The organism is Acinetobacter sp. TR11 (assembly GCF_027105035.1).
Classification (GTDB): domain Bacteria; phylum Pseudomonadota; class Gammaproteobacteria; order Pseudomonadales; family Moraxellaceae; genus Acinetobacter.
Map to the genome: position 1 here is coordinate 517,648 of NZ_CP114256.1, position 57,348 is coordinate 574,995.

Annotated in this window: 60 protein-coding genes and 2 rRNA genes (2 of these 62 cut by a window edge); 36 read left to right on the forward strand and 26 right to left on the reverse strand. The window is 39.6% G+C overall.

Annotation, left to right across the window (positions count from 1 at the left end; all coding sequences use genetic code 11):
• The 3 genes from O1450_RS02465 to O1450_RS02475 form a co-directional block, all read left to right on the forward strand.
• Nucleotides 1–1,988: ribosomal RNA gene (locus O1450_RS02465) — 23S ribosomal RNA — on the forward strand (it extends 903 nt beyond the left edge of the window).
• Nucleotides 1,989–2,177: 189 nt separating this feature from the next.
• Nucleotides 2,178–2,292 (forward strand): 5S ribosomal RNA (gene rrf, locus O1450_RS02470).
• 311 nt (nt 2,293–2,603) lie between these two features.
• Entirely contained in the window at nt 2,604–4,616 is a 2,013-nt protein-coding gene (locus O1450_RS02475) for a CARDB domain-containing protein (RefSeq protein ID WP_269230395.1), read from the forward strand.
• A 231-nt stretch (nt 4,617–4,847) separates the two neighbouring features.
• On the opposite strand, the gene O1450_RS02480 is transcribed toward O1450_RS02475, so the two are convergent.
• Nucleotides 4,848–5,183, reverse strand: a complete 336-nt coding sequence (locus tag O1450_RS02480) for a TIGR01244 family sulfur transferase (RefSeq protein WP_269229573.1) — start codon at nt 5,181–5,183, stop codon at nt 4,848–4,850.
• Between the two features lie 123 nt (nt 5,184–5,306).
• On the opposite strand from O1450_RS02480, the gene O1450_RS02485 reads away from it, so the two are divergent.
• The 3 genes from O1450_RS02485 to O1450_RS02495 are packed head-to-tail and all read left to right on the forward strand — an operon-like array spanning nt 5,307 to nt 7,056.
• Nucleotides 5,307–6,203, forward strand: coding sequence for an alpha/beta hydrolase (locus O1450_RS02485; RefSeq protein WP_269229574.1), 897 nt, complete (start codon nt 5,307–5,309; stop codon nt 6,201–6,203).
• Nucleotides 6,204–6,641 (forward strand): thioredoxin TrxC, encoded by a 438-nt coding sequence (gene trxC, locus O1450_RS02490; protein ID WP_269229575.1) that lies wholly within the window; start codon nt 6,204–6,206, stop codon nt 6,639–6,641.
• A gap of 1 nt (nt 6,642) precedes the next feature.
• Nucleotides 6,643–7,056: an acyl-CoA thioesterase gene (locus O1450_RS02495; protein ID WP_005214645.1), complete on the forward strand. Its 414-nt coding sequence runs from the start codon at nt 6,643–6,645 to the stop codon at nt 7,054–7,056.
• A 48-nt stretch (nt 7,057–7,104) separates the two neighbouring features.
• On the opposite strand, the gene O1450_RS02500 is transcribed toward O1450_RS02495, so the two are convergent.
• On the reverse strand, nt 7,105–7,599 hold the full coding sequence (locus O1450_RS02500; protein ID WP_004664935.1) for a DUF4442 domain-containing protein: 495 nt from the start codon (nt 7,597–7,599) through the stop codon (nt 7,105–7,107).
• Between the two features lie 14 nt (nt 7,600–7,613).
• The gene (locus O1450_RS02505) at nt 7,614–8,102 is read right to left on the reverse strand and encodes a YajQ family cyclic di-GMP-binding protein (RefSeq protein ID WP_004655922.1); all 489 of its coding nucleotides are present in this window, start codon (nt 8,100–8,102) and stop codon (nt 7,614–7,616) included.
• A gap of 90 nt (nt 8,103–8,192) precedes the next feature.
• Between O1450_RS02505 and O1450_RS02510 the strand changes: the two genes are divergently transcribed.
• Nucleotides 8,193–8,507 carry a rhodanese-like domain-containing protein gene (locus tag O1450_RS02510; RefSeq protein WP_004664933.1) on the forward strand — a complete coding sequence of 105 codons (315 nt, stop codon included), beginning with the start codon at nt 8,193–8,195 and terminating at the stop codon, nt 8,505–8,507.
• A gap of 69 nt (nt 8,508–8,576) precedes the next feature.
• Here the strand turns inward: O1450_RS02510 and mnmC are convergent, their stop codons facing one another.
• From mnmC to O1450_RS02530, 4 genes are read right to left on the reverse strand one after another with little or no spacing between them, the layout of a single operon-like run.
• Nucleotides 8,577–10,487: an FAD-dependent 5-carboxymethylaminomethyl-2-thiouridine(34) oxidoreductase MnmC gene (mnmC, locus tag O1450_RS02515; protein WP_269229576.1), complete on the reverse strand. Its 1,911-nt coding sequence runs from the start codon at nt 10,485–10,487 to the stop codon at nt 8,577–8,579.
• Nucleotides 10,488–10,504: 17 nt separating this feature from the next.
• Entirely contained in the window at nt 10,505–10,957 is a 453-nt protein-coding gene (locus O1450_RS02520; protein WP_269229577.1) for a hypothetical protein, read from the reverse strand.
• A gap of 3 nt (nt 10,958–10,960) precedes the next feature.
• Nucleotides 10,961–11,263 carry a YciI family protein gene (locus O1450_RS02525; protein WP_269229578.1) on the reverse strand — a complete coding sequence of 101 codons (303 nt, stop codon included), beginning with the start codon at nt 11,261–11,263 and terminating at the stop codon, nt 10,961–10,963.
• A 24-nt stretch (nt 11,264–11,287) separates the two neighbouring features.
• A complete protein-coding gene (locus tag O1450_RS02530) occupies nt 11,288–11,899 on the reverse strand; it encodes a septation protein IspZ (RefSeq protein WP_269229579.1) in 612 nt (203 codons plus the stop codon).
• A gap of 45 nt (nt 11,900–11,944) precedes the next feature.
• Between O1450_RS02530 and O1450_RS02535 the strand changes: the two genes are divergently transcribed.
• On the forward strand, nt 11,945–12,796 hold the full coding sequence (locus O1450_RS02535; RefSeq protein ID WP_269229580.1) for a PHP domain-containing protein: 852 nt from the start codon (nt 11,945–11,947) through the stop codon (nt 12,794–12,796).
• 107 nt (nt 12,797–12,903) lie between these two features.
• Here the strand turns inward: O1450_RS02535 and O1450_RS02540 are convergent, their stop codons facing one another.
• The 3 genes from O1450_RS02540 to radC all read right to left on the reverse strand — a co-directional run bounded on the left by O1450_RS02540 (nt 12,904) and on the right by radC (nt 15,389).
• On the reverse strand, nt 12,904–13,644 hold the full coding sequence (locus O1450_RS02540) for a hypothetical protein (RefSeq protein ID WP_269229581.1): 741 nt from the start codon (nt 13,642–13,644) through the stop codon (nt 12,904–12,906).
• 54 nt (nt 13,645–13,698) lie between these two features.
• Nucleotides 13,699–14,610, reverse strand: coding sequence for a bestrophin family protein (locus tag O1450_RS02545; protein ID WP_269229582.1), 912 nt, complete (start codon nt 14,608–14,610; stop codon nt 13,699–13,701).
• 65 nt (nt 14,611–14,675) lie between these two features.
• Complete coding sequence (gene radC / locus O1450_RS02550) at nt 14,676–15,389, reverse strand: RadC family protein (protein WP_269229583.1); 714 nt, start codon at nt 15,387–15,389, stop codon at nt 14,676–14,678.
• A gap of 110 nt (nt 15,390–15,499) precedes the next feature.
• On the opposite strand from radC, the gene coaBC reads away from it, so the two are divergent.
• Entirely contained in the window at nt 15,500–16,756 is a 1,257-nt protein-coding gene (coaBC, locus tag O1450_RS02555; RefSeq protein ID WP_269229584.1) for a bifunctional phosphopantothenoylcysteine decarboxylase/phosphopantothenate--cysteine ligase CoaBC, read from the forward strand.
• A gap of 19 nt (nt 16,757–16,775) precedes the next feature.
• Here coaBC and O1450_RS02560 read toward each other — a convergent pair whose 3' ends face one another.
• A complete protein-coding gene (locus tag O1450_RS02560) occupies nt 16,776–17,264 on the reverse strand; it encodes a hydrolase (protein ID WP_269229585.1) in 489 nt (162 codons plus the stop codon).
• 279 nt (nt 17,265–17,543) lie between these two features.
• Between O1450_RS02560 and O1450_RS02565 the strand changes: the two genes are divergently transcribed.
• The 3 genes from O1450_RS02565 to O1450_RS02575 all read left to right on the forward strand — a co-directional run bounded on the left by O1450_RS02565 (nt 17,544) and on the right by O1450_RS02575 (nt 19,562).
• Nucleotides 17,544–17,921 (forward strand): cytochrome b562, encoded by a 378-nt coding sequence (locus O1450_RS02565; protein ID WP_269229586.1) that lies wholly within the window; start codon nt 17,544–17,546, stop codon nt 17,919–17,921.
• Nucleotides 17,922–18,124: 203 nt separating this feature from the next.
• Nucleotides 18,125–18,967, forward strand: a complete 843-nt coding sequence (locus tag O1450_RS02570) for a bifunctional transcriptional activator/DNA repair enzyme AdaA (RefSeq protein ID WP_269229587.1) — start codon at nt 18,125–18,127, stop codon at nt 18,965–18,967.
• Nucleotides 18,954–19,562 (forward strand): alpha-ketoglutarate-dependent dioxygenase AlkB family protein, encoded by a 609-nt coding sequence (locus tag O1450_RS02575; protein WP_269229588.1) that lies wholly within the window; start codon nt 18,954–18,956, stop codon nt 19,560–19,562. The genes O1450_RS02570 and O1450_RS02575 overlap by 14 nt, the downstream gene beginning before the upstream one ends.
• Nucleotides 19,563–19,621: 59 nt before the next feature.
• On the opposite strand, the gene secB is transcribed toward O1450_RS02575, so the two are convergent.
• From secB to rsgA, 4 genes are all read right to left on the reverse strand, one after another.
• Nucleotides 19,622–20,080, reverse strand: coding sequence for a protein-export chaperone SecB (gene secB / locus O1450_RS02580; RefSeq protein ID WP_004664141.1), 459 nt, complete (start codon nt 20,078–20,080; stop codon nt 19,622–19,624).
• A 27-nt stretch (nt 20,081–20,107) separates the two neighbouring features.
• Nucleotides 20,108–20,368, reverse strand: a complete 261-nt coding sequence (gene grxC / locus O1450_RS02585; protein ID WP_004664142.1) for a glutaredoxin 3 — start codon at nt 20,366–20,368, stop codon at nt 20,108–20,110.
• An 11-nt stretch (nt 20,369–20,379) separates the two neighbouring features.
• Complete coding sequence (locus O1450_RS02590) at nt 20,380–20,796, reverse strand: rhodanese-like domain-containing protein (protein ID WP_004664144.1); 417 nt, start codon at nt 20,794–20,796, stop codon at nt 20,380–20,382.
• Nucleotides 20,797–20,890: 94 nt separating this feature from the next.
• Complete coding sequence (gene rsgA / locus O1450_RS02595) at nt 20,891–21,949, reverse strand: ribosome small subunit-dependent GTPase A (protein ID WP_269229589.1); 1,059 nt, start codon at nt 21,947–21,949, stop codon at nt 20,891–20,893.
• 124 nt (nt 21,950–22,073) lie between these two features.
• Here rsgA and orn point away from each other — a divergent pair, with 124 nt between their 5' ends.
• Entirely contained in the window at nt 22,074–22,628 is a 555-nt protein-coding gene (orn, locus tag O1450_RS02600) for an oligoribonuclease (protein ID WP_269229590.1), read from the forward strand.
• 156 nt (nt 22,629–22,784) lie between these two features.
• Here orn and O1450_RS02605 read toward each other — a convergent pair whose 3' ends face one another.
• Nucleotides 22,785–23,984, reverse strand: coding sequence for an MFS transporter (locus tag O1450_RS02605; protein WP_269229591.1), 1,200 nt, complete (start codon nt 23,982–23,984; stop codon nt 22,785–22,787).
• 20 nt (nt 23,985–24,004) lie between these two features.
• Nucleotides 24,005–24,424 carry a RidA family protein gene (locus O1450_RS02610; RefSeq protein WP_269229592.1) on the reverse strand — a complete coding sequence of 140 codons (420 nt, stop codon included), beginning with the start codon at nt 24,422–24,424 and terminating at the stop codon, nt 24,005–24,007.
• Nucleotides 24,425–24,495: 71 nt separating this feature from the next.
• On the opposite strand from O1450_RS02610, the gene soxR reads away from it, so the two are divergent.
• The 4 genes from soxR (at nt 24,496) to O1450_RS02630 (ending at nt 28,600) form a co-directional block, all read left to right on the forward strand.
• Entirely contained in the window at nt 24,496–24,969 is a 474-nt protein-coding gene (soxR, locus tag O1450_RS02615; protein WP_269229593.1) for a redox-sensitive transcriptional activator SoxR, read from the forward strand.
• 710 nt (nt 24,970–25,679) lie between these two features.
• On the forward strand, nt 25,680–26,807 hold the full coding sequence (locus O1450_RS02620; protein ID WP_269229594.1) for a Re/Si-specific NAD(P)(+) transhydrogenase subunit alpha: 1,128 nt from the start codon (nt 25,680–25,682) through the stop codon (nt 26,805–26,807).
• 11 nt (nt 26,808–26,818) lie between these two features.
• Nucleotides 26,819–27,142, forward strand: a complete 324-nt coding sequence (locus O1450_RS02625) for a proton-translocating transhydrogenase family protein (RefSeq protein ID WP_004664154.1) — start codon at nt 26,819–26,821, stop codon at nt 27,140–27,142.
• 3 nt (nt 27,143–27,145) lie between these two features.
• The gene (locus O1450_RS02630; protein WP_269229595.1) at nt 27,146–28,600 is read left to right on the forward strand and encodes an NAD(P)(+) transhydrogenase (Re/Si-specific) subunit beta; all 1,455 of its coding nucleotides are present in this window, start codon (nt 27,146–27,148) and stop codon (nt 28,598–28,600) included.
• Between the two features lie 59 nt (nt 28,601–28,659).
• Here the strand turns inward: O1450_RS02630 and O1450_RS02635 are convergent, their stop codons facing one another.
• Together O1450_RS02635 and O1450_RS02640 are read right to left on the reverse strand one after the other, a co-directional pair.
• On the reverse strand, nt 28,660–29,481 hold the full coding sequence (locus O1450_RS02635; protein WP_269229596.1) for an SDR family NAD(P)-dependent oxidoreductase: 822 nt from the start codon (nt 29,479–29,481) through the stop codon (nt 28,660–28,662).
• A 202-nt stretch (nt 29,482–29,683) separates the two neighbouring features.
• On the reverse strand, nt 29,684–30,379 hold the full coding sequence (locus O1450_RS02640) for an IS1 family transposase (protein ID WP_269228537.1): 696 nt from the start codon (nt 30,377–30,379) through the stop codon (nt 29,684–29,686).
• Between the two features lie 176 nt (nt 30,380–30,555).
• Here O1450_RS02640 and O1450_RS02645 point away from each other — a divergent pair, with 176 nt between their 5' ends.
• Both O1450_RS02645 and O1450_RS02650 read left to right on the forward strand, forming a co-directional pair.
• Nucleotides 30,556–31,878, forward strand: a complete 1,323-nt coding sequence (locus O1450_RS02645) for an ammonium transporter (RefSeq protein WP_269229597.1) — start codon at nt 30,556–30,558, stop codon at nt 31,876–31,878.
• A 12-nt stretch (nt 31,879–31,890) separates the two neighbouring features.
• Nucleotides 31,891–32,505: a hypothetical protein gene (locus O1450_RS02650; RefSeq protein WP_269229598.1), complete on the forward strand. Its 615-nt coding sequence runs from the start codon at nt 31,891–31,893 to the stop codon at nt 32,503–32,505.
• Between the two features lie 39 nt (nt 32,506–32,544).
• Here the strand turns inward: O1450_RS02650 and rsfS are convergent, their stop codons facing one another.
• The 5 genes from rsfS to O1450_RS02675 form a co-directional block, all read right to left on the reverse strand.
• Nucleotides 32,545–32,943 carry a ribosome silencing factor gene (gene rsfS, locus O1450_RS02655; RefSeq protein ID WP_004664160.1) on the reverse strand — a complete coding sequence of 133 codons (399 nt, stop codon included), beginning with the start codon at nt 32,941–32,943 and terminating at the stop codon, nt 32,545–32,547.
• 81 nt (nt 32,944–33,024) lie between these two features.
• Nucleotides 33,025–33,819, reverse strand: coding sequence for a hydroxypyruvate isomerase family protein (locus tag O1450_RS02660; protein WP_269229599.1), 795 nt, complete (start codon nt 33,817–33,819; stop codon nt 33,025–33,027).
• 23 nt (nt 33,820–33,842) lie between these two features.
• On the reverse strand, nt 33,843–34,709 hold the full coding sequence (locus O1450_RS02665) for an NAD(P)-dependent oxidoreductase (RefSeq protein ID WP_269229600.1): 867 nt from the start codon (nt 34,707–34,709) through the stop codon (nt 33,843–33,845).
• A gap of 18 nt (nt 34,710–34,727) precedes the next feature.
• Entirely contained in the window at nt 34,728–35,516 is a 789-nt protein-coding gene (locus O1450_RS02670; protein WP_269229601.1) for a crotonase/enoyl-CoA hydratase family protein, read from the reverse strand.
• 76 nt (nt 35,517–35,592) lie between these two features.
• Nucleotides 35,593–38,403: a GacS-like sensor histidine kinase gene (locus O1450_RS02675; protein ID WP_269229602.1), complete on the reverse strand. Its 2,811-nt coding sequence runs from the start codon at nt 38,401–38,403 to the stop codon at nt 35,593–35,595.
• Between the two features lie 149 nt (nt 38,404–38,552).
• Between O1450_RS02675 and cysM the strand changes: the two genes are divergently transcribed.
• From cysM to O1450_RS02695, 4 genes are all read left to right on the forward strand, one after another.
• Nucleotides 38,553–39,476: a cysteine synthase CysM gene (gene cysM, locus O1450_RS02680; protein ID WP_269229603.1), complete on the forward strand. Its 924-nt coding sequence runs from the start codon at nt 38,553–38,555 to the stop codon at nt 39,474–39,476.
• An 84-nt stretch (nt 39,477–39,560) separates the two neighbouring features.
• Complete coding sequence (locus O1450_RS02685; protein WP_269229604.1) at nt 39,561–40,382, forward strand: 3'-5' exonuclease; 822 nt, start codon at nt 39,561–39,563, stop codon at nt 40,380–40,382.
• 9 nt (nt 40,383–40,391) lie between these two features.
• A complete protein-coding gene (gene rlmD, locus O1450_RS02690) occupies nt 40,392–41,801 on the forward strand; it encodes a 23S rRNA (uracil(1939)-C(5))-methyltransferase RlmD (RefSeq protein ID WP_269229605.1) in 1,410 nt (469 codons plus the stop codon).
• A gap of 31 nt (nt 41,802–41,832) precedes the next feature.
• Nucleotides 41,833–44,139 carry a RelA/SpoT family protein gene (locus O1450_RS02695; protein ID WP_269229606.1) on the forward strand — a complete coding sequence of 769 codons (2,307 nt, stop codon included), beginning with the start codon at nt 41,833–41,835 and terminating at the stop codon, nt 44,137–44,139.
• A gap of 44 nt (nt 44,140–44,183) precedes the next feature.
• Here the strand turns inward: O1450_RS02695 and O1450_RS02700 are convergent, their stop codons facing one another.
• Nucleotides 44,184–44,957 carry an SDR family oxidoreductase gene (locus O1450_RS02700; RefSeq protein ID WP_269229607.1) on the reverse strand — a complete coding sequence of 258 codons (774 nt, stop codon included), beginning with the start codon at nt 44,955–44,957 and terminating at the stop codon, nt 44,184–44,186.
• Between the two features lie 94 nt (nt 44,958–45,051).
• Between O1450_RS02700 and mazG the strand changes: the two genes are divergently transcribed.
• The 9 genes from mazG to yjgA all read left to right on the forward strand — a co-directional run bounded on the left by mazG (nt 45,052) and on the right by yjgA (nt 51,713).
• Entirely contained in the window at nt 45,052–45,858 is an 807-nt protein-coding gene (gene mazG, locus O1450_RS02705) for a nucleoside triphosphate pyrophosphohydrolase (RefSeq protein WP_269229608.1), read from the forward strand.
• Nucleotides 45,827–46,255 (forward strand): ComEA family DNA-binding protein, encoded by a 429-nt coding sequence (locus tag O1450_RS02710; RefSeq protein WP_269229609.1) that lies wholly within the window; start codon nt 45,827–45,829, stop codon nt 46,253–46,255. The genes mazG and O1450_RS02710 overlap by 32 nt, the downstream gene beginning before the upstream one ends.
• A 138-nt stretch (nt 46,256–46,393) precedes the next feature.
• Nucleotides 46,394–47,848, forward strand: coding sequence for a polynucleotide adenylyltransferase PcnB (pcnB, locus tag O1450_RS02715; protein WP_269229610.1), 1,455 nt, complete (start codon nt 46,394–46,396; stop codon nt 47,846–47,848).
• A complete protein-coding gene (gene folK / locus O1450_RS02720) occupies nt 47,845–48,333 on the forward strand; it encodes a 2-amino-4-hydroxy-6-hydroxymethyldihydropteridine diphosphokinase (RefSeq protein WP_269229611.1) in 489 nt (162 codons plus the stop codon). The genes pcnB and folK overlap by 4 nt, the downstream gene beginning before the upstream one ends.
• Before the next feature lie 38 nt (nt 48,334–48,371).
• A complete protein-coding gene (panB, locus tag O1450_RS02725) occupies nt 48,372–49,181 on the forward strand; it encodes a 3-methyl-2-oxobutanoate hydroxymethyltransferase (protein WP_269229612.1) in 810 nt (269 codons plus the stop codon).
• 3 nt (nt 49,182–49,184) lie between these two features.
• Entirely contained in the window at nt 49,185–50,030 is an 846-nt protein-coding gene (panC, locus tag O1450_RS02730) for a pantoate--beta-alanine ligase (RefSeq protein ID WP_269229613.1), read from the forward strand.
• Between the two features lie 23 nt (nt 50,031–50,053).
• Nucleotides 50,054–50,905 carry an RNase adapter RapZ gene (gene rapZ, locus O1450_RS02735; protein WP_269229614.1) on the forward strand — a complete coding sequence of 284 codons (852 nt, stop codon included), beginning with the start codon at nt 50,054–50,056 and terminating at the stop codon, nt 50,903–50,905.
• Entirely contained in the window at nt 50,902–51,171 is a 270-nt protein-coding gene (locus O1450_RS02740; protein WP_087545614.1) for an HPr family phosphocarrier protein, read from the forward strand. The genes rapZ and O1450_RS02740 overlap by 4 nt, the downstream gene beginning before the upstream one ends.
• A 2-nt stretch (nt 51,172–51,173) precedes the next feature.
• On the forward strand, nt 51,174–51,713 hold the full coding sequence (gene yjgA / locus O1450_RS02745) for a ribosome biogenesis factor YjgA (protein ID WP_269229615.1): 540 nt from the start codon (nt 51,174–51,176) through the stop codon (nt 51,711–51,713).
• Between the two features lie 45 nt (nt 51,714–51,758).
• Here yjgA and O1450_RS02750 read toward each other — a convergent pair whose 3' ends face one another.
• Entirely contained in the window at nt 51,759–53,402 is a 1,644-nt protein-coding gene (locus O1450_RS02750) for an acyl-CoA synthetase (protein ID WP_269229616.1), read from the reverse strand.
• A 264-nt stretch (nt 53,403–53,666) separates the two neighbouring features.
• Between O1450_RS02750 and thrS the strand changes: the two genes are divergently transcribed.
• From thrS to O1450_RS02770, 4 genes are all read left to right on the forward strand, one after another.
• Nucleotides 53,667–55,589, forward strand: coding sequence for a threonine--tRNA ligase (gene thrS, locus O1450_RS02755; protein ID WP_004664201.1), 1,923 nt, complete (start codon nt 53,667–53,669; stop codon nt 55,587–55,589).
• Nucleotides 55,590–55,594: 5 nt separating this feature from the next.
• Complete coding sequence (infC, locus tag O1450_RS02760) at nt 55,595–56,146, forward strand: translation initiation factor IF-3 (RefSeq protein ID WP_269230396.1); 552 nt, start codon at nt 55,595–55,597, stop codon at nt 56,144–56,146.
• A 373-nt stretch (nt 56,147–56,519) separates the two neighbouring features.
• Nucleotides 56,520–57,137 (forward strand): glutathione S-transferase N-terminal domain-containing protein, encoded by a 618-nt coding sequence (locus O1450_RS02765; RefSeq protein ID WP_269229617.1) that lies wholly within the window; start codon nt 56,520–56,522, stop codon nt 57,135–57,137.
• A gap of 27 nt (nt 57,138–57,164) precedes the next feature.
• On the forward strand, nt 57,165–57,348 hold the start of the coding sequence (locus tag O1450_RS02770) for a YqaA family protein (RefSeq protein ID WP_269229618.1). The gene runs 242 nt beyond the window's last position; only the first 184 of its 426 coding nucleotides appear in the window; it begins with the start codon at nt 57,165–57,167; its stop codon lies beyond the right edge, outside the window.

Genomic DNA, 57,348 nt, shown 5'->3' on the forward strand with positions numbered 1-57,348 from the left:
TCCGAATACCAATGAGTACTATCCGGGAGACAGACTGCGGGTGCTAACGTCCGTAGTCAAGAGGAAAACAATCCAGACCGCCAGCTAAGGCCCCAAAATCATAGTTAAGTGGGAAACGATGTGGGAAGGCATAGACAGCTAGGAGGTTGGCTTAGAAGCAGCCACCCTTTAAAGAAAGCGTAATAGCTCACTAGTCGAGTCGGCCTGCGCGGAAGATGTAACGGGGCTAAAACTATGTGCCGAAGCTGCGGATTTGACAATAGTCAAGTGGTAGGGGAGCGTTCTGTAAGCCGATGAAGGTGTATTGAGAAGTATGCTGGAGGTATCAGAAGTGCGAATGCTGACGTGAGTAACGACAAAACGGGTGAAAAACCCGTTCGCTGAAAGACCAAGGGTTCCAGTCCAACGTTAATCGGGGCTGGGTGAGTCGACCCCTAAGGCGAGGCCGAGAGGCGTAGTCGATGGGAAATTGGTTAATATTCCAATACTTCTGTGTAATGCGATGAGAGGACGGAGAAGGTTAAGTCAGCCTGGCGTTGGTTGTCCAGGTGGAAGGTTGTAGGCATGTATCTTAGGCAAATCCGGGGTACTCTATGCTGAGAACTGATAGCAAGCTGTACTTGTACAGTGAAGTGGCTGATACCATGCTTCCAGGAAAAGTCTCTAAGCTTCAGTTACACAGGAATCGTACCCGAAACCGACACAGGTGGTCAGGTCGAGTAGACCAAAGCGCTTGAGAGAACTCTGCTGAAGGAACTAGGCAAAATGGTACCGTAACTTCGGGAGAAGGTACGCTGCTGACGGTGATGGGACTTGCTCCCTGAGCTATTGGCAGCCACAGAAACCAGGCCGCTGCAACTGTTTATTAAAAACATAGCACTCTGCAAACACGAAAGTGGACGTATAGGGTGTGATGCCTGCCCGGTGCTGGAAGGTTAATTGATGGGGTTAGCGTAAGCGAAGCTCTTGATCGAAGCCCCAGTAAACGGCGGCCGTAACTATAACGGTCCTAAGGTAGCGAAATTCCTTGTCGGGTAAGTTCCGACCTGCACGAATGGCATAATGATGGCGGCGCTGTCTCCAGCAGAGGCTCAGTGAAATCGAAATCGCTGTGAAGATGCAGTGTACCCGCGGCTAGACGGAAAGACCCCGTGAACCTTTACTGCAGCTTGACATTGAACTTTGACCTTACTTGTGTAGGATAGGTGGGAGGCTTTGAAGTTGGAACGCTAGTTCCAATGGAGCCGTCCTTGAAATACCACCCTGGTAATGTTGAGGTTCTAACTCTGCCCCGTAATCCGGGGCGAGGACCATGTCTGGTGGGTAGTTTGACTGGGGCGGTCTCCTCCTAAAGAGTAACGGAGGAGTACGAAGGTGCGCTCAGCGTGGTCGGAAATCACGCGTAGAGTATAAAGGCAAAAGCGCGCTTAACTGCGAGACCCACAAGTCGAGCAGGTACGAAAGTAGGTCTTAGTGATCCGGTGGTTCTGTATGGAAGGGCCATCGCTCAACGGATAAAAGGTACTCTGGGGATAACAGGCTGATACCGCCCAAGAGTTCATATCGACGGCGGTGTTTGGCACCTCGATGTCGGCTCATCTCATCCTGGGGCTGAAGCAGGTCCCAAGGGTATGGCTGTTCGCCATTTAAAGAGGTACGCGAGCTGGGTTTAGAACGTCGTGAGACAGTTCGGTCCCTATCTACCGTGGGCGCTGGAAATTTGAGAGGATCTGCTCCTAGTACGAGAGGACCAGAGTGGACGAACCTCTGGTGTACCGGTTGTGACGCCAGTCGCATCGCCGGGTAGCTATGTTCGGAAGGGATAACCGCTGAAAGCATCTAAGCGGGAAGCCTACCTCAAGATAAGATTTCCCTAGGAATTTATTCCTCTAAAGAGCCGTTCGAGACTAGGACGTTGATAGGTTGGGTGTGGAAGCACGGTGACGTGTGAAGCTGACCAATACTAATTGCTCGTGAGGCTTGACTATACAACACCCAAACAGTTGTTGTATTCAAGATAAATTCAATACATAACTTGATTTAGTGTGAAAACTAGTTAAAATGCTGAACACAAAGTTAGACTCAATATCTAATCCGTTAATAACTCTTTCGGTACTAAGTGGCAAAGAACTTAAAGTTAAGTTCAAGAGTAAGACCACCGAAAGCCAAAACAGTTTGCTGGCGACAATAGCAAGAGTGAACCACCTGATCCCTTCCCGAACTCAGAAGTGAAACCTCTTAGCGCTGATGGTAGTGTGGCGTTTGCCATGTGAGAGTAAGTCATCGCCAGCTTTTAAATTATAAACACCCCCAACCTAACGGTTGGGGGTGTTTTTTATTCGGGGGAAAGAGGTAATTATCTTGTCAAAACTAAGTTATTAAATTTTAATTTGCATTACTATTCATAATTTGAATTTATTAAAATTTTTTAAATAGTAGTCTCGTTTTATTTGAATAATTTGATTGAATTCACTTTAATATTTTTTACTTCGAGTTAATGTATATTTACATGAAAACTATATTGTGATTACATTGGTTATATTTTTATAATGAATAATCTAGCTCCATTTTGTGAGCTTGATTGGGGATAAAAAGCAATGATGATGAATAAAAAACAACTGACTTTGAAGCTGTCAGCTATTACTGTGTCAATTTTATTGGCAAGTTGTGGGGGCGGCGGTGATGGATATTATGGTTCGTCTTCAAGTAGTAGTGGCTCAGGGACTGGGACAACAAACCCGAGTACTGGAGAGGCTGTAAAAGCTGTAAATATTAGTGCGGTTCAATTGATTGATCGGAATGGTAACTCAACTCAAGCGATTGCAGCAGAAGGAGTGATTGCTAAAGTAAAAGTAACTGATCAAACAGGTAAAGGTATTAGTGGAGCATTAGTTACATTTACAGTGACTGGCGGTGTTGTTTTAGGCAGTTCTAATGGTGCGGTATTAACTAACACGGATGGTGAAGCGAGTATTTCTGTTAAACCTGAAAATATTAATACAAATGGTGCTTATCAAATTTCTGCAATTGCAGATTTTGGTGGTACTATCGCATCAACAAAAGCGCTTAATTTTTCTCTACAAGCAACCAATATTATTTTAGTAGATTTGATAGCAGCTAGTACTCAACTGGAATCAGGTGGCTCAACAAATATCACGTTAAAAACTCAAGATGCAAATACGAAAATTAATCAAAATAATGTCAATGTAGAGTTCACTGCAACATGTGGTAAATTTGAACCAGCAACAGTTGTTTCATCAAATCAAGGAAGTGTTACAACGTCTTATAAAGCGATAGGTTCTGATGGGAAGCTCTGTACAGGCACACAGAAAATTTCAGCAAAAGGTTTAAATATCCCAGAAGTTACACTTAATGTTAGTATCAAAGCACTGCAAGCCAATTCATTGGTTTATACATCTAATAAAGTTAATTTAGGCATTAAAAAAAGTGGCTCAGCATCATCGGGTCAAATTGAATTTAGTTTGTACGCAAATGGTGTACCTGTAGCAGATCAAGATATTTTAATTGAGAAAGTGCAGACACCAGAAGATTTATCGTTTGTATCATTTGGCAATCGTAGTAACAAAACTATAAAAAGTGATTCGAGTGGTAAAGTGATTGTAAACCTCTATCCAGGAGATAAACCTGGACCTGTTGAAATAAGAGCGACTTTAGTTTCAGACACAAATGTTTCAGCTGTATCTAAAGATGTATCTGTATCCACTGGCCGTGTAACTCAAAATGGTTTAAGTTTATCTGTATCAAAAAACTCATTACAAAATACTATTGATGGGGATACTGCTACGATTACTGCACGAATGGTGGATCGTACTGGAAATCCAGTCCCAAATGGTACAGTCATTAGCTTTGTCTCTGAAGGTGGTAAAGTTGACCCAAATTGTTCATCTGTGAATGGGATATGCTCGGTAACTATAAGTACTCAAAACCCACGTCCTTTAGATAATCGTATAACCGTTCTAGCTTATGTTGAAGGTGATAAATCATACATAGATAAAGATGGTGATAATTTGTATACGGCAGGTGTAGATGCACTGACAGATATATTGGGTAATAATACAAATATTGGTGACTTTTTCAGAGATGATAATGAAGACAATATTTATAATAATAACTTAGGTGAATATTTATATAGACGCAGTGCAGGAACAGAGTCTTGTGTACCATCTACGGTACTCCAACCTAATATTGCAAAAACCTGTGATACTAATCTAGATGCTATTCTTCGCCAGCAATTATTATTTGCTTTTGCAGAAAATAGGGCAACATTTACGAATGTTAATGCAAGTAATGGTTTGTTATCTTTCCGTTTGTATGGAAATACAATGCAAAGTGTTCCAATGCCAACAGGTTCTACGATAAGTGTTACCGCTGAAGATAATACTAAAACTAATGATTTATCTTGCTCTGCTGAGTTAGTACAAGGGAGCTCACCTGTTGCTAGTGTATTCGACCTTACAACGCCAACAACTTTCAAAAATAGTACGCAAGTTTTTTATGGTTACCGTTTGAAAGAATGTGCAGTAGGTGATACTTTCAAAGTATCAGTAGCAGCTCCTGATGGTCACGTTTCAACGATCTTTGTTGCTTATCAATAAAAATAGTTTTTATATTTAAAAAAACAGCACTCCAGTGCTGTTTTTTTATAGTGTAGTTATTCACTGGCAGATACAGTTGGACTAATTTGAAAAGAGTTACAGGCTGAAAGAAGATATGAGACATAAAAAATAGAGAGTTTTGTTATGGTTCTTTATTTAGTGTAAAAGAACCATATATCTTATAGACAGACGGATTTCACTATTTTGATCAGGTGAGGAAATATAATGAGTTCAATCATCCAATAAATCCATCTGCTTTGCTAATTGGTATAGGTTATTAGAGCGATTACCTGTGCGACAAAACATTAAAATAGGTTTTGGCAATTCGTTATAATGATTTGCAAATGTACGAACATCTAACTCTGTGATCTGACCTGCAACAACTGGTTGGTAAACATAATCTAGACCAGCATTACGTGCTGATTCTTCAATTTGAGCACTCGTTGGTTGCTCTGGACCGCCTTCCATATCGGGACGATTATTAATAATAGATTTGAAGCCTTTTTCGACAACTTGATCTACATGCTCAGGGCCGATTTGACCTGCAAAACCAACATTTTCTGACATCTTGTCACTCCAAAAATAAACAAAACATTTTATGCTCTATCATAGCATTAAGCTTGATCTTGAGTTTAAATGTCTGTAGCAAATAAATGATGATAAGTAATAAGATAAAGCATTGGAGCGCGCATGCACACCTATACAGTTGAGCCGTTGTATGTTCCTAGTGGCGAAGAAACCATAGCAGCAGATTTCTACCTACCAAAGACCAATATTAAAGCTGCTGTAATTCTTATGGCACATGGATTTGCTGGATTACGCCAATTTAAATTAGTTCAGTATGCACAACGTTTCGCTAAAGCTGGCTATGCTGTCATTTTATTTGATTATCGCTATTGGGGGGGGAGTACAGGAAAACCACGTGAATTGGTTTCACTCGGTGCTCAACTAGATGATTGGAAAACCATTGTTCAATATGCTTCGAATTGTAAATTAATTGATAGTCGACGTATTATTTTATGGGGAACTTCTCTAAGCGGTGGATATGCGCTTAGTTTAGCCACTGACCTTAAAAATATTCAGGCCGTGATGGTACAAGTGCCTTATGTTGATGGTGCTGAAACAGCAAAATTATACCCATTACAGCGTTATCCAGAGGCTTTGAAGCGTTCTAGCCAGGATTACATGGGGTCTAAGATGGGTTTAGTACCTAAAACTTTGCCAGTTGTAGATCAGCATAAACTATGCTTTTTACCGACCTCTGATAGTTATTATGGTTATCATTCGATTGTAAATCCTGACTATTATTGGAGTGGTGAAGTTCCTGCACGTGTATTTTTTAATTTAATGCGTTATCGTCCGATTCAATTTGTACGCAAAATTAATATCCCTGTTTTGTTTATTGCTGCGAAACATGATTCTTTGATTCCAATTGAATCTAGTCGTGAAGCCGCTACAAATATTGCACCATTTGTAAGCTATCATGAGTGGGAAATGAAACATTTCGATATTTATCACGGTTCTTGGTTTGAAAAAGCAGTCACAACCCAATTAGAATTTTTACATCAACATATCGGAGTGATGTAAATGATCATTGTCTGTGCATCCTGTGGTGCAAAAAATCGTGTACCTGAAGAAAAATTAGCAGTTCATCCAAACTGTGGGCAATGCCATCAACCATTATTAACGTTAGCGCCAATTGAATTAAATGAACAAAATTTTAGCCATTTCATTAGTCATTCAGATCTACCTGTACTTATCGATCTTTGGGCAGAATGGTGTAATCCTTGTAAAATGATGGCACCTCATTTTGCTGAGGTTGCCAAACATAATCCTCACGTTGTGTTTGCTAAAATTGATACTGAAGCAAACCCCCGTTTAAGTGCTGCATTTAATGTCCGCAGTATTCCGACTTTGGTCTTAATGGATAAGACGACTGAATTGGCCAGAATAAGTGGTGCATTACGTACACCAGAGCTACAGCAATGGTTAAATCAGCAATTACAGCAACATCAAGGACATTAACATGACTGAACGTTCAAATCATCCAGAAGGAGTTTTATCCTTGCAGAATATTGCTATGCCAGCAGATACAAACTGGAGTGGTGATGTATTTGGAGGATGGATTGTTTCACAGATGGATCTCGCAGGAGCGATTCATGTTGAGCGTTTGAGTAAGGGACGATGTGCAACAATTGCGATTAATGAAATGACGTTCCTTGTGCCTGTTAAGGTTGGAAATGTGATTAGTTGCTATACTAAAATTTTGAAAGTCGGTAATACTTCCGTACAGGTGCAAATCGAGGTATGGAATAGTCACGACAATTCGCGTGATCCGATTCGAATTACTCAAGGTGTTTTTACATTTGTTGCTGTTGATGTGAATGGTAATAAAAGACAAATCTCAGAACAAATTAAGCAAGATTTTTTAGCAAGCTGATAAAACAATAAAGCCCAAATTTAATTGGGCTTTATTTTAAATCTAAGACTATTTTTTACGTTTTGGCAGCCAAGCCCAAAGCATTTGACATTGAATTGGTTCGTTACCAGAATCGTCAATTACGGTCACAGGAATCAATAACTCGCCTTTGTCATGTTCAGCAATAAACTTTTTTTGGTCTGCTGACAAGCTTGCTGTAGCAGTTAAACCACCTTGCGCAACTTTTAAATAATCGACATGCAATGATTTAATCAACAAAATACGATCATCTGGGATATGTAAGCCCGTTAAAAAGCCCGTTGCAGTTTCTGCTAATAAAGCCATTGCTGCTGCGTGAACCCCTTTAATATGATTTTGCATATTACGTTGGTTTTCAATGCGCACAGTGACATGGTCTTTATCAACTTCTAAATAACGAATATTTGCTGTTCCCACCATAGGAACAACACGACCAAAAGCTTTACTCCATAGCGTACTACGGATACTTTTTGGAAATTTAGAAGTGGTTTTAACCAGCGTATAAAGACGGTTATCTTTTGCCATAGTGAACCTAATGCTTAGTCTTTGAAATTATTAAATTGAAGTGGTAGACCAAATTGTTGTTCACGTAAAAAGTTCATGACCTGTTGCAATGTATCGCGCTTTTTATCTGTGACACGGATTTTGTCTCCTTGGATAGAAGATTGCGCTTTGATACCACTTTCTTTAATGGCTTTATTAATTTTTTTTGCGGTATCTGAGTCAAGTCCATCTTTCAGCTTGATCACTTGGACCACATTTTTACCAGAAGCAGTGGCTTTTTGTGGATCTAAAGCTTGTACATCAATCTTACGTTTATAGAAGTGATTTTCAAGCATGGTATAGACTTGTTCGCATTGGAAGTCACTTTCAGTTGAGATTTTGATTTCTTTATTTTTTTCATTTAACTCAATTGAAACGTCTTGTCCACGGAAGTCAAAACGTGTTGCAATCTCTTTTTCTGTATTTTGTACAGCATGATTGACTTCAAATAACTCTAATTCAGAAACAATATCAAAAGAAGGCATGGTTAGACCTTTACAAAGGGAAAGAATATTTGAGATGCTAAGGGTGTTTTCTTCATTTGCCAAGTGTTGTTTACATCAAAGGAGTGCACAATGATCCGTAAACAAGAAATTACAACATTTGAGTTCCCAGAAGGCGCTGTCATTTGGGATGTCCGAGATGCCAAAGCTTATGCAGAGGCACACGTCAAAGGGGCGTTAAATCGTCCAATTGCTGAAATTAATGCGGATAGTTTGACTCAGGTTGCAGCGGATCAGCCGATTTATATTTTATGTGGTGGTGGTAGTAAAGCACCACGCGCAGCAGAGCTTTTAGACGGTTTAGATGATTCTCGTGAATATGTTGTATTGATGGGCGGTACACGTGCAGCACGTGATGCTGGCTTAGCTTTAGAACAAGGCGCATAGATCAGTTAAATTTGCCAAAATACTTGGGTATTTTGGCAAATTTAAAGAATGAACAACTAAAATAATAATTTACCCAGAATAATAAGGTTTTTTAGCTTTTAATTTCTTTTGAAATCTTTGAGGATTTAATTTATCCAATAAACTTTGAGGAACTGGGCAGAGTTCACCTAAAATTAGTGCCGCTAAGATTTCACTACATAATGGCGCAAATAAAAAACCTTTCGATCCTAAACCAGCAAAAGTATAGATTTGATCAAGATTTTGTATTTTCCCAAGTAAGGGGAAATAATCTAAACTTTGTGCGCGAACTGATGCTCTTCCTTGCCAAGTCTCCAGCTTTGGAAGTTGTTCGGCATATTGAGGGAAGACACTGTGGATAAGTTCGTAGTTATGCACATGGTCTTCAGTTAGCACTTCTGCATCATCCCGATTGGGATAAAAAGATGCACCGAGAATTAACTGTGAAGCATCCAGTTGTATGCAATAGCCGCCATAACTATAAGCTTGATCCAGTGCTAAAGGCCGCTGGCTATTCTCAACCCAGCTGACTTGTCCTCGAATTGGCTTTAAGACTGGATAGTTTTCGATGAGTTCAGCACTTTGTTTAGCACAACAGACAATCGCATGATCCGTTATGGCAATTTTTTGTTGGTCATGCCAGAGTGTAACTTGACTACCATTCGACTCTAATCGAGAAATTTTTACTTTTTCTATTCGAATATTAGGATGTTGTAAAATCTCATCACGTAATTGATGAGGTGAAACTGCGCCAGCTTCATGTAAGGTCAGACTTGGAAGCTCTGTTTGGGGAAGGCATTCAAGCGTTGTATTTGCAGTTAAAACATTTTCAGGATATTGCTCAACCAGCCCTAGCAGTTCATCTGCATTTTTTAATGCAATCTGCTCTACTTGAATCGGTCTAAATGCCTTAAAACGAGGATAAAAATTCAACGCATGTTGCCAACTCAAGGTCATCAAGTGTTCATGCGCCTGTTCAATTGGGCATAGTTTTGGATTGAGCAACGCCAAGGGATTGCCAGATGCTCCTGAAAGCGGCTCATTTTGCTCGTAGATCGCAACTTGATGTCCTCGTTGAGCAAATGCCCATGCTGAGCTTAAACCTGCGATTCCTGCACCAATAATCGCAATATGTCGCTGTACAGATGCTGAGCTTGTTATTTCAGATTCATTTTGAATCGTTATGTCTTGTTTCGAATCGGCGGTGTCTGTTTCTTCTTGTGAAGCATTTAGCCAAATAGCTTTGAGCATTTCTCGTTTATGACCAAAACCTCGTGGACGGCTGATTTGAATGCCGTGTTGTTTAAGCCCACGTTTTAATATGCCTGCGACACTAAAGGATGCGAAAGTTGTTCCAAAATCAGATAAACGCACCATGTGATCTAAGACATTTGCTTGCCACATATCTGGATTACAAGATGGGGCAAAACCGTCCAAAAACCATGCATTCACTGCTTGAGTTTTGGGAATAGTTGGAAAAATATCCTGAGCATCCCCTAGCCATAAATCAATGCTAAAGCGTTCATCAGGAAAGCTTAAACGATGGCAGCCTGCGATTGGCAAGGGATATTGCTGAATCAATTTTTCTGCTAAAGGTTTGAGTTCTGTCCAAACATTGAGTGCACGGATCAAATCAGCTTTATTTAATGGAAATTTTTCAACGCTGATAACATGTAAATGGCTGTGATTATCTAAGCGAACTTGTTGCCAGAGTTGCCACAAGGTCAAAATATTGAGTCCTGTACCAAAACCAGTTTCACCTACACAGAAATATTGATGATCGTGTAATCGGGAGAGGCGTTCGGTTAAATCATTGCCATTTAAAAATACATGTCGGGTTTCAAGTAAACCATTGTCTTTAGAAAAGTAAACATCACCGAATTGCTTAGAAATAGGAATTTCGATGTCATCGACTATTTCCCAATCTAATTCAGCAGTTTGTAATTTAGATGAGTGAGACATAAATAAAAATTATATTTTTACCACTGGCGACGACGTTTGGTGTAGACATAGCTCGCAATAAAGAAACCTAGAATGACACCAACTGCAATGGTCATAGCACCATACAAGAACATTTGAGCACTGCGCTCACTTTGTAAAACTTGAATCTGAACAGTAAGATTGTCATTTTTGAGTTGTAATTCTTGATTTTGCGAGAGCGCTTCAAGATTGGCGTTTTCAAGTTGTTTTAAGCGATTGGCTTGATCTTGAACCAATGCTTTGACTTTGGCTTCTTGTTGCTGTTTAGCCTTTGCAATTTGTTCAGCAGTTAAGGGCTTAGCAGTTGCCGTAGCAACAGTGGTGGGAGCTGTTGTTGAGTTTGGTTTAGCTTGAACAGTTGTTGTCGGTGCGACAGCTGGTGTTGGTTCAACAGCCCAGACTGATGAACTTATTAAGCATAAGGCGAAAAAGCTTTTGGTGGCAAAGTGCATGATTTACCCTTTTGGAAAAGCTTTGTTGAAAGGTTTTACGTCAATATTTGAGTAAATTCCTTCTTTTAAAAAAGGCTCTTCCTGAATCCAACTATCTAGTGCTTCACGCGTGTCAAATTCAACAATAATCGTACTACCTAAAAAACCTGCTTGTGGGTCATTTGGATCTTTAGGATGAGCGCCAGCAGCAATTAAACGTCCTTCATCATCTAGCTTTTGCAATCGTTCAATATGTTGTGGACGAGTTGCTAAACGTTTTTCTAAGGTACCTTCATGATCAGTACAGGTTAGGACAAAATAAGGCATGGCAGTCGCTCAATGATTCAAAATTCAGTCGGTGGTTTTAAAATGCTTTCTTAAGAAAAATAGTATAGCAGCAAGGTAACTGATAGAAACGATAATATCGCCGAAAGCCGTGAATTCGCCCCAATATTTGCCTTGCATATAGACGAATCCAAAGAAAAAATGTAAAGCGGCAAGCAAAAAGAATTGTCCACACCACGCTAAGTTCAACTTCATCCAGCCTTGATGACTTAACTCGAGTAATGAACCAAGAAGCTTTTTAATAATCGGGGTACGTTCTTTATTGAATAATGGGGTAACTAAAAAACCTATTCCGATACCGACATTGATGATGATCGCTTTCATTTTAATGTAGGTCACATCACTGAATACGAGTGTGATTCCACCAAAAATCACCGACATTACAACAATAAACCATTGCATTTTTTCCAGTTTAAATTTCTGGAAAAAGAACAAACAACCGTAAACAACAAGCGTTGAAATTAAAAGCGCACAGGTTGCAACAAGAATATGATTTTGATCGGTATTTCCAGCACTACCAACAAGCTCTAATAAAGGATGGTGACTATCTTTTGGATCAGTGGTTTTATAAAAATAAAAGAAGATAATAATCGGCAGATAGTCGAGCAACGCTTTCATGTTACAGTACGATGATGAAATAGGTCAGATAGCATAATACAAACCATGTTCGGTGTCGATTTACATACACATACCCACATTTCAGATGGTACATACTCTCCAGAACAATTGGTAGAGGCGGCTGTTGACTTAAAAATACATACACTTGCGGTCACTGATCATGACACGATGGATGCTTTAAGCCGTGCCAAAAAACATGCTCAAGACTATGATATTCAAATAATTTCTGGTACAGAAATATCTAGCCAATGGTCACGACCGAATACCAAAAAGAGTTATGGTGTACATATTGTGGCACTGAATATGCAAGATGAAGCACCAATACGAGAGATGCTTGAAAATCAGAAAAAAGTCCGTGCTGAGCGTGCCAAAGTCATCTGTAGCTTATTACAGAAATGTATTGATTTTGATATTTATCCTGATGTGGTTGCCAAAGTCGATGGGCAAGCAGACCGTGTAACACGAACGCATATCGCCAAAGTATTGGTAGAGAAAAATATTGTCAGTCGTCCGCAACAAGCATTTGACCGTTTTCTTAAAGAGGGTAAAAAGGCTTTTGTGAAATTTGATGGCATTGGACTCAAAGAAACCATTGATGTGATTCATGCGAGTCAAGGCTTCGCTGTTTTAGCACATCCAACACGTTATGATTTATCTGCCACTAATATTCGTTATTTGATTGAGTTATTTGCTGAATCGGGTGGAGATGCTGTTGAGCTTCCTCCGAGTGTAGAACCCGCTTCAACACGTCAAATGGTCGATCGAATGATTCAGCAGTTTGATTTGGCTGTTTCAATCGGTAGTGATTTTCATGGTGAAAATATGCCGTGGATTAAACTGGGCAATACACCTAGAGTGAAAGAAGGGCAGAAAGGGATTTGGGAAAGTTTTAAATAGTCTAAAAATGAAGAAAATAGAATTATATTTAATCATCATCTTTTTGATCATTATTCTATGGGGCATACAATGGATGTTTCATGGTTTTGCATGATGGTTTGTTTAATTTAAAAATCAATCTTTGCTGCTGTCAGTATTTGATCAATCATTAAATACTGAGTTTGATTACAACTGAATGAAATGTCATCAGTGTATTGGAACTTTAATTTAAAAGAATGAATCTGAGTTTCAATATCTAAATGGTGCTGTATATTTTTTATTTCTTTATATTGTAGGCGTATTTTTTCAAGATTTTTATTAATCAATTCTACATGATTAAGAAAAAAATGAATTTCACGACCCGATTGAGCTTTGACAGTAAGACCTAAATCAAAAATAAAAGCACTGTGTTGAAATGAGCGAAAAATGACTGGCTGATTGATAAAATCATCTAATAAAAACTTATGTATTTGAGAAGAAAATAGCCGTTGATAAAAATAGGGTCTTCGTGTTTCATTCGGTGTAATAATTAAAAAGTTTTTTGATACATCTTGATTGATCTTTTCTTGGGTACTGATTTTGATCTCAGTAGAGTAATTGCTATGTTCAGAAGGAAAAGAATCAGTCATTTCACCCCTAAACTCAATAAAATTTCTAAAAATTAGATCTTTTGCAACCATTAACCGAGGTGCGTATATTGAGATTAGATAATAAGCTAGTAACATCCAAAAGAATAAGTTCTTCTTTTCTAAAGATAAGAATAGGGGGGCTAGTGGGAAACAGATTAAAAATATAATGGTATATAACACAGAATCCTGATTCATTTCAGGAATAAAAGGTAGTCGAGTAAATTTTGAGAGTTTTTTCATTTCAATAGACGAATTATTTTAATTTTTCGCCAATATAAATGAAAAGATCATAATTTACAATAAATTATGATCCTGTGCCTGAATTGGTGGAGGGGTTGGGCGACCCAAAGTTCCCAGTAATTCAATTTCAATTGAACGCACCATCGCATCTAAAGGCAAGTCATTGCTTTGTGTTCCAAATGGTTCTTCAATTTCTGTACTTAAAGCATCTAATCCCAAAAATGTATAAGCCAAAATTCCGACTAAAAGCGGGGTCACTAGACCTAATAAAGACCCTAAGCTAAACGGCAGCATAAAGCAGAAAAAATACACAGTACGATTCAGTAAAACAGAGTATGCAAATGGAATCGGGGTATTGGCAATACGATCACAGCCTGTTTGCATTTCACTTAAGGCCGCGACATGGCGGTTCATTTGAGTATAGATAATATCTGATATTTCACCTTCTTTCATGGCTTGTAATAGTTCCCATTGAATCAGGCTTAAAGTGTATTGTGGTGCATTATGTTGCTGATAAAGTTGAGTGAGTGCTTGTTGGCTCAAGCCACTGGTTTCTGTGAGTTCAGTTGGATTGGCTGTTTGATGACGCAAACGATCACGCAACACATTCGCAAATACAATCACATTTTGAATAATACGTTCACGGCGAGCCTGAGTTAATACACGACAGTCGCGATCAAAATGACGTGACGTTGCGATCAAAACCCCCCAAAGCTTACGTGCTTCCCACCAACGATCATAACAAGCGGTATTCTTAAAACCTAAGAAGATCGAAAGCACTACCCCGATCAGTGTAAAGCCAACCAAAGGAATTTCTGGAAAACGGTATAACTCTACATATTCAATACCCCCAATAATGGCAGAGATGAGCATGACGAAACCGAGAGAGGGTAAAATTTTAGGTAAAATCGTCCCACGCCATGAGAATAAAACTTTAAAAATACTCGGTTGATCACGCACAATCATGTTATTTGAATCATTAATTTTATATGTTGATGTTCGGGTTAGATTTGGGCTTTGTCAAGATGAGATTACTTGATTTTAGTGGGGTTGAGGAGTTGTTGTTCAGAAAATGAAAAATGATCCTCTGCTGAAATAATAAAATGATCAATCAGATTAATTTCCAATAGTTTACAAGCTTGTTTGAGTTGCTGCGTCAGATAAATATCTTCTGCTGAGGGTTGAGCAATGCCAGAGGGATGGTTATGTGCAACCACAATTTGGCAGGCTTGTTGTTGTAAAGCATAACGTAAGGTTTGATTCAGTGAAACGCTACATGAATGATGTGAACCAAAAAAGAGTTTTTTAAAATGTAGTTTTCTTAGCTCAGCATCTAAACACAGTACAGCAAATACCTCCTGTTTTTCACCTTGAAGTTCATAGCGTAAGTAATCGAGTACTAAGCTTGAGGTATCTAGACATAAACGTTGTTGATGAAAATAATTATGTAGGTAACGTCGTCCTAACTCTTTGACGGCCATCAATTGGGCATATTTGGTGGATGCAATTCCATTAAATTGGGATAAGTCTTCAAGTGATGCATCAAAAATTGGATTCAATCCACCAAAATGTTGAATCAAAATCCGAGAAAGTTCCACCGCGGAGTGTTGCTTTGAGCCTGAGCGTAGAAAAATAGCCAATAGTTCTGCATCAGATAGGCTTTGTGCGCCTTGTAATAATAAACGTTCGCGTGGGCGTTCTTGTTCAGGCCATGCTTTGATAGATTGTCTTATTGGTTGATTCATTTTTATTCACGTAATTTTTTTATGATGATGATTTTTCCAAGTACATCACTTGGGTATGATCGTATTTAATGCTATTGTGAGCGCCACTGCAACAGTAAGGTATCCTGTTTGTGAGCTTTGATCTAAGTGTTATTCCACATAAAAACATTATATTAGCGGTTACTGGCGGTATTGCTGCTTATAAAAGTGCGATTTTAGTACGCCGTTTAAAAGATTTTGGTTTCGATGTTCGTGTCGTAATGACGCATGGCGCACAAGCATTTATTACACCGCTCACTTTCCAAGCTTTGTCCGGTAATCCTGTACATACCGAATTATTGAATCCTGAAGCAGAAGCAGGCATGGGACATATCGAATTGGCGCGTTGGGCTGATCTCGTCTTGGTTGCACCTGCAAGTTGTGACAGCATTGCAAAATTTGCCAATGGTTTGGCTGATGATCTATTAAGCACTTTATATTTAGCAACCAAAGCACCTGTTTGGGTTGCACCAGCCATGAATCAGCAAATGTGGGCAGCCAAAGCCACTCAGCGTAATCTGCAAACCTTAGTTGAAGATGGTGTGCATGTGATTATGCCTGATGCGGGCGAGCAAGCATGTGGTGATGTTGGCTTAGGGCGTATGCCTGAGCCTGAAGATTTAGCACATCAAGTTGCCGCTTATTTTCATAAAGCACAACGTGCGATTGCTGAAAAGTTTGGTTTGTTGGCAGGTAAACGAGTCACTATTACAGCTGGTCCGACACGAGAAGCAATTGATCCTGTTCGTTATATTTCCAATCACAGTACTGGTAAAATGGGTTTTTCACTAGCAGCCGCTTGTTACGCAGCTGGTGCAAAAGTCACTTTAGTTGCAGGTCCAGTCAGTTTGGATACACCGAATGGTGTGCAACGAATTAATGTCAGCTCTGCTATGCAAATGCTCGATGTCAGTATGAATCAGCTCAAAGAGGGCTGTGACATCTTTATTGCAACTGCGGCGGTCGCCGATTATCGCGTTGCTCAAGTCGCAGAACATAAGATTAAAAAAGCAGGTGATGAACTTGCAGTCGCTTTAGTGAAGAACCCAGATATCGTGGCGACCATTGCAGAGCAACAACAACGTCCATTTATGGTTGGTTTTGCGGCAGAAACCCAAAATGTTGAGCAATATGCAGCAGGAAAATTGGTTGCTAAAAAACTCGATATGATTGCGTGTAATGATGTATCACGTCCAGATATTGGTTTTGCTTCAGATGAAAATGCGATGACGGTTTTCTTTGCGCAGTCTTACCATATGCAAAAACGCGAATTAGAGAAAGCTTCAAAACAAGAGATTTCACAACAATTGGTGGAGTCAATTGCGGATGCATTACGGCGCCGTTTATAGAATGGATCAAGGGAGTGTTTTACACTCCCTTCTTTTTAAGTTTCAAAATAATCAACCAGCATAAACTGCCTAAAATGGCACTGAATAGGCAGCCATAAAAAATAATTGAATAAGGAATTAAGCCTAATAATGGTTTTTGTAATATCCACGGATAAAACAAATAAACATCATGATGCATGAAGGCATCTAAGAGAATATGACTAAAACTACCGATATACGCACTGATCGCAGCAGTTTTCCATGAGATACACCATTTTCTATGACTTATAATTGATAACCCCCATTCACTGATGGGTTTACCGATCAGGAGAGCAATACTACCTATGAGAGTCGCACCCATTAAATTATGTGTATATAGGTGTAAATATTGCCAACCGTAAATCAAACCCAATAAAGGTTCAATATCCATTAAAACCTGTGTACCTGCAAAAATCATCATGCTAAATCGTTGTTGACCAATTGCTTTACAACAACAGCCAATTCCTAAGTGTAAAGGTGTGATCGGCATTTCATTCGCTCTTATTATGGTTCTTTATCTGGATCTGCCATCATAAAGTAGGACAGTAACGTTATGGATAACATCTTCTATGGAACAGATCATGGCGTGTGTGATTAAAATGTCTACATCCTATGACTGCACACATCTCCTTTTATTAAAATGCAACGAAATCGTTGCATTTTTTATGTATGCTAAAACAGCGCCGCAATATATGCGGCCAAATCAGAGTTCAATAAGTTTTGCTTCTGATCAGCCATCTACAGCCACAGTTTTCGATAGGATATCTTGATGATTAAAAAAACTTTAGCCACCGTGATTATGTTTTCTTCTCTTGCCCTTAGCAGCACCGTTATGGCTGCGGGTTTACATGATGATATGAAAGCTTTAGGTAAAAACTATAAAGCGTTTAACCAAGCTAAAAATCCACAAGCAGCGACAACGGCTTTAAATAATATGCGTACTGCCGCAGTGCATTCAAAACAATATAAATTGGCAGCGAATACGACGGATAAAGTCGCAACTTCAGGCGTTTTATTTGATCAAATTATTGTTGAGATTGATAAGGCTAAAGTACTTGTGCAAGCAGGTAAATTAGCTGAAGCAAAAAAACAAGGCAAAAAAATTGCCGAGTTACGTGATCAGGGACATAAATACTATACACACTAATCTCATCGAGATGATTGATGAGTCATCCCTTGTAATGAGCTAAAGTATTTTATGTTCTATCTTTTAAAAGCTGTGCTTGAATGAGCGCAGTTTTTTATTTGTACAGAGAGAAGGATAAACAAAAACTTAAACTTAGCATGATTCAGATTTTCACTGCATTTTAAAATTGATACAGTGAAAATGTGAATGATGAGAGGTGGTCTATGTCCTCACAACAACATTATCAAAAAGTTGCTCAAGCAATTGCTTATATTCAACAAAATTTTCAGCAGCAGCCACAACTTGAAGAGGTGGCAGCTCATATTCATTTGAGCTCAGCACATTTTCAGCGTCTATTTACGGAATGGGTGGGGACGAGCCCTAAGAAATTTTTACAATATACCAGTATTGAATATGCAAAACAGATTCTGAAGCAGCAACAGGGCAGTATCTTTGATGCGACTTTTGCCACAGGTTTATCGAGTACCAGTCGATTACATGATCTTTTCCTTCAGATTGAAGGAATGACGCCTGCTGAATATAAAAATGGTGGTGCGGCTTTAACAATTTCTTATCAATTTGCAGAAACTTTGTTTGGTGAAGTCTTGGTCGCTTCAACATCCAAGGGGATTTGTGCTTTAACATTTGTGGAAAATCCAACAGAAGCTTTGCAGCATTTAAAAGCGCAATTTCCTAAAGCAAAGTTTGTCGCTCAATCAGATTCACTTCAGCAAAGTGCTTTGGCACTGTTCCAAATAGATCAAAATCACTTGGCTAAAATTAAATTACATTTAAAAGGAACTGCATTCCAGTTGAAGGTTTGGCAATCTTTACTCAAAATTCCAATGGGTCAACTCACGACTTATGGAGAGCTTGCAAAATCGATTGATCATCCTAAAGCTTCACGTGCGGTGGGTACCGCAATTGGTAGTAATCCGATTGCTTTCTTGATCCCATGCCATCGTGTGATTCAAGCTACAGGTGCATTTGGTGGATATGAATGGGGGCAGTTGAGAAAAACGGCAATGATTGCTTGGGAGGGCGTACATACCCATGCAACTATTTGATATTGATGCAGATCCAAGTCACAACTATTTACCCTATCAAGGCACTGTTCAATATTATGGAAAAGTGATTCCAAATTTGAGAGCAGACGATTATTTTGACAAGCTCATGCAAAATATTGCATGGGAAAATGATCAAGCAATCATTTTTGGGCGAAAAATCATCACCAAAAGAAAAGTGGCTTGGTATGGTGATCAGGCATTTGAATATACCTATTCAAATATCAATAAATATGCATTGCCTTGGACAAAAGAATTACTCGAATTAAAGGCACTTGTCGAAAGCTTAACAGGTGAATCATTCAACTCATGTCTGCTCAATCTTTATCACACAGGAGATGAAGGTATGGCTTGGCATAGTGATGATGAAACAGATCTTAAACGAGATGGTTCAATCGCTTCACTCAGTTTTGGTGCAGAAAGAAAATTTGCGTTTAAACATAAACACAGTAAAGAAAAAGTCGAGTTGTACTTAGAGCATGGTAGTTTATTGGTCATGAAAGATACAACACAAAGCTACTGGCTACATCGTTTACCACCAACTAAGAAAGTGACCACACCTAGAGTTAATTTGACTTTCAGAACAATTGTTGATTGATTATTTGATAATAAAAAAGGACTGAAAATCAGTCCTTTTTAATACAATGATCAGCTTGATTATGCTTGACCCTGTGCGTCAGCATCCGCTTGTAAACGTTGCATGTTTGCTTCGAACTCAGCATCAAAGTTAATTGGTGTAAGTAACAATTGTGGGAAGCTACCCTTAGTGACTAAGTCATTTACAGACTCACGTAAGAATGGGAATAGAATATTTGGGCAGTATGCACCTAAGATGTAAGGAAGGCGATCTTCTTCTACACCATCAATAAGGAAAATACCTGATTGAGTTACATCAACGATGAACGCAGTTTCATTTTCATTATTTGCTTGAACCACAACTTTTAAAGACACTTCATAGTGTGTTGGATCAATTTTTTCTGCTGAAGAAGATAAATTGATGTTGAGTTCAGGCTGCCATTGTTTAGTAAATACTTGCGCACCAGGAACCTCAAAAGAAATGTCTTTTGTATAAATACGTTCTAACGCGAGTTGTGGTTGAACTTGTTCTTCGCTCATTGTTTTTCCTTAAATCTTGGAGTGTTGTTAAGCTAATAATTGGTCGAGTTTACCTTCACGCTCTAAAGCATAAAGTTGATCAAAACCACCGATAAATTGATCTTTGATAAAAATTTGAGGCACTGTACGATGATTTGTACGTTGCATTAACTCAATACGAACTTCAGGGGCTTCGTTGGAAAGATTAATTTCTTTATAAGCAACGCCTTTACGCTCCAATAATTGTTTTGCGCGTACGCAATATGGACAAGAAAGCGTTGAATAAATTGTGACGTTTGAGGTTGTCATTTCATCTCTCCTTAAGCTTTGGTTTTGCTTTTCACTAAAGGTAAGCCTTGAGCTTTCCAGTTGCTAATACCACCATCTAAACGATAGCTATCCGTATGAGCAACTTTTTGCAATGCAGAGCCTGCAACTTGCCCTAAGTTACAAATAAATACCAATGGACGATCACTTGCTTTTAACTCATCAATGTGACTAGTGATTTGGCTATATGGAATATTTTGACTACCACTGATATGGCCATCACGGAAATCTTTCGCATCACGTAAGTCGATCAACATGGCATTTTTTGCCTTGACCAAAATACCAAGTGATTGTGGTGAAATTTTACGACCATTACGTTGTCCTTCTAAAATAAAGAACAACACAATTAACACGCCGAGCGCACCAAACAAGAAGGGGTGATTCCCCATAAACTCTAACCAGCGTTCCACAAGTCACCTAAAGTTAAAATCAAAATTGACCCTGAGTATAACTTATCTCTATGGTGATCAAAAATGTTAGTTCAAGGGCAGAACTAGAAGAAAACTAACTTTTTTGCTGCGCTTCTTGAATCTCGTCAATAAGGCGTAGGTAACTGTCTAAACGACGTTGCAAAATTTCGCCTGCATCAACCGCTTGTTTTAGGGCACAATTTTTCTCATGAGTATGGGTGCAGTTACGGAACTGACACAGCCCTAAATGGGCTTCGATGTCTGGAAAACCTGTACGTACCTTTTCTAAACTGAGATGCCATAGCCCAAATTCTCGAATTCCAGGAGAATCAATTAACGCACCGTTTGTTCCAAATTTAATCAAACGCGTTGAGGTGGTGGTGTGCTGACCAAGTGCTGAATTTTCGGAAATCACATTGGTTTTCTGTGCGGCATCTGGAACGATAGTATTGATGAGCGAGCTTTTACCGACACCAGACTGTCCAACGAAAGCCACCGTCTCATTATCCAAACGTGTAGATAACTCAGATAGATCGCCACGAGAATGACAAATCAGGGTTTCATAACCCAAAGTTTCATACTCACTGAGCATCGTCAGAATAGGATCATTGTCAGTCAGTAAATCTGATTTGTTGAGTACCAATAACGCGGGAATGTTGGCATCGGCACAGGCCACTAGATAACGGTCAATCAATGTTGGAGCGGGTTCTGGTAACGGCGCAAATACAATCACAATCAGACTAATATTTGCCGCAACCGGTTTAACTTTATGATAACGATCTGGTCGAGTGAGCAATGATTGTCTTGGATAAATCGCAGTAATAATACCCAAGCCCGTATTCGGATCTGCTTGCCACCTGACTCGATCACCTGTCACCAAGAGTTCTAAATTAGTACGAGTATGACAGCGCCAAATGCTGTCTAATTCGATTGGTTTCCAGAACGGTTCTGGCTCACCTTCAGCGACCTGTGGTTTTTCAGGATGCTGTTCAGGCACAGATAAAGCTTGTACTTCGAGTTGACGACCATAATGCTGAACAACTAGTCCATCTAAATCTTGCGATGTATCAATGTCGTCTTGACGTGATTTGTGTTGTTTCTCAATACGACGCTGTTGTTGTTCAGTTAAACGACGCTTACGAATTAAAGCCATTCATGTCCCAAAAAATCCACACTTTGAAGACCGCAAAAATAGCATGAAGCCACTATAGAATTACAGCCAAGATGTAATTAATTTGCTACTATTGATGTTTTTAAGCCCTTTAGAATCGCTATTTATGAGCAGCACCCCAGATACACGATTAATTTGGATTGACCTTGAAATGACGGGTCTTGATACTGATAACGACAAGATTATTGAAATTGCAACAATTATTACAGACGACAACCTTAATATTTTAGCTGAAGGACCTGTTTTAGCTGTCCATCAATCAGATATCATTTTGAATGCAATGGATGAGTGGAATACCAAGCAACATGGCCAATCTGGTCTGATTGAGCGTGTACGCCGTAGTAAACTCAATGCTCAGGATGTAGAGCAGCAAACACTTGAGTTCTTAAAAAAGTGGGTCAATCCAAAATCATCACCAATGTGTGGTAACTCAATTTGCCAAGACCGCCGGTTCTTACATCGCTTGATGCCTGAGTTGGAACAATTTTTCCATTACCGTAATTTAGACGTGTCTTCTGTGAAAGAGTTGGCGAAACGCTGGAGACCTGAAATTATGAGTGGTTTAAAGAAAAATGCTTCACATCTGGCAATGGATGACATTCGTGACTCGATTGCCGAATTAAAATATTACCGTGAATACTTTTTTATTATGAATCATTAAAAGTCATTGATTCTCAAAAGTAGTTAGCTGTGATATTGGCTAATAAAATGGTAACCCCAAAATAATGAGCATTAAACTGATTGTTTTGGGGTGCGTTTTTGATGCTCAAAGATATTGTTAGTATGCATTGATTGATAAGTGATTTTAGTTGGAAGCCTAGCAATTATTTGCAGTATTTTCATTTTTATAAATTAAGTAATTATCCAATAAACTAAAAAGCATACAGGCAAAAACAAGACTCATTCCAGCGATGCACGTCATTGTCCAACCACCATGATTCCATGAAAAAATCCCAAGTGCAGAGCCACAAGCACCGCCTGTAAAATACGCCGTCATATATATGGCATTAATTCGAGATTTTGCATCAGGTCGTAAACGGAAAATAATACTTTGATTACTGGTATGGACAAGTGCTAAAGCCAATTGGATAACGGCAAATCCAAGAATGTAGCTGAATAGAAAAGTTTGTCCAAAATAGAAACAAATCCAACTGATGATGAACAAGCCACAACCGATCCAAGTTAATTGTTTGGTATAACCTTGGTCAGCGTAGCGACCTATATATTGAGTTGATAATGCGCCGAAAATACCGACAAGGCTAACCATTCCAATCACAAGGTCAGGAAGGTGATGTGCTGCTGTGAGCAATAACGCAATCGTTGAATACAAAATACTGACTGCTGCAAATGCAAAAGCACCTGTCAATGCACGTAATAGCAAACGTTTTTCTTGTTTTAATAATTCAGCCATAGAGACAAAAATTTGTCTGTAATCCATTTTGATTCGCATAACATATGGGAGTCGACTTTTGAGTGCATAAGCCAAAATCAACATTAAAATACCACTCACGACATAAATGACTTTCCAATGAAACAAATTTGAAAACAGCCCTGCAAGACTTGTGGAAAGTAAAATACCAACCAATAAACCACTCATGAGAAAGCCAACAACTTCACCTGTTTTTTCTGGTTCAACAGTCATGGTTGCGAGTGGAATTAAAACTTGAGCGGCGACAGAAAATAGTCCAACTAAAATTGTACCAATCCAAAGCATTGGTAGATTCACAGAGAAAGCACAAATAAATAGGCCTACCGCACATAATGCCATTAAGAGCGGAATAAATTTGGTCTTATTAACGACATCGCCCATTGGAACAATAAAGAGCAAGCCGAGCGCGTAAGAAACCTGAGCAAAAGTTACAGTCAGAGCTGCTTGCCCTTCTGTAACCGCAAAAAATTGCTGAATGGAGTGAATTAAGGGTTGGCTATAATAGTTTGCACCTGCACATAAACCACATGCTGCTGCCATAAACCAGAGTAAGGCTTTATTTTGACTAATATTTTGGGTGTTTGACATAATATTCTCTTCTCTGGTTCTTAGGCAGTATACGCAGTCGCTTCGATTTCAATTTGCATTTCTGGTAATGCTAAGCCTGTGACTGGAATAAGTGTACAAACTGGGAATTCATGAGTTTTCCAAAGATCCACTATTGTTTTAATCACCAGTTGATGTTTCGGAGCGTCATGATCAACAATCAGAACACGTAACACGGCAATATCTGAAAGCGTTGCTTGAACTGAGGCTAAAGCCTGTTGAATATTATAGAAGACTTGTTGTACCTGTTGGTCAAAAAAAGGTGAAAGTTCACCATTTTTATTTTCTCCACCTTGCCCCGCGAGATGAATAATTCGCATATTCGGTTTCACAACAGCAATATGACTATATCCATTGCTTTTAGGATGATAGAGCGCTTCAGGATTAATTATTTGAAAGGCCTGAGTATTTATTTTATTCATTACGGTACATCTTTATAAAATCTGATATGTGCTAGTATCAAAGCTCAAGTTAACTAGAGGTCAAGAAAATTTTGAAGCAATATTCGCCAGAAACATGGCTTAGCATAGGAGAACTTGCAAAACGTAGCGGCGTAAGTGTTCCAACGATTCGTTTTTATGAAGAAAAAGATCTGATTTGGAGTACTAGAACGGAGGGGAATCAGCGTAGGTATCAGCGTGCGATGCTTAGGCGAATTGCAATTATAAAAGCAGCTCAACAGGTTGGGATCAGTTTAAAACAAATAAAACAAACGCTGAGTATCTTACCAAAGCAACAAGTGGCTACGAAAAAAGATTGGCAAATCATGTCACAAGAGTGGCAGGGGCAATTGGATCAGCAAATCATGATGTTGTTGCAGTTACGTCAACAATTGGATCAATGTATCGGTTGTGGTTGTTTGTCTTTGGAACAATGTCCTTTGCGAAATCCTGAAGATTGTCTTGCTGAGGATGCTATGGGTGCACATTTTCAAGAAATTTTATTTTTGTTGAATCAAAAAAAATGAGGCAGAAATTTAAAAGATGATTTTATTGCACTAATTTTGTGCAATTTTTGAGATTTGATTAGACAAAATCATACAAATATCACTTGAAAAAATGCCATTTAAAAATTTTACATTTATTTTTGATAATTATCTTCATTGATCGCTATTCGCATCTTTGGATCATTTTGAATGATTTGCTTAGTCTTTACTAATCGATGATTTTATCTGTAAAAATTTGATCGAAGTCGCTCTAAAAACGCTATAAATGTTCTAAGAAGCCAATCCCACCGATTAATTGCATGATTATGATGCAGATTCGGATGATTTATAAATCACAATACGTTCAATATCTAAACCAGATAAGTAATTTGTATTGATTATGAGTTATTGATGCAACAAAGCCCTGATTTGTTATTTGTACCTTACTTTTTTATCAGTAGTTGATGACTGAAAAAGACAGTGAGCTGGTGAGTTTGTCTAAATAATCAGACTTACTCATATAGTATATAAAGATAAAGTGTTTTTACTTATAAGCAGGCAAACATGCTGATTATACAAGTTGTAAACATTAATCTGAATCATCAGTTCAAAATATAGGTATTTATTAAATAAATATTGGGTGGAATTTTAAAAAAGTTCCATTAGAATCCAAAATTCAACAAAGAATACTCCTGGGGGAAACATTGCGACTCGCGATGTTTACTTAAGAAAAACTAGCTTGAGGAACGCTCATGCAGATCGGAATCCCAACCGAAACTGTTGCAGGTGAAAGTCGTGTAGCGGCAACACCAGAAACAGTTAAGAAGTTGATTAACGCAGGTCATAGCATTGTCATTCAACGTGGCGCTGGTGTTAAAGCAGCCTATATTGACAGTGCTTATGAACAAGTTGGCGCAACTATTACGGACGATGCTTATACAGGCAGCCAAATTATTTTGAAGGTACGTGCTCCTAGCGGTGACGAAATTCAAAAACTTGCGGCGAATACAACTGTAATAGCTATGTTTGACCCTTACCGCAATCCAGAATTAGACCAGTTTGCTACTCAGCAAGTGTCTGCTTTTGCTTTAGAGTTACTTCCTCGTACGCTTTCACGCGCACAAAACATGGACGTACTTTCTTCTCAAGCAAACTTAGCGGGTTATAAATCTGTATTGTTAGCTGCGGCTGAATATCAACGTATGTTCCCAATGTTAATGACTGCTGCGGGTACCGTAAAACCTGCGCGTGTCGTGATCATGGGTGTTGGTGTTGCTGGTCTTCAAGCGATTGCGACTGCAAAACGTTTAGGTGCAGTTGTAGAAGCAACTGACTTACGTCCAACTGCTAAAGAACAAGTTGAGTCTTTAGGTGGTAAATGGTTAGACGTACCAATGTCAGACGAAGAAAAACAACGTGCTGCTGAAGCTGCGAAAAGCGGTTATGGTTGGCAGCCGGGTGAGCAATACATCAAAGATCAAGCTACGATTGTAGATAAAGCGGTATCAAATGCTGACATCGTAATCACGACTGCATTGATTCCGGGTCGTAATGCTCCGCGTCTGATCAAAGCTGAAACTGTTGCCAAAATGAAGCCGGGCTCTGTCATTTTAGATATGGCAGTTGAAACGGGTGGTAACGTTGAAGGTTCTAAAGAAGGCGAAACAGTTGTTACTGAAAATGGTGTGAAAATTTTGGGTATTCCAAACATTCCAGGCACAGTTGCAACAGAAGCATCTGCATTGTATGCACGTAACGTTTTCAACTTCCTTGAAACATTATTCGACAAAGACAAAAACTTTGCGATTAATCCAGAAGAAGAAATCCAAAAAGCGTTACTCGTGACTCATGGCGGTCAAGTACTGCTCAAGCGCGGTTAAGGAGAGTTCTCATGGTTGAAACGATTACAATTTTCGTCCTTGCCATCTTTGTAGGTTATTACGTGGTGTGGGGTGTAACGCCAGCGTTACATACACCATTAATGGCAGTAACGAATGCGTTGTCTTCAATTATTGTGGTTGGAGCGATGATCCAGACTGTAGGTATGCCTGCAATTGGTGTTGATGCCAATGTAGCATTCCAAAGTGTAAATGTTGTAAGCATCTTAGGTGCTGTTGCTGTGTTCTTGGCAAGTATCAACATTTTTGGTGGCTTTGCTGTAACTGCTCGTATGCTTGAAATGTTCAAGCCGAAGCAAAAGAAAAAAGAGGGCTAAGCAATGGAATTTATTCGAGACTATGCGGATTGGTTCTACCTGATTGGTGCTGTCCTCTTTATCTTAACTTTACGTGGCTTGTCTGGCCCTAAGACTGCAATTGCAGGTAACCGCTACGGTATGATCGCAATGGCGATTGCTGTAGTAACAACCTTCTTTGTTGCTGAGCATCCAGTAGTTTGGATGATTGGCGGTGCAATGGTATTGGGTGCTGTTGTTGGTATCGCACGTGCGAAAACAGTTCCAATGACGCAAATGCCTGAGACGGTTGCATTGATGCACTCTCTCGTCGGTTTGGCTGCGGTATTAATTGCGATTGCTGCGATCCTGCACAACAACCAACTCAATGTATTGTTTGAACAAAATGAAGCTGCTTTAACTGCTGCTGGTGTTCAACACGCACATATGAGTGCAGTTCATTTATTCGAATTGTTTGTTGGCTGTTTCGTTGGTGCGATTACATTTACTGCGTCTGTATTTGCTTACGGTAAATTGGCTGCGAAGAAATGGGCGAAAACAATTTCTGGTGCATGGGTTAAACCAGTTCAAGCAACAATCTTTATTGCGATGCTTGCATGTGGTTTCTACTTCTTCACTACGGGTAACATGACTGCATTCTGGGCAATGACAGCACTTGCACTTGCATTTGGCTGGGTATGGATTGCGCCAGTCGGTGGTGGTGATATGCCAGTTGTAGTATCACTCTTGAACTCATTCTCTGGTTGGGCTGCGGCAGGTATTGGTTTCACACTTGAAAACAATATGTTGATCGTTGCGGGTTCGCTTGTAGGTTCTTCTGGTGCGATTCTTTCTTACATCATGTGTAAGGCGATGAACCGTTCAATCATCAACGTCTTGTTTGGTGGTGCGATGGGTGGTGCAGCAGTTGCATCAGCAGATAAAGGTGAGCAAGTTCAACGTAACCACCGTTCTGGTTCAGCAGATGACGCAGGCTTCCTGATGTCAAATGCAGACAGCGTTGTGATTGTACCAGGTTATGGTATGGCACAAGGTCGTGCACAGAATGCGGTTAAAGAGTTGTGTGAAATCTTGAAAGAGCAGGGCGTAAAAGTTCGCTTTGCGATTCACCCAGTTGCTGGTCGTATGCCTGGTCACATGAACGTATTGTTAGCTGAAGCAGATGTTGCTTATGAAGACATCTTGGAAATGGATGAGATCAACTCAGACTTTCCTGCAACAGACGTGGTACTGGTCATTGGTGCAAACGACGTTGTGAACCCTGCTGCGAAAGACGATCCGACTTCACCGATTTATGGTATGCCGATTCTTGAAGCACATAAAGCACGTACCATCATGGTGATCAAACGTTCTATGGCAACAGGTTATGCTGGCTTAGACAATGACTTGTTCTATAACGAAAAAACTATGATGATCTTCGGTGATGCCAAGAAAGTTGTGGAAGATATGACGAAAGCAATCAATGGTGGTGGTCACTAATCTGACCTCATTAAGATTATAAAAGCCACCCTTGGGTGGCTTTTTTATTTGCGATTTAATTAAAGATATTTTTCTACAAGATCCATAGATTGAGTATAAAGATCGCGCGCAAGCTGTTGGTTTTTAGCATGTGGTGATTTCCAATCTGGCATATGAGCACTGACATATTCTCCATTACGCTTTGCCCACTCATCTCCAGTCGCCATTTGTGTAATCAACTTTGCAGGAACAGAAGTGGGTACTAAACCTAATTTCATGACTTCATAAACAGGCTTTGGTAAATCACGATAAATATCCGAAGCCACACCGCCTGGATGTAAAGCATTATTGGTAATTGTACTGTTTGCCATTTTTTCAGCCAGTGCATTGCTGAATAATAGATTCGCTAATTTAGATTGACCATAATAAAACAGTGGATTATAAAAACCCTCAGCACGAAATTTATTTGGTTTGATTGAACCCGCCCAATGCGCAATTGAAGCAAGGTGTACGATTCGGGCTTTAGGTGCTTTTTCTAGAACTGGGAGTAATTTTTGAGTTAAAAGAAAATGTCCTAAATAATTCACTCCAAATTGTTGTTCAAATCCATCAGCGGTGAGTTGCTTGGTTTTGGCAAAAAGACCAGCATTGTTAATTAAAACATCTAGATTGCCATATTGATCAGCGATTTGATCTGCCGCTTTTCGGGTTTGTTCAAGACTATTTAAATCAAGTGAAACTAAGTCTACTTGTGCTTGATCAAGTTTCCGTAATTTTTCTTGTGCAACTTGTGCTTTTTGAGGATTGCGGCAGGCAAGAATGACATGCTGTCCTTGTTTGACCAATTGCTCCGCTGTAGCAAAGCCAATTCCTGTATTTGCACCTGTAATCAAGACCTTCATGTGTTACTCCTGTGATACCTTTTATTAACCGAGTTCTAAGGTGGTGTTATAGTGTGTTAAATTTGACAATTTGTCATGTCAATTTTTTAAAATTACCAATAGCTCATCTTTGTACTTTGAGTAAAAAACTTTAATCATCAATATGAATGTTAAATCGCTTTTTGGTGGTGTTTCAAAATGTATGCTGATCATTTTAACATCACTATACAAAACCGTGGTTAATGTAAAAGAATCCAAGATTAAAAGCTTTTACATGATTCAATACCTTCTTCGAAAAACAGCATGTTCTTCTTACTGCTCGCCTTATGCGGTGTCTTAATCGGCAGTTGTTTCCTTCTATCCCGACTGTATAATATTTCCCTTCTTGGTCCGGCTTAAAAATTTTGATGAAACTTTCCCAATGATCACTCGATATACAATCATAAGTAATACCCAGTTCTTCTAAACGGTTTTTTAGCCTTTGTGCTGTATGAGCATCTCTTCCTCCCCATACAAAAGCCACTATTTCTCCGCTACTTCTATCATAGACGTACTGTAGCCAATGCTTATCTTTCTTGTTGCCTACAAATGTCCAAAATTCATCAACTTCCAAGCATTTATAATGAGTTCTTTGAGGAATTATTTCATGATTTGATTGTGTAAGCGTTTTAAGTATCTTGCCAATACTAAACCTCGTAATCTTTGCAATATCCCGAATGCCACAACATCGCACAAGCATAAGCAAAATCAATTTGACCGCTTTTGAATGACAGCCTAAATACGTCAAATTATGGTCACCCACAAACTGCCTATTACATTCTTTACAACGATAGTTTTGCTTACCATCGTGTTTAATGCCATTCTTCTTTATACTTGTACTCTGGCATCGAGGACAATGAAGTTCTATTTCGATTTTCACACATTTAAATATAGCTGAATTGTTCCTCGTTGCCTCCTTTTCTTATGAGCATACTTTTTAGAACACCACCCGCTTTTTATGATAGATAAATATAAACCAATAAATTTTTTGAATAAATAAAGTTTGTTTTGGCATTCTCTTTGCATTTAATTTCTTGTTCTTTTTAGGGGAATTATATGAAAAATATCGTATTGATTTTGCCATTTTTATTGTTTCTCTCTTCCGCTTCTTTTGCTGAAACTGCACCTAATATTCAAGAAATTCGCCTTTCCTTGGATAGCGTGTGGGTGGTTGTTGGTGGAATTTTAGTTTTCTTTATGCAAGCAGGATTTGCTTTAATTGAAAGTGGATCGGTTCGTAGTAAGAATACCGTTAATGTTCTTATGAAAAATTATATGGACACCTGTATAGGCGGTATCATTTTCTGGCTATTTGGTTTTGGTTTGATGTTCGGTTTAAATCAAACAGGCTGGATAGGGTGGGGATATTTTATGCCGAGTCAATTAGATGACTGGCATTGGAATTTATTGTTTTTCCAAATGATGTTTGCAGCAACAGCAACCACGATTGCAAGTGGTGCGATGGCGGAGCGAATACATTTTGTGGCCTATGTGGTGAGTGCCATCTTTGTCAGTGGTGTGATTTATCCGATATTTGGAAGTTGGGCTTGGGGGGGATTGTTTGGTGGAGATGGTTGGTTAAAAGCTCTGGGTTTTATTGATTTTGCAGGTTCAACAGTCGTGCATTCAATTGGTGGTTGGGTGGCACTGGCAGGCATTATCGTGTTAGGACCACGTTTAGGTCGTTTTGGTCGCAAAGGGCAAAGTCATTTTTTAGCAGGACATAACTTACCTCTCGTTGCATTAGGCGGCTTTATTTTGTGGTTTGCTTGGTTCGGTTTTAATGCCGCTTCAACCGTTGCAGCCAGTGTTAGTATTGGGCGTATTGTACTGAATACACATCTTGCTGCGTGTGCTGCAGCTTCAACTTACATGATTCTTGCACTGCTTCAATCAAAAGCAGTCTTGATGCGTCATACGATTAATGCTTCATTAGCAGGCCTAGTCGCAATTACGGCAGGATGTGCCACAATGTCACCGCCGTTTGCGATTATCACAGGGGCAATCGCGGGATTATTAATTACCTTTGTTCCACAATTTATAGAAAAGATGCAATTAGATGATGTTGTGGATGCAGTGACTGTTCATGGTGTTTGTGGTGCATGGGGGACATTAGCTGCAGGTATTTTCTTTGAAAAATCACTATTTAATTTAGATATTATTCTTGTTCAAGCCTTAGGTGTGGGGGCTGCATTAATTTGGGGATTTGGTGCATCTTTTATTATGTTTAAATTACTTGATAAGCTCTTAGGTGGTTTGCGAGTTTCACAACAACATGAACAACGTGGTTTAGACTACACAGAACATGCGGAGTTATCTTATCCTGAGTTTCAAAGAGATGTAACTTTTGAGACTGAAAATATCACTCATCGGCATTAAGGGGTGATCGCTATGGTAGAACTGACAATTGAACAAAAGAAGCAGGCAGTCACAAAAGGATTATCTCAATTTTTGCCAGATACCGTTTTGCAACGTGTTTTGCAGTATTGGGAAAGTGAATATGGACATCAGCCTTCTTTTGTATTAAACCGTTTTTTAAGTGAAATTTGTACAACACATGAGTTGCGGTTGCTCCGCAAAGACATGTTGCGTCAGGTCTTGCATGAAATATCGATTGTTGAAAAGCAGCAACATCTTGAGGTTAAAGAAGATCTAGAGGTGGTGATTGCGGAAGAAGAGCAGCCTGTAGATTTATTTCAAGCTTTTTATGATTTTATTATCACAATTTTAAAGTCAGTTCATCGGAATGATTATTTAGAGTTCGTAGATGAACTGGGGGTAAAAATGAAAAAGCATCGCTTATTGGCTGCTTATCGATTTATTGATGGTTCAGAAAAAAATTGTCTTAAGCAAATACCTCAAGCACTCTATGCGGAACTGATTACAATTTTTTATGCTATTTATTGTGATTTTTATGGGCCAAATAAAGCTGATCAGCTTTATGCGCAGATTAAGAATACAGTGAAGCAACAACATCCTGAAATTGATTTAAAACAGTTATTATGAATATAAAAAAGCGACCAATTTGGGTCGCTTTTTTGAGCATTACGCTACTGATTCTGGTGCACGCCATAAACTTTCTAAGTCATAGAACTTACGGGCGGTAGGTAGCATAACGTGTACAACAACGAACCCTAGATCAATTAGGATCCATTCAGCATCTCGTTCACCCTCAACACCAATTGGGCGAAAACCTGCTTTACGTGCTTCATCAGCAACATTGTCAGCAAGTGCTTTGACATGACGAGTAGATGTTCCGCTTGCAATCACAATTGCATCGGCAACATTGCTAATAGAACTTACATCAAGTTCTAGAATATCTTTGGCTTTTACATCAGTAAGGGCTTCATGTACAACTTTTAAACAAGCATGTACATCTTTGTTTGCTGTTTTGATTTTTAGGTCGTGAGAATTAGAAGCGCTGGGCGATGGTTCTAAATTCATAGAGGGTATATTTTCCTGACAATTACTCATCGTCAAATATACCGTTTTTCTCTATAAAATTCAAATTTCAGCAGTAACAGTTTATGTATTCACGTCATTGGAAAAGTACTTTTTTTTCCATGCAAAAGATTGATCTGATTGAGTTTTTGGTCGGTATTCTGCACCAATATAACCTTGATAGTCACTTTGACGTAACCAGTCAAAAATTTGCTTATAGGGAATATTTCCTGTGTCAGGTTCATGTCGATTTGGATAATCGGCGAATTGGATATGTCCAATTTGATGTAAATTTTCCTGTAATCCGGCCAAAATCTCTTCACCCATCATTGCCATATGGTAACAATCGTACTGCATTTTTAAAGCAGGATGGTTGACGACTTCCAGCATTTCTTGGGCTTGAGCGATATTCTGAACTAGAAAACGTGGCATATCTGTGCCATTAATCATTTCAAAAACGGGTTCAATACCTTGTTCAGTGAGCATGTGGCAAGCAAGTTTCAAATTGCTTGCTAAGGTATTTAAACAGGGTAAGAGGTCAGCATCTAGGGGTTGTTTGCCTGCCAGAATATTGACACGAGGAACATTGAGTGCATTTGCATATGTGATGGCTAACATGAGCGCATGATGAAATTCAATTTCTTTTCCAGGAATACCTGCTAGGCCATTACCGCCCTGCATTAAATCGCCAGCAGGCGCATTAATGAGGCAAAGGGAAAGATCATATTGTTCAAGTTGAGTTTGAATATCGATAACATCTAATTCATATGGAAACTGAATTTCAATATGTTGGAAGCCATGTGCATGAGCTAAAGCAAAACGCTCAATCAAAGGAACTTCTGTAAAAATCATCGATAAATTGACTGCAAGATGGCTCATATTCAAACTCCTCGAATCAATTATTATTGCTCTATATATTGAATGATAGTTGCTAAATCATTCTCAGAAAAGCCATTTTCTTGGTGAGCTTGTAACTGTAATAGAGCTTTTTGTGCGACAGGTATCTTTAAATTAAAACTCTGCGCAAGTTTTAATGCATTATTAAGGTCTTTTGATAAGGTTTGCACTTTCCATTGTACTGGCTCAAAAGTGTGTGTTGCCATACGGGGAGCAAGAATTTGGAAAGGTTTAGAGTCTGCAAAGCCACCTGCGAGTGCTGGGGCAAGTAAGCGAGTATCTACGCCTGCTTGGCTTGCTAATGCAACAGCTTCTGCGATCAATGTGCTATTTGCGGCAACAATTAATTGATTACAAATTTTGGTGGCTTGTCCAGCCCCTGTTTCACCCATACGGGTGACACGTTGGGATAAGACCTTATAAATAGGCTCGAGTGCTTGGATGGTGTGTTCATCGCCACCAGCAAAAATGACCAATGTACCTTGTTCTGCTCCGATAGTCCCACCTGAAACAGGCGAGTCAATCCAAGTCACTTGTTGCTGTTGGGCAGATTGCGCCAATTGTTGTGTCACGGTTACCGACAAGCTAGAAAAATCAACAATCACTTGCTCTGCTTTTAAATAGGGCTGGATTTGATCGAAAACGCTTTGAACAGCTTGATCATCCGCTAAACATATTAAAATAACAGGGTATTCCGCAATCTTGTTTAATTCTAATTGAGTTGCACCTTGTTGAATAAGTGCTTCACATGCATGTTGGCTTCGATTCCATACAGCTACAGTATAACCAGCTTGAAGAAGTCGAGAGGCCATACGTGTACCCATTAACCCCATACCTAAGAACGCGATAGGTGTTTGTTGATTAACATGCATGTGAATTTATCCTCGTGCTTATTTATATTGTCGTGGCAAGAATTGAATTTCTGGATTCTTATCTTTTTTACGTGCAAGGCTACTGTTTTTACCTAAAAGTAATTTAAGCTGCCACAATTTTTCTAAACGTAAAGCCTTTTCAGGTTGATGTTCCATTGCATCCAATACTCGTTTCGCTGCCATAATTGCATCTGGCGAGCGCTGTAAGATTTCTTGGGCGATCACGTTTGCTTTGGCTAATGGATCATGATCTAAATGTGTCACTAGACCAATTTCTTTAGCGTATTCTGCATCAAAGATACGCGCAGTCAGCGTTAATTCTTTGGCTAAATCAACGCCGATCAATCCTTTTAATGAGCGTGTTAAACCCATGTCAGGTACTAGGCCCCAACGGCTTTCCATAATCGACATTTGAGTGTTTGGTGTTGCAATACGAATGTCTGCTGCTAGCGCAAGTTGCATGCCTGCACCAAAGCAAAAACCTTCGATCGCTGCAATAACTGGAATAGGCAAATTTTGCCAAATTAAAAAAGCTTTTTGAAATAAGCTTTGTCCAGGTTTGATCAGTTCCCATGCCGCAAATGCTGTATTTTTTGGATTATTTAGATCTGATAAGTCGATACCAGCACTAAATACCTGTGCTTCACCCGTGAGGATGACACAACGAATTGAACGATCTTTCTCAATTTTTTTAGCTGTTGCAACCAATTCTTTTAATAATGCAAAACTCATTGCATTGCGTTTATCTGGTCGATTTAAGGAAACTGTTGCAATCCCATTGTTCTTTTCAACGCGTAAAAGTGCCATTTACCATACTCTTATTGTGTTTGATTGGGGCAGCATAACATGAGTCTTTAACCTGAAACATGACACCGCAGTCACATTAAATGTCATGGGTGTGTAAGATGAGATTTGCGGCTTGTCGCACCTGTTCAATGGCTGTATTTAATTCGTTAAAGCGATAATTTGTTTCCCGAATAAAGCCATCGTCTGCTTTACGTCGTTCTTTACGCAGGGTTGAAACGAATTGTTCAAATTCGCCAGAAACCTGTTGCAAATTCGGTGTTCCTACGTATCGAGTAGCGCCATATAGACGGTGCAATACATGTTCCAGTTGAGGGAAGTCTTCCATTTCAATCAATTGTTGCATTTCAGCAAGTTCAGTATCGAAACTATCTACCAACATATTCAATAGGTCTTGTGCTAGATCTTCTTTATTCGCTGCTAGTTGAACGCTTTGTTGCCAATTCAAAATTTGAGGATCAATGGTTTCAGTCGAACGTTTTTGTTCTGTATTTGCTGCTTGAGAAGAGAAATTGTTGTTCGTCCAGTGCGTTAAGATTTGAATGATTTGTTCCATTTGAATCGGTTTGGTTACGTAATCATTCATACCAACTTTGAGTAATTTTTGCTTCTCGTCTGCTAGAGCATGTGCCGTGAGTGCAATAATCGGAAGTTGCATGCCTGTATCTAAAGTTGACTCTAAGGAACGAATTGCTCGTGTGGTATCGATTCCTGACATCACTGGCATTTGGATGTCCATAAAGACTAAGTCAAATGGCGGTAATTTTTGTTGTATGCGTGCTTGAATGATATCAATCGCTTTCTGCCCACTGAGCGCTTTTGTAGTGGTGACGTTCAATTCACCGAGTAATGCTTCCAGTACAATCAAGTTAGGTAAATGATCGTCTACAGCAAGTATATGTAATCCTTGACCATTAAAGTTTTCTGGTTCTGGCTCAAAAATCGGTTGATTCCCTAACAGTTGCACCAGTTCTCGGCGACTCAATGGTTGATAGAGTGGGCGCGCACGATATTCATTCAGCATGTTCGGCTCAAGGCTCATTTGATAACCGTAAACGGCTAAGTTTCCTTGGTAACGCTGACGAATTTCTTTGAGTAGTGCTTCTGTATCACCACTATGGTCAACAATGAGCCATGTGTTTTCTTGCTGATTTAAATGATTCAGACGACTAAATAAATCCAAAATTGATTGTGTTTCGATATGTGAGACACGGTAGTTTTCTAAATATGAACGAAGCACGCTCGCTGTGGCAGGGTGAGCGAGGTAAGACACCACTTGTAAATGATCGAAATGTGGGTGCTCAACAAATTCATCTTGTTCATCTACTTTGAATGAAGCCGTAAACCAAAAGGTTGAACCTTTTTCTGTCGGGGCACGTTCTTGGTTGTCTTCAAAGCCAATTTGACCATGCATCAAATGAACAAGTTGTTTGGAAATCGCTAAGCCTAATCCCGTACCACCAAATTGACGAGTAACGGAAGCATCGCCTTGAGAGAATGATTCAAATAACTTTTTACGGTCAGTACCACTGAGACCAATACCACTATCTTGTACACTGAAATGTAAGAGACATTGTCCAATTTCATCATCTTCCATACGTACACGAACAATGATTTCACCATCTGGGGTAAATTTGATGGCATTGGAAATGAGGTTGGTCAGAATTTGTTTAAAGCGTAATGCATCACCAATCACATGTTGGGGAATATTTTCGGCATAGTAAAATGCCATATTGATATGTTTTTGCGCTGCGAGCGGAGAAAGCATATCCATCACATCAAAAATAGCTTCTTCCAAATCAAATGGCGCTGTTTCGAGCTCTAATTTACCCGCATCAATTTTAGAGAAATCAAGGACATCATTAATCAGTGCTAAAAGGTGAGCTGAAGATTTACGAATAGTTTGAAGATACAGGTTCTGTTCATTACTTAAGTTCTGCTGACGCAGTAAGAGGTGAATAAAACCGTCAATACTGTTGAGAGGTGTTCTAAGTTCATGGCTGATATTGGCTAAAAAGACTGATTTAGATTGATTCGATGAAATCGCTTGGTCACGTGCTTGACGATAAGTAATATTTTGGACTTCGAGTGTATCTAAAGTACGACGTAAATCCTCTTCGGTTTGTTCAGTATGCTCTTTCAACTCCAAGAAGCTAAAATGTAAACGTTTGACTACATTCGCAATATCACGCTGGAGTAAGCGTAACTCACCTGTACTGTTCACCACGATATGCTGATCAAGTGTATCTGCATTTAAGCGTTGCATTTGCATGCGAATTTCATAGAGTGGCGCAAGCCAAATTCTTGAAAATACGTTTAAACAGAGTAATAAAAGTAATAAGGTAATTAGTCCAGTCACGACCAGTGCCAATAGAATTTTATAGCGAGCTAACTCAAGTGGCTGATTGTCTAGTTCAATCATGAGCCAAATCGATTCGTTATGACCACCAGCCAATTTTGCACCATAGATGCTATTGTGGTTATGTGCGATTGGACCAAAAAAATTACTGTTATTCGGAAAAGTCGGCCAAAAACGATTATTTTGATAACCAACACTGAGATAGGTTTGCCCTTGATTATCAATAATGACAGCGCGTTGTAAGTTTTTCTCATCAAACATCTTTTGCATAATGTTTTGAGCGCGATCATATTGATCGGGGTGTTGTTGTACCAGTTGTAGTAATTTTTCTGCGGTTTGATGGTAGCGAGCTAAAATCGCAGAAGCATCTGAATATTGTTGTTGTTTTGCTGCACTGGTGGTTTCAGATAAAACCCATAAAATACCAACTCCTGTCAGTACGGCGATTGGCACTAAAATAAGTGCAATCAATTGTCCATAAGCATGATTGAGCCGTAAGCGTTTAGATAGGGTTTTATTGAAATTTGACATAGCGCGGTCAGATTTATCATTCTGCGAAACATCTTATCATGCTTTGCCGAAATCAGAGGTATTGGCTAGCCAATAAAAAGCATAGTGAAAAGGTGCAGTATTTCTGTTTTTTCCATACAATAGTCGCCACCTTAATATCGGTGTCGATCATGACGAATACGCAAACTGATTTTTTAGCAGATGAATTTTTACTAGACTATTATGTCGGTAAAAGCCCTTTAGTGCGTTTGCAACGTTTAGCAAGTCATACTCAAGCTACCGTATTAGCGAAATTAGAAGGTAATAATCCTGCTGGCTCAGTCAAAGATCGCCCTGCTTATAACATGATTGTTCAAGCAGAGAAGCGTGGACAAATTCAACCTGGTGATACTTTAATTGAAGCCACTAGTGGTAACACTGGCATTGCTTTAGCCATGGTTGCAGCCATGCGTGGTTATAAAATGAAGCTGATCATGCCAAATAACATGAGTCAGGAACGTAAAGATGCAATGTTGGCTTATGGTGCTGAGTTAATCGAAGTGACTCAACAGCAAGGTATGGAAGGCGCACGCGATTTAGCTTTAAAAATGCAGGCTGAGGGCAAAGGTTTTGTCCTCAATCAATTTGGTAATCCAGACAATGTAGAGGCGCATTACCTCACAACTGGACCAGAAATCTGGAAGCAAACGGGCGGAAAAATTACTCACTTTGTGAGTTCGATGGGGACGACAGGAACGATTATGGGGGTCTCTAAGTATTTAAAAGAACAGAACCCTGATATTCAAATTGTGGGCTTACAACCATCTGATGGTTCGAGCATTGCAGGGATTCGTCGTTGGCCAGAAGAATATCTTCCAACCATTTTTGATCGTCGTCGTGTGGATCGAATTATTGATATTCCACAAATCGAAGCAGAAAAAACCATGCGTAAGTTAGCACGCACTGAAGGTATTAGTGCAGGTACTTCTTCTGGTGGCGCAGTTTGGGCATCAATTAAAATTGCTGAAGAACATTCAGATGCTGTGATTGTCTGCATTATCTGTGACCGAGGTGATCGTTATTTGTCAACAGGGCTGTTTTCAGTTCAAGATTAAAATCTCCCCTAATCTCTCTGTTAAAAAGAGGGAGAACTCCCCTTTATAAAAGGTGGGTTGGAAGGGGTTTGAAGAGATTTCAAGATGAATTTACGTTTTCCAATTTTAGTTTTTGATATTGAGACACTAACCGATTTAAAGGCGGGTGCTCATCTTTATCATCTTGATTTACCTGAAGCCGATGTTGAACAAGCATTAACTAAGATTCGCCGTCAAGAATCTGGTATGGATTTTCAACGCCTACCTTTGCATGAAATTGTGTGTATTTCTGGTTTGTGGATTGATGAAAAAGGTGTTCGACTTTTTTCATTTAGTCAGGAGCAAAATACAGAAGCTGAGATGTTGACTAAATTTTTATCTATTTTTGATAAGAAGCAACCCACATTAATCAGTTGGAATGGTTCGCAATTTGATCTGCCAGTGATTTTATTTCGCGCCATGTATCATGGTTTGTCTGCGTCAAGTTTATTTGATCAGGGTGAAATTGATAACCAAAAGCGTTTCAATAACTATCAAAACCGTTATCACCATCGTCATGTCGATTTAATGGATGTGATGGCAATGTTTAATGGTCGAAATTTTCAAAAACTTGATGATGTTGCTTGCCTTTTAGGATTCCCTGGGAAACGTGGTGAGACTGGTTATCATGTGCCAGAGTATGTGCGTACTGAACAATGGTTAAAACTGACCAGTTATTGTGAAGGTGATGTTTTAAATACATGGTTGATCTATTTACGTTGGTTGTTGCTCAAAGGGCAGCTTAATCAACATGATCATCAGTATTGGCTTCAAACCACGATCGATTATTTACAAACTCAAACGCAACAAACAGAATTCTTACAGGTATGGCAACAAACATCGCAATATACTGTATTTACCGCAAATACGTTTGCGCCAAAAAATTAGGTTGATCTTTTGAAACATAAAGCGAAACAGCGCCCAGCTCAATATCCAACATATACCTTTCAAATCGAAGCTTTTTCTCATGAGGGGCGAGGGATTGCGCATTATGGAACGCATCCTGATCATCCAAAAGAAAAGCACGGTAAGAAGGTTTTTATTCGTTATGCGCTCGTGGGTGAAACGGTACAAGCCAAGATCACTAATCAAACTTCGCGTTTAGAAGAAGCGGATATGGTTAAGCTAGAAAGTGATGCGGCTGTGGGACGAGTCGATCCGATTTGTCCGCATTTTGGGGTCTGTGGTGGCTGTAGCTTGCAACATATTCATCCAGATGAACAGATTTTATTAAAACAGAATGTATTGAAGTCACATTTACAACATTTTGCTGGTTTACAACCAGAACAATGGTTAGATCCAATCCGATCTGAAAAAATAGATTATCGTCGTCGTGCTCGAGTGGGCGTTCGCTATATTGCGAAACAAAATCGTTTGGTGATGGGCTTTCGTGAACATCACAGTAATCATTTAACACCGATTCAGCAGTGTCACGTACTTGATCAGCGTTTGTCCGAAAGTTTGGTAGAGTTGAGAAAACTACTCGAAAGTCTAACAGGCAAAGCCCACATTGGTCATATAGAATTAGCAATGGGTGATACCGAGACAGCGTTACTGATTCGCCACTTGGATGAATTAAATGTGTCGGATGTCAACCAATTACGTCAATTTGCGTTACTAAAGGATTGGCAGTTGTATTTACAACCTAAAGGCGCAGATAGTTTACATCGTGTTGATGATGCTCAAGCACCGATGCGTTTGCACTATAGTCTGGATGAGTTTGCGGTTAAATTTGCATTTTCGCCTTTAGACTTTACTCAAGTAAATAGTGGTGTAAATGCAAAGATGATTCACTTGGCATGTGAATTGCTAGATTTACAGAAAGGGGAGAGAGTGCTCGACCTATTTTGTGGACTGGGTAATTTTTCCTTACCTTTAGCACGTTGTGTTGGTGAGACAGGTCAGGTCGTTGGTGTTGAAGCAAGTGATGAGATGGTACAACGGGCAACTGAAAATGCAAAAGCAAATCAATTGTCTCAGGCATTGTTCTTTTCACAAGATTTAACAAAAGACTTTTCGCATCATTCTTGGGCAAAACAGGGATTTGATGCATTATTAATTGATCCTCCACGATCAGGTGCGTTTGAAGTTATGCAATATGTACCTAATTTTGGAGCAAAAAGAATCGTTTATGTTTCATGTAATCCATCAACACTGGCAAGGGATGCGGGTGTACTGGCACAATATGGTTATCAACTTAAAAAGGCGGCAGTAATGGACATGTTTACCCATACTGAGCATGTTGAATCAATTGCCTTGTTTGAAAAAATTGAGCAATTTGAAAAGACCCAAGAGATAAACGATTAGAGAATGAGTTACATATCCAGAGGAGAATGGTATGGTCACAGTACGTGAGCAGTTACCTGGACGACTCCATGAGTTGTCAGAGGAAACGACTGTAGAACATGCCGCTGAAGCGCAAAGTGGTCTGGTCTCTTGGCTAGATCGAGTGCGTGATATTTTGGATGGGGCAGAGCTAAAGCAACTTCAAAAAGTTGCAGAGCTGACCTTGGCAAAAGAATTAGAAACCACGGTTCATCATCGTAGCAATACCTTTAGTACAGGTATTGGTATGGCTGATATTTTAGCGCATTTACATGTTGATGAAGACACATTGTCAGCGGCAGTGTTATATCGCAGTGTGCGCGAAGGCTTAATTACCTTAGAGGATATTCAACAACAGTTTGGTGGGCAAGTACTTGGTCTTGTACAGGGTACGCTTGCGATGGGTAAGCTCTCTGAATTGATTGAAAAAAATAAACGTTTAGAAGATCATTTCAATAATAATCAACGTGAGCACTTAAACGGCATTTATAAAATGCTGATTTCGGTGACAGAAGATGTACGTGTCGTTTTAATCAAACTGGCTGAACGTACTTATGCCTTGCGTGAATTGGCAACGGCGAGTAAAGAACGTCAAGAGCGTGTTGCACGTGAGATTTTAACGATCTATTCACCACTTGCACATCGCTTAGGTATAGCACAGCTTAAATGGGAGCTAGAAGATCTTGCTTTCCGTTATTTAGCACCAGAACGCTATAAAGAAATCGCATCGTTACTGAATGAAAAACGTTTAGAGCGTGAGCAGTATATTCAATTTGTCATTGATAAATTAAAGACTGAACTAGGTACGCATCATATCCAAGCTGAAATCACTGGGCGAGTGAAGCACATTTATTCGATTTATCGAAAAATGAAAAGCAAAAACCTGAGTTTCGATCAGCTTTACGATATTCGTGCGGTACGTGTATTGGTAAAAAGTGTACCTGATTGTTATCACGCTTTAGGCATTGTGCATCAATTATGGCGGCATATTCCCAACCAGTTTGATGACTATGTCACCAATCCAAAGGCAAATGGTTATCGCTCATTACATACTGCTGTGATTGCAGAAAATAAATCTTTAGAAGTGCAAATTCGTACCTTTGAAATGCACAATGAGGCTGAGTTAGGTGTTTGTTCGCACTTCAATTATAAAGAAGGCGCAAAAAATACCGATCATTCATTTAACCATCGTTTGCATTCTTTACGTGCCGTACTTGAGCATTATCAAGAGCGTACTGAAACGACACCACATGGCGAAGATGAAGAGTCAAATGGCATAGATCAAATTCAAGATTTTGAGAATTTTGAAAAGATTTATGTATTTAGTCGTGATGGTGATATTAAGGAATTACCACGAGGTTCAACCGTTTTAGATTTCGCCTATCATGTGCATACTGAAGTTGGAAACAAGTGCTATGCAGCACGTGTCAATCAGCGCTATGTGCCATTAACCTATACCTTGAAAACAGGTGAGCAGGTTGAAATCTTAACCAAGAAAGACCGCGAACCTAACCGTGATTGGTTGGTCAATTCTTTAGGTTATATCAAAACGGCGCGTGCGCGTGACAAGTTACGCCATTGGTTTAGACAACAAGATCGCAGTAAAAACGTTGAAGTTGGACGTGAGTTACTGAATAAAGAATTATCTCGTTTAGCCATTCATCCAAAGAGTATTGATTTAAAAGATTATTCATCTCATTTCAACCTGAAAGCGGGTGATGATATTTTAGTGGCTTTGGTGAGTGGTGATATCAGCCTTCATGCCTTGATGAATCAAGTCAATCGTCAGATGCACTTGGATCAAGATGAGCCTGAACTGGTTTTAAAACCTGCGTTAAATCCTCGTGCGAGCCATACGCTCTCAGCACACGGGATTTTGATTGATGGTTTGGATAATGTTGAGCTGCATATTGCGCAATGTTGTCAACCTGTGCATGGTGAGTCGATTGGTGGTTATATCACTTTAAACCGTGGTGTCAGTATCCATAAGATCGCTTGTCCAGATTATTTACGCATGACGACACAAGAGCCTGAGCGTGCTGTTGAAGCAGATTGGGAAATGCAACCAACTCGTGGTCAGAGCGTGCAAATCGTGGTTGAAGCTTATGATCGCCGTGGTCTACTTAAAGACCTCACCCAAGTGATTTTCTCAGACCAAATCAATATTCGTCAGGTCAATACCATTTCTGAGGCAGATGGTATTGCCAATATGAAATTATTGATTGAAGTCAAAGGTTTGGCACAACTGTCTCGTTTATTGGCTCGTTTAGAGCAGCAACCCGGGATTATCAGCGCACGACGTTTAGTTCAGGGAAGTTAGAACATAAAATAAAAAAGCTGCATTGAGATGCAGCTTTTTTATGCTTAACGCTTCGATAGGAAAATATTAGTCAATCGATTTAAAAACTGTGGACTGATGCTCGACAATTGATACATCAGTTTGGTTTTTATCCCTACAGGAGTATGAGTTGGAATCAGGGCATGATCTTTTTGTTGGGCTAACTGTAAGACTTGTTTCGCAACATCCGCAGGGGTTAAATCCACACCAATATTTTGAATACTGCCCGCATTCATATTCTTTACCATATCGGTTTGTACAAATAGAGGCATTACATCGAGTACGCGAATATTATATTTTTGCCATTCTACATCTAAGGCTTCTGTTAAGCCTCGAACCGCAAATTTACTCGCAGAGTACGATGCTAAATCAGCTTGTCCATAAATTGCTGAGGCGGAGGATAAATTAATCACACGAGCAAAACTGGCTTTTTCTAGATGGGATAACCCAGCATGGCAACCGTTCAGAACCCCTTTGATATTGATATCCACAGTGCGATGATGGGATTGAATTGACGTCTCTTCAAATGCGCCAGAGTATAAGATTCCAGCGTTATTAATTAAAATATTCAGTTCGCCTGCCCAATTTTTAAAATCTTGTAGTGCCATTTTCCACTGGCGAAAGTTACTAACATCCAAATAACCCGCTTTGGCATTTTCACCAAGTTCGTTGGCTAAACGAAGCGCTTGCTCATCATTAATATCATAAATACCGACTTTATAACCATGACGATGAAAGATGCGCGCAATCTCAGCACCAATTCCTTGTGCCGCTCCACTAATAAATACGCTATGTTGCATTGCTTTCCCTTGCTTTATCATATTTCTTTAATCGGCGTATATTACGCATAAGCAGGTTCAAGCTGCAACAATTTGGCTGTATTTGGAGAGGATCATGGAAAAGTTATTAGAAATTATGCAAGAATTGCGACAAAAATGCCCATGGGATCAACAACAAACACCTAATAGCTTGACTTGCTATGCGATTGAAGAAGCCTATGAGGTTGAAGCAGCGATTCGAGAGGGTGATCTAAATGAAATTCGCAACGAGTTAGGCGATTTGTTATTGCAGGTCGTGTTCCAATCTCAGATGTATAGTGAACAAGGCGCATTTAACTTTCATGATGTTGTAGATGCGATTAGTGAAAAATTAATTCGTCGTCATCCACATGTATTTCAAGCTGAAAAATATCAAAATTTAGATTCAGAGCAAGTCAGTGAATTATGGAAAAAAATTAAGCAGCAAGAAAAACAAGGTAAGGCTCAATCTCGACTAGATGCAGTGAAACATGCGCCAGCATTGGTACAGGCACATGAGATTCAAAAAAAAGCAGCGCAGTTGGGTTTTGATTTTGAAACAGTTGAAGATGCTTATGCAAAACTAGATGAGGAACTAGAGGAGTTACAACAAGCGATCAAAAATCAAAAAAGTGATGAAATACAAGAAGAGTTTGGCGATTGTCTATTTTCTTTAATCAATGTAGGACGTAAACTTGGTCTGTCGAGTGAGACTGCATTACTGGCAACGATTCATAAATTTAGAAGCCGATTTGCATATATTGAACAACAAGCACAAAGACAAGACAAAGACTTGCAAGAAATGAGTTTGGCAGAAATGGACGAACTCTGGGAGCAAGCAAAAAGACACTTAAAACTTCAGGGGAAATCCAATGAATTTGCCGCAGCTACGCAGCAAACATAATCTTTTTTTATTCATTTTTATATATTTAGGGTGTTTTTCATCTGTAGATGCGCAGCCATTCGATCAATCCTATGAAAAATGGAAAGCGCAACAACAGGCACGTGATCAGCAATTGGCGAAGCAACCAAACAATAATTATTATTTATCAAGACCCACGGCACAACAAGGTTCAAAGCAAGTTTCATCTTCTGTAAACATTCAAGGAGATAAAATTAGTTTGAACCAAGCAAATTTACAGCAGCTACAAACGTTGAATGGCGTGGGTGAGAAAAAAGCTCAGGCAATTGTTGAATATCGCCAAAAGAATGGTGGTTTTAAAACGATAGATGAGTTGGTCAATGTAAAAGGAATTGGACCCAAATTGCTTGAGAAAAATAAAGCACGCTTAGGATTATAGGATAAAAATAAAGATGATATTGCATTAAAACATACTGATCTGTTGAAACTTCAACAGAATAAATTGCCCTTTGAGTGTGTTAGAGCTATGATTAGCGACAAATTGTTATTTACGTCCTGACGTAGGAGACAGTGTCTTTTGCAAACTTTGCGTGCGTCAAAATGTGGTCTGTCCACAACCCAACTCCCTTCTTCAATATTAGATGTGATTGATAGCCTGACGAAAGCTGGCTATGAGGCATATATTGTAGGCGGCGGTGTTCGCGATATGATGTTAGGTCTTAATCCTAAGGATTTTGACGCTGTTACCAATGCAACACCAGCTCAAGTGAAAGAAGTTTTTGGTCGACGTTGCCGAATTATTGGTCGACGTTTCGAATTAGCACATGTTTATTCTGGTCGCGAACTGATTGAAGTCGCAACTTTCCGCGCTCCTCCCAAAAAAGCAGTCACCAGTGCTTCCGGTATGATCCTGCGAGATAATAATTGGGGAACAATTGAGCAAGATTTTGCGCGTCGAGATTTCTCAATTAATACTTTGTATTATCAACCGCGCCAAGCGATCGTGCTAGATTTTTGTCATGCAGTTGATGATATTAAAACGCGTACTTTGCGTTTTCTAGGTGAGCCTGCACAGCGGTTTGAAGAAGACCCCGTGAGAATGTTACGTGCCTTACGTTTTGCTGCGAAACTTAACTTTCAAATTGATCAATCGATTATTGATGTTTTTAATGTTGAGCTGACGCAACTGTTACGTGATGTCTCACCGCATCGTTTATATGATGAGTCTCAAAAGCTCTTTACTATGGGGCATCTCGCGCGTGTTTTGCCGATGTTGATTGAGTTTGGGGTCTGGAAACAGTTATTTGCTGAAATTCCTCCAGAACTCACGACTTTTATTGAACGTGCAGCCAAGAATACCGATCAGCGAATTCAAATTGGCAAGACCATTAATCCAGCATTCTTCTATGCGGTCTTGTTGTGGAAGCCATTTTTAGAACGCTGTGACTTTTATTTAAATAAAGGTGTTGTGCCTGCTGAAGCGCGTGCGCAAGCGGGTCTTGATGTGCTTAAACGTCAGGCGACACGAACTATTATTCCGCGTTTTGCAGAAACTTTCATTCGTGAAGTATGGGAAATGCAAACCCGTTTGCTCAATCCAAAACCACAGCAAATTGAAGCTTTAGCTGGACATGCACGTTTTCGTGCAGGCTTTGACTTCTTGTTGTTACGTGAGAAATCAGGTGATAGCAGTACCGAAGGCATGGGGATTTGGTGGGAAGCTTACCAAGAAATGTCAATCGATCAGAAAGAAGTCGCAATTCGTCAATACAACCGTCAACGTAGTAAAACACGTCGTAAGACAGTTGAAGTTGATGAGCCAAAGACCACTGAGATTGAGCCTTTGGTCAATGTCCCTGAGCCAAGAAGTCGTCGTGCTAAAAAAGAACGTGTGAGAGCCGATGAATCTTCGAGTCGTTTTATCGAAAAAGCGACTATGGGTTCTGGTCAAATTCATACGGATCACCCGATTCTCAAGCGTAAACGGGTACAGCGTGATTTAGCCCAAGTTGTTTTTGGACCAACACAATGACGACTCGTGCTTATATTGGTCTTGGTAGCAATTTAGGCGATTCACAACAGATTCTTAGCGAGGCTGTTGTGAAGCTGGCTAGTTTAGGTCCGGTAAAAGTTTCAAGACTTTATCAAAGTCCGCCAATGGGGCCGCAAGATCAGCCGAATTATTTAAATGCGGTTGTTCAACTCGATACCACACTTGCACCGCTTGCCCTATTAGATCAATTACAACAATTCGAGCAAGATGCAGGACGTATCCGTGCGCGGCGTTGGGGCGAGCGAACGCTTGATCTTGATTTGCTGATCTATGGTCAAGAGCAGATTCAAAATGAACGTTTGACCGTACCACATATTGGTATTTTAGAACGTGATTTTGTGATTGTTCCCTTATTGGATTTAGATGCTCATTTACAGTTGAATGGGTGTCGATTAAAAGATTTAGAACTGGTACAGCAGGCAAATTTAACTGTAATCGCAGACCAGTCTTGGGCAACCGCTTAAGATTGCTTTGTTCTGGAAACGCCGTAGAGGACATCATCATGATTAGTCTAAGTGACTTAAGAAAATTTAAAGCCGAAGGACGTAAGTTCTCATGTCTCACTTGTTACGATGCAAGTATGGCTAAAGCGATGGAATTGGCTGAAATTGATACGATTTTAATCGGTGATTCTCTAGGCATGGCAATTCAAGGTCGAGATTCTACGCTGCCTGTGACAGTTGAAGATATGGCTTACCATACGGCAGCAGTGCGCCGTGGCAATTCACATGCTTTAATTATGACTGATTTGCCATTTATGAGTTATGCGACGCTTGAAGATGGTCTAAAAAATGCCAAAGCCGTGATGCAAGTAGGCGCACAAATGGTCAAGATTGAAGGCGGTGCGTGGCTTAGTGAATTAGTCCAAGTCTTGACCCGTAATGGTATTCCTGTGTGTGTACATTTAGGTTTAACCCCACAATCGGTACATGTATTTGGTGGTTATAAACTTCAAGCGCGCACACGTGAAGCAGCAGATCAGTTGATTGCCGATTGCCAAGCTGTGGTTGATGCAGGTGCTGCGGTATTATTATTAGAGTGTGTTCCAGCTCAGTTAGGCAAAGAAATTGCTGAACTATTTCCTAATACTCCAGTGATTGGTATTGGTGCGGGCAATGAAACTGATGGACAGGTTTTGGTTGTACAAGACATGCTTGGTTTGACTTTTGGTCGCGTTGCACGTTTTGTGCGTAATTTTATGAAAGAACAAGCGGGGGAAACAGCAATTATAGATGCGTTTAAATCGTATCATGCTGCTGTTCAAGATCAGTCATTTCCAGCGAAAGAACATACTTTTCAAGTTGAGCTCTAACTCATGAAAACAGAAACAACAATACAAGGCTTAACTGCATCATTAGCACCAGCAAGAACAACAAAAAAATTAATTGGTTTTGTGCCAACTATGGGGAATTTGCATGAAGGTCATTTGACTTTGGTGCGCGCTGCAAAAAAAATCTGTGATGTTGTTGTGGTGAGTATTTTTGTCAACCCAATTCAGTTTGGTGCAGGCGAGGATTTTGATAGTTATCCACGTACTTTAGAACAAGATAGTCGTTTGTTAGCAGATGTAGGTTGCGATATTATTTTTGCCCCTTCTGTCGATCAAATGTATGGTAAACAGCCTCGTTTAACCAATATTCGTGTTAGTCAAATTACCAATGATTTATGTGGTCAATCACGACCTGGTCATTTTGATGGTGTTGCAGTTGTTGTAACCAAATTATTCAATATTGTACAACCAGACTATGCTTTTTTTGGGCAAAAAGATTATCAACAATTGGCTGTAATTCGTCAGTTGGTGCAGGATTTAAATATTCCATTAGAAGTCATCGGCGTACCAATTGTACGAGCAGCAGATGGTTTGGCTTTAAGTTCACGCAATGGTTATTTGTCAGAAGAGCAACGAAGTATTGCGCCAACAATTTATCAGTTGTTAAAACAAGCAGAAGTTGCATTGGGAGAGGGGCAATCACTTTCGCAAGTGTTAGCAAATATCTCAACGGAATTGACACAAGCTGGATTTGTTGTGGATTATGTAGAAGCACGTCAGCCTAACTTGCAACCAATTGAAGAGTTTGATCGCGATTTAGTTTTGTTTGTTGCGGCTAAATTGGGCTCGACACGTTTGATTGATAATTTACAAATTAACTTTAAAACATAAAATAAATTAAAGGGCGATATGCGATGAAGCGTATTCTTATCGTTACAGGACAATCAGGTTCAGGAAAATCATCTGCATTACAGGTGCTTGAAGATTTGGGCTATTATTGTATAGATAATTTACCTTTGGCATTGTTGCCTGAAATTGTAGCTAAACTGGATCATGAAAATAACTTAGAGCAGTTGGCATTAGGTGTGGATATTCGAAGTACTCGTGCGGATATGCAGGAGTTTGACCATGTTTTTGAGCAATTAAAAAAGCATGGTACTGTGGATATCATTTACTTAACCACGCAAGATCAAGATTTGGTTGCACGGTTTAGCTCTTCGCGTAGACCACACCCGTTGGCAAATCGTTTTAATAGCCTGTTGCAATGTATACAGGAAGAAAAGCAACTGCTGATTCCGATACAATTCCGCTCTACGGTGCATATTGATACGACAGGTAAAAGCGTCCATGATCTCAAACATATCTTGCTGTCTCGATTGGGGCAGTCTGATAAGTTGATTGTGATTCTACAATCATTTGGCTATAAACATGGCATTCCGCTTGATGCTGATTATGTGTTTGATGTGCGTCATTTACCGAATCCACATTGGGATTTAGAGTTGCGTCGTCTTTCAGGGTTGGATGATCCTGTATGTCAGTTTTTAGAAAGCAATCAACAAACCAATGAAATGTTTACCGATATTTATAACTTCTTGGAAAAATGGTTGCCTGCTTTTGCAGAAGGACATCGCCACTACATGACCATTTCAGTCGGGTGCACAGGTGGGCAACATCGTTCAGTTTATATCGTGGATAGACTCAAACGAGCTCTTAAGGCAAAATGGACTGTCCAAATCTTACATAGAGAAATGAAGCACTGGTCATGATAGACACAACAATTGATGTAATTAATAAACTCGGCTTACATGCGCGTGCATCTGGTAAACTGATTGAAGTGACAACCAAGTTTAGCTCTTCGATACAAATCGGCAAGGGTGATAAATTGGTTGATGCAAAAAATATTATGTCTTTGTTGATGTTAGGTGCTGGTAAAGGCACAACATTAAGATTGGTGATTGATGGTGCTGATGAAGAAAAAGCACTGGAAGAAATTCAAACGCTGTTCGCAGCAAAATTTTATGAGGCAGAGTAATCGTGGCACGTGGTACCCAACAACGTTATACAGATGAAGATTTTGAGTCATTAGAAGGGCGTGCGAGTAGAACCGAGCAAAAAAAAGCTGTGCAACGTATGGCTGCTTTAGGTGAGCAATTGGCTCAACTCAATCCAAAACAAATTCAAAAGCTTCCTGTCGATGAGCGTTTGATTGATGCATTACTTGAAGTGCAAAAAATCAGTTCATTTGAAGCACGTCGTCGTCAGTTTCAACGTGTTGGTAAGTTATTGCGTAATGAAAATGAAACCACGATTTTATCTTATTTGACACCGCAGCAAGGTGCTAAAAAACAAATGCAATTGATGCGTTGGGTAGATCGAATGATTGATCAAGGTGACCCAATCATTAATGAGTTTAGTAAAGTTTTTAATGCTTCTGAACGCCATACTTTACGTCAGCATGTTTTGCGCATTCATCGAGATATCAAACAGCAGGTGAGTGAAGAAGATCTTGCAGCATCCAAGCTTAAATTTGTGAACTATGTACAGCAAGTCGCCTTGTTATCTGATCAAGGCTAAAGCCAAAAAGAAGTTTCCTCGGAAACTTCTTTTTATTTTGGGGTATTAACTTTCAAATGAGCCATCTGCTCGTTGTTTTGCCCATTCTCTTAAAATAAATTTCTGTAATTTCCCTGTTGATGTTTTTGGAATCTCAGTAATGACGACATCTTTGGGAACTTTAAAGCGAGCCAGTTCTTTTTGGCAATGTGCAATGATGTCTTCGGCGGATGCAGATGCACCTTGTTTGAGTTCAATAAAAGCACAAGGCACTTCTTGCCAACGTTCATCAGGTTTTGCGACCACTGCGGCGGTGAGTACAGCAGGGTGGCGGTAAAGTACATCTTCGACTTCGAGCGATGAAATATTTTCGCCACCTGAAATGATAATATCTTTAGAGCGATCAGTAATTTTGGCATAACCATCAGGATGGCAAACGGCTAGATCTCCTGTATGAAACCAACCACCTTTAAAAGCTTCTTCAGTCGCTTGTGGATTTTTGAGATAACCTTTCATCACGATATTGCCACGGAACATAATTTCGCCCATGGTTTGCCCATCATTCGGTACGGGTTGCATTGTTTCAGGATCAAGTACTCGCATACTGTCTTGGAGTGGATAAGGAACACCTTGACGTGAATGCAGTTGTGCCTGTTCTTGAATAGATAAGTCACTCCATCCTGCTTGCGAAGCACATAATGCCGATGGACCATAGGTTTCTGTCAAACCATAGACATGATTAACATTAATTCCAATATGGCGCATACCTTCAATAATCGCAACGGGCGGAGCAGCTCCAGCAACCATGACTTCAACATGGTGGTTGAAAGCTGTTTTTTGTTCTGCTGGAGTATTGATGAGCATCGATAAGACAATTGGTGCACCGCAGAAATAATCGACTTTGTGTTCAGCGATATATTTAAAAATTAAAACTGGATCAACTCGACGTAAGCAAATATTGGTGCCGCCACTGGCAGCAATTGACCATGCAAAACACCAACCATTACAGTGAAATAGTGGTAGTGTCCATAGATAAACCGCACGAGGTTTCATACCACATGCCAAAATATTACTAGCCGCATTGAGATAAGCACCGCGATGGTGATAAACCACACCTTTCGGATTACCTGTGGTTCCTGAAGTGTAATTCAGACTAATCGCATCCCATTCATCTTGTGGAAGTAGCCATTCAAATTCAGGATTACCTTTAGCTAACCACGATTCATATTCATATTGCCCAAGTGCAATTTGCTCACCTTCGTATTCCTGATCAAATACATCAATTACAATAATGTCTTGAGAGATGAGTGTTAAGGCTTCTGCTGCAAGTTGTCGAAATTCAGGATCGACCAAAAGGACTTTGGACTCGGCATGAGCCAGCATAAAAGCAATGGTTTTGGCATCGAGACGAGTATTCAGCGTATTGAGTACTGCACCTGCCATTGGTACAGCAAAATGTGCTTCAATCATTGCAGGTACATTCGGCAAGAGTACCGAAACGGTATCATTCTTTTGAATTCCTAACTGAGTGAGCTGATGTGCAAACTGGCGGCAACGTTGATAGCTTTGTTGCCATGTGATTTGACGTTCCCCATGAATAATTGCGGCTTGGTGTGGATAAATATAAGCAGCACGTTCTAAATAACGTAAAGGCGATAAGGCAACAAAATTTGCAGGGGTTCTCGGTAATTCATCATATGCACTAACCATGTGTTTGCTCCATTTGTGTTTTTTTCATTTATATCTATATCAACATAGTGTGTAATTCAGTCTAAATCATTTAGGCTTTAGTCGGAGATGAAGCCTAATCAATCTAGGTTTTTATGATTCAAAGGTTTCATACTCAACTAAACCTGTGTAAAATCTTGAATACTTTTTTATCCGCCGTTTTTTATCTTTTGAGGTTCGCCTCAATACATAATCTCGCGGTGATATGCTCCTTCGTATAGGGCATCACTCCTTAAGGATTTTATTATGCCAATTATCACTTTGCCAAATGGCGATCAAAAACAGTTTGATCAAGCCGTATCTGTGATGGACGTTGCATTAAGCATTGGTCCTGGTCTTGCGAAAAATACCGTAGCAGGTCGTGTCAATGATCGTCTAGTTGATGCTTCAGACTTGATTACCGAAGATGCAACTGTGCAAATTATCACGCCTAAAGATGAAGAAGGCGTAGAAATTATTCGTCACTCTTGCGCACATCTCGTTGGTCACGCTGTTAAGCAGCTGTTTCCAGAAGCAAAAATGGTGATTGGTCCAGTCATTGAAGAAGGTTTCTACTATGACATCTGGATGCCACGTCCTTTTACTTTAGATGATATGGCAGCGATTGAAGAGCGTATGAAAAAGCTCATCGATCAAGATTATGATGTCATCAAAAAAATGACACCACGTGATGAGGTGATTGCAGAATTCACAGCACGTGGCGAAGAATACAAATTGCGCTTGATCGCAGACATGCCGAATGAAACACAAATGGGCTTGTACTACCATCAAGATTATTTGGATATGTGCCGTGGTCCGCACGTACCAAACACTAAATTCTTAAAATCATTCAAGCTCACAAAAATCTCTGGTGCTTACTGGCGTGGTGATGCGAAGAATGAACAGCTTCAACGTATTTATGGTACAGCTTGGGCTGATAAAAAACAGTTAGCGGCATATATCAAACGTATTGAAGAAGCAGAAAAGCGTGACCATCGTAAAATTGGTAAAGCTCTAGATTTATTCCATATGCAAGAAGAAGCACCGGGTATGGTGTTCTGGCATCCAAATGGTTGGACCATCTACCAAGTGCTTGAGCAATACATGCGTAAAGTTCAGCAAGATAATGGCTACCTAGAGATTAAAACGCCGCAAATCGTCGATTTTACGCTTTGGGAAAAATCTGGTCATGCAGCCAACTACGCAGACAACATGTTTACAACTCATTCAGAGAGTCGTAACTATGCTGTTAAGCCAATGAACTGCCCTTGTCACGTACAAGTGTTTAATCAAGGCTTGAAATCTTACCGTGATTTACCAATTCGTTTGGCTGAATTTGGTTCTTGTCACCGTAATGAGCCATCAGGTTCTTTACACGGGATTATGCGTGTTCGTGGATTTACGCAAGATGATGCACATATTTTCTGTACCAAAGAACAAATTGGTAAAGAAGTTGCTGACTTTATTAAGCTGACTTTAGATGTTTATAAAGACTTCGGCTTTGAAGAAGTACAAATGAAATTGTCTACACGTCCTGAAAAACGTGTCGGTGATGATGCACTTTGGGATTTGGCTGAAAAATCTTTGGCAGATGCTTTAGATAATGCAGGCTTGGCTTGGGATTTGCAACCTGGTGAAGGTGCATTCTATGGTCCGAAAATTGAATTTTCATTGAAAGATTGCTTAGGCCGTGTATGGCAGTGCGGTACGATTCAATGTGATTTCAACTTACCAATTCGCTTAGATGCGTCTTATGTCACTGAAGACAACGATCGTGATCAACCAGTCATGCTTCATCGTGCAATTCTTGGTAGTTTTGAGCGTTTTATTGGTATACTAATTGAACACTATGCGGGCTTTATGCCGCCTTGGTTAACACCAATTCAAGCGTGTGTTATGAATATTACTGATTCACAAGCAGAAGCATGTGAACAAGTGGTTGCAAAACTCAAAGAAAATGGTCTTCGTGCTATTTCTGACTTGAGAAATGAAAAGATCGGATTTAAGATTCGTGAGCGTACCCTAGAGCGTATTCCTTACCTTCTGGTTCTTGGTGATCGAGAAGTTGAAGAAGGTACTGTTAATGTGCGTACTCGCTCAGGAAAAAATTTAGGTACTATGTCAGTAGATGCATTTATTGACCTAGTGAAATCTGCCGTTGCCGAACGCGGCCGGTACATTGTGGAGTAATAAAGATTAAACAGCCTGACCGTAACCAGCAACAAGGTGCTAAAAGTAACCGTCCTGCAATTAACGAAGAGATCCGTGCGAAAGAAGTACGCCTCGTCGCTGCAGATGGTGAGCAAAAAGGTGTTGTTTCATTAACTGAAGCATTACGTGCTGCTGAAGAAGTTAATCTTGACCTTGTTGAGATTGTTGCTAATGCAGAACCGCCTGTTTGTAAAATCATGGACTACAACAAGCACTTATTTGACTTAAAGCAAAAGCAAAAAGATGCGAAGAAAAAACAGCATCAAGTGCAAGTGAAAGAAATCAAGTTACGTCCTGCAACGGATGTAGGCGATTACCAAATTAAATTGCGTGCAATTTTACGTTTCCTTGAAGAGGGAAATAAGGTGAAAATCACTTTACGATTCCGTGGTCGTGAGATGGCACATCAACAGCTTGGTTTGGCTCAATTGCAAAAAATTGAAGCAGACGTTGCTGAATTTGGCGTTATTGAACAAGCGCCAAAGATGGAAGGTCGTCAAATGGGCATGTTAATTGGCCCGAAAAAGAAAAAGTAATTTTTTCTTAGAAAAAGCACCGCAATAGGCGGTGCTTTTTTATGTCAAAAAATTATGGATTGACCTACTCAGAAGCTTATAAGTCTCAACGACAGCTACTTAAAATAAAACATGTTAAACCATGACTAATTAAGTGAATTTATAACTGTAAGTTGTGCTTGTAGTTAGCATGTTTTATTTAGTCATAATATATAGGACATAGGTTATTTGGATAAAAACGGAAAGAATTTTTTAGGAAAATAAGTGTGATTTTCAAAATATTTTCTTTTAAAACATAGTTTTATTGTTTGTTTTTGTGTTGGGTTGCTGATTAGTAAGGAATAAATATGCTATAACGAGGCAACCATCATGAGAAAGATGAATAGGGTAATAAATGATTGACTTATATTATTGGGGTACACCTAACGGCCATAAAATAACAATTGCCTTGGAGGAAATGGGACTCGAATATCAGATTTTTCCTATTAATATTTTAGAAAATGATCAGTTCCAACCAGACTTCTTAAGAATCTCTCCTAATAATAAAATTCCAGCGATTGTTGATCAAAATGGACCACGAGGTGAACCGATTTCTGTATTTGAATCAGGTGCGATCCTACAATATTTAGGTCGGAAGACTGGATTATTCTATCCTACGGATGAACAAGAGCGAGTAGAAGTTGAACAATGGTTAATGTGGCAAATGGGTGGGTTTGGTCCAATGCTTGGTCAGAATCACCATTTTAATAAATTTGCACCTGAACGAATTCCGTATGCGATTGAACGTTATATCAATGAAACTAAACGCCTTTACACTGTTTTAAATAAACAATTGATTGGTCAGAAGTTTGTGGCGGGTGAGTATTCAATTGCGGATATGGCAATCTTGCCTTGGGCATTGCGTTATGAATGGCAAGGCATTCAACTTGAAGATTATCCATATGTGCAAGACTATATTGAACGCTTAACGGCGCGCTCTGCGATACAAAAAGCTTTGTCGATCCAAGTCTAATTTTTCTATAGTGTCTAAGTTCGCCTCATGAGTTATTGGTTGTTGTTTATATCTGCTTTTGGGGCTGCGACATTATTACCTTTACAGTCGGAAGCAGTATTAATAACCTTATTGATACAAGGGTTTTCTAATCCTCTTTATCTGATCTTTGTTGCAACCATTGGAAATGTCTTGGGTTCATGTGTGAACTGGTGGTTAGGAATGAAAATTG

Excerpts from the sequence above, each read along its gene's own strand:
- O1450_RS02605 (WP_269229591.1), bottom strand. The coding sequence starts at position 23,984 with ATGTCAAACACCCAAAATATTAGTCAAAATAAAGCCTTACTCTGGTTT.
- O1450_RS02740 (WP_087545614.1), top strand. The coding sequence starts at position 50,902 with ATGATAGACACAACAATTGATGTAATTAATAAACTCGGCTTACATGCG.
- O1450_RS02685 (WP_269229604.1), top strand. The coding sequence starts at position 39,561 with ATGAATTTACGTTTTCCAATTTTAGTTTTTGATATTGAGACACTAACC.
- O1450_RS02540 (WP_269229581.1), bottom strand. The coding sequence starts at position 13,644 with ATGAAAAAACTCTCAAAATTTACTCGACTACCTTTTATTCCTGAAATG.
- O1450_RS02505 (WP_004655922.1), bottom strand. The coding sequence starts at position 8,102 with ATGCCTTCTTTTGATATTGTTTCTGAATTAGAGTTATTTGAAGTCAAT.
- O1450_RS02525 (WP_269229578.1), bottom strand. The coding sequence starts at position 11,263 with ATGCCTTATTTTGTCCTAACCTGTACTGATCATGAAGGTACCTTAGAA.
- radC (WP_269229583.1), bottom strand. The coding sequence starts at position 15,389 with ATGAATCAACCAATAAGACAATCTATCAAAGCATGGCCTGAACAAGAA.
- rapZ (WP_269229614.1), top strand. The coding sequence starts at position 50,054 with ATGAAGCGTATTCTTATCGTTACAGGACAATCAGGTTCAGGAAAATCA.
- panB (WP_269229612.1), top strand. The coding sequence starts at position 48,372 with ATGATTAGTCTAAGTGACTTAAGAAAATTTAAAGCCGAAGGACGTAAG.
- O1450_RS02560 (WP_269229585.1), bottom strand. The coding sequence starts at position 17,264 with ATGCCGATCACACCTTTACACTTAGGAATTGGCTGTTGTTGTAAAGCA.
- O1450_RS02520 (WP_269229577.1), bottom strand. The coding sequence starts at position 10,957 with ATGCACTTTGCCACCAAAAGCTTTTTCGCCTTATGCTTAATAAGTTCA.
- panC (WP_269229613.1), top strand. The coding sequence starts at position 49,185 with ATGAAAACAGAAACAACAATACAAGGCTTAACTGCATCATTAGCACCA.
- O1450_RS02565 (WP_269229586.1), top strand. The coding sequence starts at position 17,544 with ATGATTAAAAAAACTTTAGCCACCGTGATTATGTTTTCTTCTCTTGCC.
- O1450_RS02675 (WP_269229602.1), bottom strand. The coding sequence starts at position 38,403 with ATGTCAAATTTCAATAAAACCCTATCTAAACGCTTACGGCTCAATCAT.
- secB (WP_004664141.1), bottom strand. The coding sequence starts at position 20,080 with ATGAGCGAAGAACAAGTTCAACCACAACTCGCGTTAGAACGTATTTAT.
- O1450_RS02570 (WP_269229587.1), top strand. The coding sequence starts at position 18,125 with ATGTCCTCACAACAACATTATCAAAAAGTTGCTCAAGCAATTGCTTAT.
- O1450_RS02625 (WP_004664154.1), top strand. The coding sequence starts at position 26,819 with ATGGTTGAAACGATTACAATTTTCGTCCTTGCCATCTTTGTAGGTTAT.
- mnmC (WP_269229576.1), bottom strand. The coding sequence starts at position 10,487 with ATGTCTCACTCATCTAAATTACAAACTGCTGAATTAGATTGGGAAATA.
- folK (WP_269229611.1), top strand. The coding sequence starts at position 47,845 with ATGACGACTCGTGCTTATATTGGTCTTGGTAGCAATTTAGGCGATTCA.
- O1450_RS02710 (WP_269229609.1), top strand. The coding sequence starts at position 45,827 with ATGAATTTGCCGCAGCTACGCAGCAAACATAATCTTTTTTTATTCATT.
- O1450_RS02610 (WP_269229592.1), bottom strand. The coding sequence starts at position 24,424 with ATGAATAAAATAAATACTCAGGCCTTTCAAATAATTAATCCTGAAGCG.
- O1450_RS02695 (WP_269229606.1), top strand. The coding sequence starts at position 41,833 with ATGGTCACAGTACGTGAGCAGTTACCTGGACGACTCCATGAGTTGTCA.
- O1450_RS02535 (WP_269229580.1), top strand. The coding sequence starts at position 11,945 with ATGTTCGGTGTCGATTTACATACACATACCCACATTTCAGATGGTACA.
- O1450_RS02620 (WP_269229594.1), top strand. The coding sequence starts at position 25,680 with ATGCAGATCGGAATCCCAACCGAAACTGTTGCAGGTGAAAGTCGTGTA.
- O1450_RS02500 (WP_004664935.1), bottom strand. The coding sequence starts at position 7,599 with ATGGCAAAAGATAACCGTCTTTATACGCTGGTTAAAACCACTTCTAAA.
- O1450_RS02485 (WP_269229574.1), top strand. The coding sequence starts at position 5,307 with ATGCACACCTATACAGTTGAGCCGTTGTATGTTCCTAGTGGCGAAGAA.
- O1450_RS02635 (WP_269229596.1), bottom strand. The coding sequence starts at position 29,481 with ATGAAGGTCTTGATTACAGGTGCAAATACAGGAATTGGCTTTGCTACA.
- O1450_RS02630 (WP_269229595.1), top strand. The coding sequence starts at position 27,146 with ATGGAATTTATTCGAGACTATGCGGATTGGTTCTACCTGATTGGTGCT.
- O1450_RS02765 (WP_269229617.1), top strand. The coding sequence starts at position 56,520 with ATGATTGACTTATATTATTGGGGTACACCTAACGGCCATAAAATAACA.
- O1450_RS02530 (WP_269229579.1), bottom strand. The coding sequence starts at position 11,899 with ATGAAAGCGTTGCTCGACTATCTGCCGATTATTATCTTCTTTTATTTT.
- grxC (WP_004664142.1), bottom strand. The coding sequence starts at position 20,368 with ATGACAACCTCAAACGTCACAATTTATTCAACGCTTTCTTGTCCATAT.
- O1450_RS02700 (WP_269229607.1), bottom strand. The coding sequence starts at position 44,957 with ATGCAACATAGCGTATTTATTAGTGGAGCGGCACAAGGAATTGGTGCT.
- O1450_RS02475 (WP_269230395.1), top strand. The coding sequence starts at position 2,604 with ATGAATAAAAAACAACTGACTTTGAAGCTGTCAGCTATTACTGTGTCA.
- O1450_RS02480 (WP_269229573.1), bottom strand. The coding sequence starts at position 5,183 with ATGTCAGAAAATGTTGGTTTTGCAGGTCAAATCGGCCCTGAGCATGTA.
- O1450_RS02750 (WP_269229616.1), bottom strand. The coding sequence starts at position 53,402 with ATGGTTAGTGCATATGATGAATTACCGAGAACCCCTGCAAATTTTGTT.
- rsgA (WP_269229589.1), bottom strand. The coding sequence starts at position 21,949 with ATGGCTTTAATTCGTAAGCGTCGTTTAACTGAACAACAACAGCGTCGT.
- O1450_RS02495 (WP_005214645.1), top strand. The coding sequence starts at position 6,643 with ATGACTGAACGTTCAAATCATCCAGAAGGAGTTTTATCCTTGCAGAAT.
- thrS (WP_004664201.1), top strand. The coding sequence starts at position 53,667 with ATGCCAATTATCACTTTGCCAAATGGCGATCAAAAACAGTTTGATCAA.
- rsfS (WP_004664160.1), bottom strand. The coding sequence starts at position 32,943 with ATGAATTTAGAACCATCGCCCAGCGCTTCTAATTCTCACGACCTAAAA.
- mazG (WP_269229608.1), top strand. The coding sequence starts at position 45,052 with ATGGAAAAGTTATTAGAAATTATGCAAGAATTGCGACAAAAATGCCCA.
- O1450_RS02545 (WP_269229582.1), bottom strand. The coding sequence starts at position 14,610 with ATGATTGTGCGTGATCAACCGAGTATTTTTAAAGTTTTATTCTCATGG.
- O1450_RS02650 (WP_269229598.1), top strand. The coding sequence starts at position 31,891 with ATGGTAGAACTGACAATTGAACAAAAGAAGCAGGCAGTCACAAAAGGA.
- O1450_RS02645 (WP_269229597.1), top strand. The coding sequence starts at position 30,556 with ATGAAAAATATCGTATTGATTTTGCCATTTTTATTGTTTCTCTCTTCC.
- O1450_RS02660 (WP_269229599.1), bottom strand. The coding sequence starts at position 33,819 with ATGAGCCATCTTGCAGTCAATTTATCGATGATTTTTACAGAAGTTCCT.
- orn (WP_269229590.1), top strand. The coding sequence starts at position 22,074 with ATGAGCAGCACCCCAGATACACGATTAATTTGGATTGACCTTGAAATG.
- trxC (WP_269229575.1), top strand. The coding sequence starts at position 6,204 with ATGATCATTGTCTGTGCATCCTGTGGTGCAAAAAATCGTGTACCTGAA.
- O1450_RS02670 (WP_269229601.1), bottom strand. The coding sequence starts at position 35,516 with ATGGCACTTTTACGCGTTGAAAAGAACAATGGGATTGCAACAGTTTCC.
- cysM (WP_269229603.1), top strand. The coding sequence starts at position 38,553 with ATGACGAATACGCAAACTGATTTTTTAGCAGATGAATTTTTACTAGAC.
- O1450_RS02575 (WP_269229588.1), top strand. The coding sequence starts at position 18,954 with ATGCAACTATTTGATATTGATGCAGATCCAAGTCACAACTATTTACCC.
- O1450_RS02665 (WP_269229600.1), bottom strand. The coding sequence starts at position 34,709 with ATGCATGTTAATCAACAAACACCTATCGCGTTCTTAGGTATGGGGTTA.
- O1450_RS02510 (WP_004664933.1), top strand. The coding sequence starts at position 8,193 with ATGATCCGTAAACAAGAAATTACAACATTTGAGTTCCCAGAAGGCGCT.